General features: G+C 42.9%; 58 protein-coding genes, 1 tRNA gene and 1 pseudogene (2 of these 60 cut by a window edge). 39 read left to right on the top strand and 21 right to left on the bottom strand.

Features of this window, described 5'->3' with window-relative positions; all coding sequences use genetic code 11:
* Positions 1-75: the 3' portion of a GNAT family N-acetyltransferase gene (locus CRO04_RS08635; protein ID WP_097003845.1), read on the top strand. Its footprint begins 438 nt before the window's first position; 75 of the gene's 513 nt are visible here — the last part of the coding sequence; the start codon falls outside the window, past its left edge; it ends in the stop codon at positions 73-75.
* 156 nt (positions 76-231) lie between these two features.
* On the opposite strand, the gene CRO04_RS08640 is transcribed toward CRO04_RS08635, so the two are convergent.
* Positions 232-900 carry a superoxide dismutase gene (locus CRO04_RS08640; protein WP_097003846.1) on the bottom strand — a complete coding sequence of 223 codons (669 nt, stop codon included), beginning with the start codon at positions 898-900 and terminating at the stop codon, positions 232-234.
* A 55-nt stretch (positions 901-955) separates the two neighbouring features.
* Between CRO04_RS08640 and CRO04_RS08645 the strand changes: the two genes are divergently transcribed.
* From CRO04_RS08645 to CRO04_RS08680, 8 genes are all read left to right on the top strand, one after another.
* Complete coding sequence (locus tag CRO04_RS08645) at positions 956-1522, top strand: HIT family protein (protein WP_330400805.1); 567 nt, start codon at positions 956-958, stop codon at positions 1520-1522.
* 139 nt (positions 1523-1661) lie between these two features.
* Entirely contained in the window at positions 1662-2969 is a 1308-nt protein-coding gene (locus CRO04_RS08650; protein ID WP_097003847.1) for an O-acetylhomoserine aminocarboxypropyltransferase/cysteine synthase family protein, read from the top strand.
* 73 nt (positions 2970-3042) lie between these two features.
* Positions 3043-3951, top strand: coding sequence for a LysR family transcriptional regulator (locus CRO04_RS08655; protein WP_097003848.1), 909 nt, complete (start codon positions 3043-3045; stop codon positions 3949-3951).
* Positions 3952-4078: 127 nt separating this feature from the next.
* Positions 4079-5233, top strand: a complete 1155-nt coding sequence (locus CRO04_RS08660) for a trans-sulfuration enzyme family protein (RefSeq protein ID WP_097003849.1) — start codon at positions 4079-4081, stop codon at positions 5231-5233.
* Positions 5226-6410: a MalY/PatB family protein gene (locus CRO04_RS08665; RefSeq protein ID WP_097003850.1), complete on the top strand. Its 1185-nt coding sequence runs from the start codon at positions 5226-5228 to the stop codon at positions 6408-6410. The genes CRO04_RS08660 and CRO04_RS08665 overlap by 8 nt, the downstream gene beginning before the upstream one ends.
* Positions 6411-6521: 111 nt before the next feature.
* Entirely contained in the window at positions 6522-7454 is a 933-nt protein-coding gene (cysK, locus tag CRO04_RS08670; RefSeq protein WP_097003851.1) for a cysteine synthase A, read from the top strand.
* Positions 7455-7574: 120 nt separating this feature from the next.
* Entirely contained in the window at positions 7575-8714 is a 1140-nt protein-coding gene (locus CRO04_RS08675; protein WP_242974400.1) for a M20/M25/M40 family metallo-hydrolase, read from the top strand.
* Positions 8715-8751: 37 nt separating this feature from the next.
* Positions 8752-9588 carry a pyridoxamine kinase gene (locus tag CRO04_RS08680; protein WP_097003852.1) on the top strand — a complete coding sequence of 279 codons (837 nt, stop codon included), beginning with the start codon at positions 8752-8754 and terminating at the stop codon, positions 9586-9588.
* 2 nt (positions 9589-9590) lie between these two features.
* On the opposite strand, the gene CRO04_RS08685 is transcribed toward CRO04_RS08680, so the two are convergent.
* The 15 genes from CRO04_RS08685 to CRO04_RS08745 form a co-directional block, all read right to left on the bottom strand.
* On the bottom strand, positions 9591-10310 hold the full coding sequence (locus CRO04_RS08685; RefSeq protein WP_097003853.1) for an acylneuraminate cytidylyltransferase family protein: 720 nt from the start codon (positions 10308-10310) through the stop codon (positions 9591-9593).
* The gene (gene neuC / locus CRO04_RS08690; protein ID WP_097003854.1) at positions 10310-11473 is read right to left on the bottom strand and encodes a UDP-N-acetylglucosamine 2-epimerase; all 1164 of its coding nucleotides are present in this window, start codon (positions 11471-11473) and stop codon (positions 10310-10312) included. Before neuC ends, CRO04_RS08685 begins: the two co-directional genes overlap by 1 nt.
* Positions 11470-12465 (bottom strand): N-acetylneuraminate synthase, encoded by a 996-nt coding sequence (neuB, locus tag CRO04_RS08695; RefSeq protein ID WP_097003855.1) that lies wholly within the window; start codon positions 12463-12465, stop codon positions 11470-11472. Before neuB ends, neuC begins: the two co-directional genes overlap by 4 nt.
* The gene (locus CRO04_RS08700; protein WP_097003856.1) at positions 12458-13105 is read right to left on the bottom strand and encodes an acetyltransferase; all 648 of its coding nucleotides are present in this window, start codon (positions 13103-13105) and stop codon (positions 12458-12460) included. The genes neuB and CRO04_RS08700 overlap by 8 nt, the downstream gene beginning before the upstream one ends.
* Positions 13102-14148, bottom strand: coding sequence for a nucleotidyltransferase family protein (locus CRO04_RS08705; protein WP_097003857.1), 1047 nt, complete (start codon positions 14146-14148; stop codon positions 13102-13104). Before CRO04_RS08705 ends, CRO04_RS08700 begins: the two co-directional genes overlap by 4 nt.
* Positions 14149-14168: 20 nt before the next feature.
* Positions 14169-15317, bottom strand: coding sequence for a LegC family aminotransferase (locus CRO04_RS08710; protein ID WP_097003858.1), 1149 nt, complete (start codon positions 15315-15317; stop codon positions 14169-14171).
* A 22-nt stretch (positions 15318-15339) separates the two neighbouring features.
* Positions 15340-16320, bottom strand: coding sequence for an NAD-dependent 4,6-dehydratase LegB (locus tag CRO04_RS08715; RefSeq protein ID WP_097003859.1), 981 nt, complete (start codon positions 16318-16320; stop codon positions 15340-15342).
* Positions 16317-16565, bottom strand: a complete 249-nt coding sequence (locus CRO04_RS08720; RefSeq protein WP_097003860.1) for a hypothetical protein — start codon at positions 16563-16565, stop codon at positions 16317-16319. Before CRO04_RS08720 ends, CRO04_RS08715 begins: the two co-directional genes overlap by 4 nt.
* A 19-nt stretch (positions 16566-16584) precedes the next feature.
* Positions 16585-16881: a hypothetical protein gene (locus CRO04_RS08725; RefSeq protein WP_097003861.1), complete on the bottom strand. Its 297-nt coding sequence runs from the start codon at positions 16879-16881 to the stop codon at positions 16585-16587.
* A complete protein-coding gene (locus CRO04_RS08730) occupies positions 16878-17204 on the bottom strand; it encodes a carboxypeptidase regulatory-like domain-containing protein (protein WP_097003862.1) in 327 nt (108 codons plus the stop codon). Before CRO04_RS08730 ends, CRO04_RS08725 begins: the two co-directional genes overlap by 4 nt.
* Positions 17205-17231: 27 nt before the next feature.
* Entirely contained in the window at positions 17232-17396 is a 165-nt protein-coding gene (locus tag CRO04_RS26150) for a hypothetical protein (RefSeq protein WP_166432506.1), read from the bottom strand.
* A 44-nt stretch (positions 17397-17440) separates the two neighbouring features.
* On the bottom strand, positions 17441-19156 hold the full coding sequence (locus CRO04_RS08735) for a motility associated factor glycosyltransferase family protein (RefSeq protein ID WP_166432507.1): 1716 nt from the start codon (positions 19154-19156) through the stop codon (positions 17441-17443).
* Between the two features lie 13 nt (positions 19157-19169).
* Complete coding sequence (locus CRO04_RS25980; RefSeq protein WP_141400961.1) at positions 19170-19457, bottom strand: carboxypeptidase regulatory-like domain-containing protein; 288 nt, start codon at positions 19455-19457, stop codon at positions 19170-19172.
* Positions 19458-19510: 53 nt separating this feature from the next.
* Positions 19511-19795, bottom strand: coding sequence for a hypothetical protein (locus CRO04_RS08740; RefSeq protein ID WP_097003864.1), 285 nt, complete (start codon positions 19793-19795; stop codon positions 19511-19513).
* Between the two features lie 83 nt (positions 19796-19878).
* Entirely contained in the window at positions 19879-22179 is a 2301-nt protein-coding gene (locus CRO04_RS08745) for a helix-turn-helix domain-containing protein (protein ID WP_097003865.1), read from the bottom strand.
* A 115-nt stretch (positions 22180-22294) separates the two neighbouring features.
* Here CRO04_RS08745 and CRO04_RS08750 point away from each other — a divergent pair, with 115 nt between their 5' ends.
* From CRO04_RS08750 to CRO04_RS08795, 10 genes are all read left to right on the top strand, one after another.
* The gene (locus tag CRO04_RS08750) at positions 22295-23878 is read left to right on the top strand and encodes an ABC transporter substrate-binding protein (RefSeq protein ID WP_166432508.1); all 1584 of its coding nucleotides are present in this window, start codon (positions 22295-22297) and stop codon (positions 23876-23878) included.
* Positions 23879-23900: 22 nt separating this feature from the next.
* Positions 23901-24830 (top strand): ABC transporter permease, encoded by a 930-nt coding sequence (locus tag CRO04_RS08755; RefSeq protein WP_097003867.1) that lies wholly within the window; start codon positions 23901-23903, stop codon positions 24828-24830.
* A gap of 12 nt (positions 24831-24842) precedes the next feature.
* The gene (locus CRO04_RS08760; protein ID WP_097003868.1) at positions 24843-25697 is read left to right on the top strand and encodes an ABC transporter permease; all 855 of its coding nucleotides are present in this window, start codon (positions 24843-24845) and stop codon (positions 25695-25697) included.
* A gap of 16 nt (positions 25698-25713) precedes the next feature.
* A complete protein-coding gene (locus CRO04_RS08765; protein WP_097003869.1) occupies positions 25714-26682 on the top strand; it encodes an ABC transporter ATP-binding protein in 969 nt (322 codons plus the stop codon).
* Positions 26682-27701: an ABC transporter ATP-binding protein gene (locus tag CRO04_RS08770; protein WP_097003870.1), complete on the top strand. Its 1020-nt coding sequence runs from the start codon at positions 26682-26684 to the stop codon at positions 27699-27701. The genes CRO04_RS08765 and CRO04_RS08770 overlap by 1 nt, the downstream gene beginning before the upstream one ends.
* Positions 27682-28929, top strand: a complete 1248-nt coding sequence (locus CRO04_RS08775) for an enolase C-terminal domain-like protein (protein ID WP_097003871.1) — start codon at positions 27682-27684, stop codon at positions 28927-28929. The genes CRO04_RS08770 and CRO04_RS08775 overlap by 20 nt, the downstream gene beginning before the upstream one ends.
* A 32-nt stretch (positions 28930-28961) precedes the next feature.
* Complete coding sequence (locus CRO04_RS08780) at positions 28962-29984, top strand: alcohol dehydrogenase catalytic domain-containing protein (protein ID WP_330400806.1); 1023 nt, start codon at positions 28962-28964, stop codon at positions 29982-29984.
* A 15-nt stretch (positions 29985-29999) separates the two neighbouring features.
* Complete coding sequence (locus CRO04_RS08785) at positions 30000-30764, top strand: SDR family NAD(P)-dependent oxidoreductase (RefSeq protein WP_097003873.1); 765 nt, start codon at positions 30000-30002, stop codon at positions 30762-30764.
* Positions 30765-31268: 504 nt separating this feature from the next.
* Positions 31269-31823: a DUF3793 family protein gene (locus tag CRO04_RS08790; RefSeq protein WP_097003874.1), complete on the top strand. Its 555-nt coding sequence runs from the start codon at positions 31269-31271 to the stop codon at positions 31821-31823.
* Positions 31824-31855: 32 nt separating this feature from the next.
* Positions 31856-32278 carry a flavodoxin gene (locus CRO04_RS08795; RefSeq protein ID WP_097003875.1) on the top strand — a complete coding sequence of 141 codons (423 nt, stop codon included), beginning with the start codon at positions 31856-31858 and terminating at the stop codon, positions 32276-32278.
* 82 nt (positions 32279-32360) lie between these two features.
* On the opposite strand, the gene CRO04_RS08800 is transcribed toward CRO04_RS08795, so the two are convergent.
* A tRNA-Glu gene (locus CRO04_RS08800) sits at positions 32361-32432 on the bottom strand.
* Between the two features lie 148 nt (positions 32433-32580).
* Between CRO04_RS08800 and CRO04_RS08805 the strand changes: the two genes are divergently transcribed.
* Both CRO04_RS08805 and CRO04_RS08810 read left to right on the top strand, forming a co-directional pair.
* Positions 32581-33639: an acyltransferase gene (locus CRO04_RS08805; protein ID WP_097003876.1), complete on the top strand. Its 1059-nt coding sequence runs from the start codon at positions 32581-32583 to the stop codon at positions 33637-33639.
* A gap of 9 nt (positions 33640-33648) precedes the next feature.
* Positions 33649-33834, top strand: a complete 186-nt coding sequence (locus CRO04_RS08810; RefSeq protein ID WP_330400807.1) for a DUF6472 family protein — start codon at positions 33649-33651, stop codon at positions 33832-33834.
* A 195-nt stretch (positions 33835-34029) separates the two neighbouring features.
* Here the strand turns inward: CRO04_RS08810 and CRO04_RS08815 are convergent, their stop codons facing one another.
* The gene (locus CRO04_RS08815) at positions 34030-35493 is read right to left on the bottom strand and encodes a nicotinate phosphoribosyltransferase (RefSeq protein ID WP_097003878.1); all 1464 of its coding nucleotides are present in this window, start codon (positions 35491-35493) and stop codon (positions 34030-34032) included.
* Between the two features lie 763 nt (positions 35494-36256).
* On the opposite strand from CRO04_RS08815, the gene CRO04_RS08820 reads away from it, so the two are divergent.
* The 13 genes from CRO04_RS08820 to CRO04_RS08885 all read left to right on the top strand — a co-directional run bounded on the left by CRO04_RS08820 (position 36257) and on the right by CRO04_RS08885 (position 50997).
* Entirely contained in the window at positions 36257-37000 is a 744-nt protein-coding gene (locus CRO04_RS08820; RefSeq protein WP_097003879.1) for a LytR/AlgR family response regulator transcription factor, read from the top strand.
* Between the two features lie 8 nt (positions 37001-37008).
* Complete coding sequence (locus CRO04_RS08825; protein ID WP_097003880.1) at positions 37009-38316, top strand: ATP-binding protein; 1308 nt, start codon at positions 37009-37011, stop codon at positions 38314-38316.
* 186 nt (positions 38317-38502) lie between these two features.
* Complete coding sequence (locus CRO04_RS08830) at positions 38503-39687, top strand: acetyl-CoA C-acetyltransferase (RefSeq protein ID WP_097003881.1); 1185 nt, start codon at positions 38503-38505, stop codon at positions 39685-39687.
* Between the two features lie 30 nt (positions 39688-39717).
* On the top strand, positions 39718-40473 hold the full coding sequence (locus tag CRO04_RS08835) for an acetoacetate decarboxylase (RefSeq protein WP_097003882.1): 756 nt from the start codon (positions 39718-39720) through the stop codon (positions 40471-40473).
* Positions 40474-40476: 3 nt separating this feature from the next.
* Positions 40477-41136, top strand: coding sequence for a CoA transferase subunit A (locus CRO04_RS08840; RefSeq protein ID WP_097003883.1), 660 nt, complete (start codon positions 40477-40479; stop codon positions 41134-41136).
* Between the two features lie 2 nt (positions 41137-41138).
* Positions 41139-41795: a 3-oxoacid CoA-transferase subunit B gene (locus CRO04_RS08845; protein ID WP_097003884.1), complete on the top strand. Its 657-nt coding sequence runs from the start codon at positions 41139-41141 to the stop codon at positions 41793-41795.
* An 86-nt stretch (positions 41796-41881) separates the two neighbouring features.
* Positions 41882-42028 carry a cyclic lactone autoinducer peptide gene (locus tag CRO04_RS08850; RefSeq protein WP_097003885.1) on the top strand — a complete coding sequence of 49 codons (147 nt, stop codon included), beginning with the start codon at positions 41882-41884 and terminating at the stop codon, positions 42026-42028.
* A gap of 13 nt (positions 42029-42041) precedes the next feature.
* Positions 42042-42617 (top strand): accessory gene regulator B family protein, encoded by a 576-nt coding sequence (locus CRO04_RS08855; protein ID WP_097003886.1) that lies wholly within the window; start codon positions 42042-42044, stop codon positions 42615-42617.
* Between the two features lie 417 nt (positions 42618-43034).
* A complete protein-coding gene (gene ileS, locus CRO04_RS08865) occupies positions 43035-46148 on the top strand; it encodes an isoleucine--tRNA ligase (RefSeq protein WP_097003888.1) in 3114 nt (1037 codons plus the stop codon).
* Positions 46149-46169: 21 nt separating this feature from the next.
* Complete coding sequence (locus CRO04_RS08870; protein WP_097003889.1) at positions 46170-48623, top strand: glycogen/starch/alpha-glucan phosphorylase; 2454 nt, start codon at positions 46170-46172, stop codon at positions 48621-48623.
* Positions 48624-48722: 99 nt separating this feature from the next.
* Entirely contained in the window at positions 48723-49643 is a 921-nt protein-coding gene (locus tag CRO04_RS08875) for a SpoIID/LytB domain-containing protein (protein ID WP_097003890.1), read from the top strand.
* A gap of 40 nt (positions 49644-49683) precedes the next feature.
* Positions 49684-50439, top strand: coding sequence for a M23 family metallopeptidase (locus CRO04_RS08880; protein ID WP_097003891.1), 756 nt, complete (start codon positions 49684-49686; stop codon positions 50437-50439).
* Between the two features lie 108 nt (positions 50440-50547).
* Entirely contained in the window at positions 50548-50997 is a 450-nt protein-coding gene (locus tag CRO04_RS08885; protein ID WP_097003892.1) for a CBS domain-containing protein, read from the top strand.
* Between the two features lie 60 nt (positions 50998-51057).
* On the opposite strand, the gene CRO04_RS08890 is transcribed toward CRO04_RS08885, so the two are convergent.
* The gene (locus tag CRO04_RS08890) at positions 51058-52410 is read right to left on the bottom strand and encodes a bifunctional diguanylate cyclase/phosphodiesterase (RefSeq protein WP_097003893.1); all 1353 of its coding nucleotides are present in this window, start codon (positions 52408-52410) and stop codon (positions 51058-51060) included.
* 149 nt (positions 52411-52559) lie between these two features.
* On the opposite strand from CRO04_RS08890, the gene CRO04_RS08895 reads away from it, so the two are divergent.
* From CRO04_RS08895 to CRO04_RS27275, 4 genes and pseudogenes are all read left to right on the top strand, one after another.
* A complete protein-coding gene (locus CRO04_RS08895) occupies positions 52560-53894 on the top strand; it encodes an FAD-dependent oxidoreductase (protein WP_097003894.1) in 1335 nt (444 codons plus the stop codon).
* Between the two features lie 40 nt (positions 53895-53934).
* On the top strand, positions 53935-54891 hold the full coding sequence (locus CRO04_RS26785) for a spore coat associated protein CotJA (RefSeq protein WP_242974402.1): 957 nt from the start codon (positions 53935-53937) through the stop codon (positions 54889-54891).
* Complete coding sequence (locus tag CRO04_RS08905; protein WP_097003895.1) at positions 54891-55211, top strand: spore coat protein CotJB; 321 nt, start codon at positions 54891-54893, stop codon at positions 55209-55211. Before CRO04_RS26785 ends, CRO04_RS08905 begins: the two co-directional genes overlap by 1 nt.
* Positions 55211-55306 (top strand): annotated as a pseudogene (locus tag CRO04_RS27275) (manganese catalase family protein); the annotation flags it as partial. The gene CRO04_RS08905 and the pseudogene CRO04_RS27275, both read left to right, overlap by 1 nt.
* Here the strand turns inward: CRO04_RS27275 and CRO04_RS08915 are convergent.
* Positions 55306-56742, bottom strand: a complete 1437-nt coding sequence (locus CRO04_RS08915; RefSeq protein WP_242974403.1) for a recombinase family protein — start codon at positions 56740-56742, stop codon at positions 55306-55308. The pseudogene CRO04_RS27275 and the gene CRO04_RS08915 overlap by 1 nt on opposite strands.
* Positions 56743-56832: 90 nt before the next feature.
* Between CRO04_RS08915 and CRO04_RS26155 the strand changes: the two genes are divergently transcribed.
* The gene (locus CRO04_RS26155) at positions 56833-56997 is read left to right on the top strand and encodes a hypothetical protein (RefSeq protein WP_166432509.1); all 165 of its coding nucleotides are present in this window, start codon (positions 56833-56835) and stop codon (positions 56995-56997) included.
* A gap of 25 nt (positions 56998-57022) precedes the next feature.
* Here the strand turns inward: CRO04_RS26155 and CRO04_RS08920 are convergent, their stop codons facing one another.
* Positions 57023-57671, bottom strand: the 3' portion of a protein-coding gene (locus tag CRO04_RS08920; protein WP_097003896.1) for a DUF3298 and DUF4163 domain-containing protein. The gene runs 14 nt beyond the window's last position; 649 of the gene's 663 nt are visible here — the last part of the coding sequence; its start codon lies beyond the right edge, outside the window; its stop codon occupies positions 57023-57025.

The following is a 57671-nucleotide window of genomic DNA, read 5'->3' on the forward strand; positions in this document are numbered from 1 at the left end:
AATGGCGGTATCCTGGAAAATGAGATTTTAGTAGATGGCATAATGGAACAAAGATATTGGATTGAAATTCATTAGAGGAGGAGAGGAGCCGTTGCAGGATAAGTGATATTTCACATATTCTGCAACGGCTCCTGTATGAGAAAATTTTGTAAAAGAATAATATCTGTAACAAAGCTTAATATACCAGCTGATTGTGTAGAAAAGTTGTAGAAGCGCAGAAATTTATGCAAATCAGACAATTTGATATTCCTGTCCGGTTGTTTCTTCATCTTCAATCCCCATACACTGTTTATACCGCTCATCCGCCTCCTGCCAGTTAATGACATGAAACCAGTCTTCTATGTATGCTGCTCTGTCATTATAACGCTGCAGAAAATAAGCGTGCTCCCAGACATCCATGGCGGAGATCACACAAAATCCAAAGGATATAGGAGTGTTTTGATTGGGGGTGGTTACAATTGTTAATTTCCCGTTTGAATCAACAACCAGCCATGCATATCCGGAACCAAAAACAGAAAGCGCCTTTCTCTTATATTCATTGAAAAATTCCTCCAGCGAACCAAAATCTCTTAATATAATAGGATAGAGTGTCTCGGCCTGTGTACGTTCCTGAGAATTAATCATTCCGTTAAAGTAGATAATATGATTGTAAACGCCACCCCCGTAATTGATGATGGACTGGCGGATTTCTTCCGGAAGACTTTCAGTGTTAGTCAGCAGCTCTTCCAAGGACATATTCTGCAGCTCCGGATAATCCCGCAGGATCGTGTTGAGTTCCACCACATATCTTTGAAGCTGCCTGTCATGATGAATGTACATGGTCTGGGAATCGATATAAGGTTCAAGTGAGTCGTATGCATAGGGAAGCGGTGGATTCACAAATGGATAATGTTCGTTCATGGGCAGGTTTTTCCTTTTGCATTTTTGTATATATATATTCCAAAGCCGATGAGATATGATGGATAAGCAAGGAATCAAAAAAATAGTGTGCGAAAAGCAAAACTGTTGTATAATATCAAAAGATGTAATGTATGAAAAAGCGGATAACAGGAAAGGAGCGGCTATGTGCGGAGTGTGCGACCGGATTCAGCTTATTAAAGAAGGCAGAAACCCGTATTTTGTAAAGGAACTGGAGACAGGATATGTGGTGCTGGGGGATTATCAAAGATTTCATGGATATACTCTTTTTTTATGTAAGGAACATGCATCGGAACTGCATGATCTGGAAAAGGAATTCCGCAATCGGTTTCTGCAGGAGATGGCTTTAACTGCAGAGGCAGTTTACCATGCATTTAAGCCGGATAAACTTAATTACGAGCTTTTGGGAAGTGGTAATTTTACTCATATGCACTGGCACATCTTCCCCAGGACTTTGAGTGACACCCCAACTCCAGGTCCGGTCTGGAAACTTCCGATGGAAGAACTTTACAGTGATAAATACTTACCAGGGGAAGAGACGCTTATCCTTATGAAGGACAAGCTGAACGAGGAACTGGATAAACTTCTGTCTCAACAGATGTAAATGCAGAATGAAGAAAACGGGTTATAGGTTTTTTCTATAGCCAGATAATAATAATAAATATTAACACAGATCTGTAAAACCTTGTATAATAGCACTTAACAAGAGACGATAAAGTATATTACCTATAGGAGGACAGGATATGAGCAAGAAGACCAGAGCAGAGAGAGATCTTAAATTTGAGACATTACAGTTACACGTGGGCCAGGAAGAGGCAGATTCCGTGACAGATGCCAGGGCAGTACCCATTTACCAGAGTTCTTCCTATGTGTTCCATAACAGCGATCATGCCGCAGCAAGATTTAATCTGACTGATGCGGGCAATATTTATGGCAGACTGACCAATCCGACCCAGGATGTATTTGAACGGAGAATCGCAGCATTGGAGGGCGGTGTGGCAGCGCTTGCTACAGCTTCCGGAGCAGCTGCAGTTACTTATTCCATTGAGAACCTTGCAAAGAACGGAGATCATGTTGTAGCAGCCAAGAACATTTACGGCGGTACCTATAACCTGCTGGAGCATACACTTCCGGATTATGGCATTACCACCACCTTTGTGGACCCATTTAATTATAAAGAAGTGGAAGATGCCATTAAAGAGAATACAAAACTGATCTTTATCGAGACACTGGGAAATCCCAATTCTGATGTGGTGGACATTGAACAGTTTGCGAAAATTGCGCATGCACATAAAATCCCGCTGATTGTAGACAATACCTTTGCAACGCCATATCTGGTAAGACCGATCGAGTATGGCGCTGATATCGTGGTACACTCCGCAACGAAGTTTATCGGAGGTCATGGAACCAGCATCGGCGGTGTGATCATTGACAGCGGAAAATTTGACTGGGAGGCTTCCGGTAAATTCCCTTCACTGTCGGATCCAAATCCAAGCTACCATGGAGTCAGCTTTACAAAGGCAGCCGGCCCGGCAGCTTATGTGACAAAGATCCGTGCGATTTTGCTTCGGGATACAGGAGCCTGCTTATCCCCAATCCACGCATTTGTCTTTTTACAGGGGCTTGAGACCTTGTCTTTAAGAGTGGAACGACATGTAGAGAATGCGCTGAAGGTGGTACAGTATTTAAAGAATCATCCACAGGTGGAAAAGGTGCATCACCCATCAGTTTCGGAAGAGGAGAGCCAGAAAGAATTGTACGCTAAGTATTTTCCCAATGGAGGAGGATCTATTTTTACCTTTGAAATCAAGGGAGACGCAAGAAAAGCCAAAGACTTCATTGACCAGCTGGAATTATTCTCACTTTTAGCTAATGTTGCAGATGTGAAATCTTTAGTAATCCATCCAGCCTCTACCACTCACTCTCAGATGACAGAGGAAGAGCTGGAGAATTCCGGAATCAAACCAAACACCATCCGTCTTTCCATCGGAACAGAACATGCATCGGATATTATTGAAGATCTGGAAGAAGCGTTTCAGGCGGTAAAATAACTGAATCAGATCATATGCAGGCTGCCATAGATTCTATGGCAGCTTTTGCGCAGGCAGAAAAAAAGGAGGACTTATGACATTACAGCAGCTTCGTTATGCCATATGCATTGCAAACCAGAAATCCATGAATAAAGCGGCTGCGGAATTATTCATTACCCAGCCCAGCTTATCCAGTACCATTCGGGATCTGGAGGAAGAAATCGGACTTCAGCTGTTTTTACGGTCTAACAGGGGGATTGTGATTACTCCTGAGGGGGAAGAATTTCTGGGATATGCCAGACAGATGCTGGAGCAGTACCGCCAGATGGAAGAGCGGTTTGTGAAAAAAGAAAAATTCAAGAAAAAATTCAGCGTGTCCATGCAGCATTACACCTTTGCAGTACAGGCCTTTATTCATATGGCGAAAGAATTTGGCATGGATGATTATGAGTTCGCGGTTCATGAAACCAGAACCTACGATGTAATTGAGCATGTGAAAAATCAAAAAAGTGAACTGGGGATTCTCTATCTGAATGATTTTAATCAAAAGTCAATGGAAAAGCTGTTTCATAGCAGTGAATTAGAATTTGCAGAGCTGTTTCAATGCAGAATCTATGTATATCTCTGGAAAGGAAATCCTCTGGCAAAGAAAGAGCTGATTGAATTTGAAGATTTAAAACAGTATCCCTGCCTCTCTTTCGAGCAGGGAACTAATAATGCATTCTATCTTGCTGAAGAGGTATTCAGTACCTATGAATACAAACAGATCATTAAGGCAGATGACAGAGCGACCTTATTGAATCTGATGGTGGGATTAAATGGCTACACCCTTTGTTCCGGTATTATCTGCGAAGATTTAAATGGGGATGAATACCGTGCCATCCCTCTTCATACCAGTGACCGGATGCGGATTGGTTATATTAAAAAGAAAAAAATGCCTCTCAGCATTCTGGGAGAAAAGTATATAGCGGAGCTAAAGAAATTTGAAAAGCAGGTTTTATAAGAAATCGCTTCCGCTATAGAAATAATAAATAGCAGGCTATTGTTTTTCAATCATACCGCTTAATCATGCCATACTGGTATACTCTTATATATGAAACACAAGAATAGAATAGAAAGCGGTGAAAAACATGGATTATGGAATTTCAACAAAATGTTTATATGGTGACGGAGCAGAGAGTTTGGTGGATCAATCCGGAGCAATCAGTTTTCCCATTTATCAGACAGCCACCTTTGCTCATAAAGGAGTAGGAGAGGGAACCGGATACGATTACAGCCGTTTGCAAAACCCCACAAGGGAACATTTGGAGAAGATTGTGGCTTCTCTGGAATATGGTGTGGATGCTCTGGCTTTTTCCAGCGGAATGGCGGCCATTACTGCGCTTATGGAGCTTTTTGCACCGGGAGACCACATTATTACTGACTGTGATCTGTATGGAGGAAGTATCCGGCTGTTTGATAACATCAGCAGAAAAAACGGGATAATCATAGATTCCGTGGACTGTTCCAATTCCTCTTACCATAAAGTGGAAGAACTGATTGGTAAAAATACAAGGGCAGTTTTCATAGAAACACCTACCAACCCCATGATGAATGTAACTGACATTGAGGAGATTGCTAAAATTACCAGAAAGCATGGGATACTCCTGATTGTAGATAATACGTTTATGTCTCCTTATTTTCAGAACCCTTTAAAACTGGGAGCAGACCTGGTGGTTCACAGCGGTACCAAGTATCTGGGAGGACATAATGATACGATAGCAGGTTTTCTTGTGACTTCTTCTACTGATATAGCCGAAAGACTTCGTTTTATCATAAAAACAGTGGGCTCCGGACTGGCACCCTTTGACAGCTGGCTCATCCTGCGGGGAATCAAGACGCTGGCTGTCCGTATGAAGCAGGCGGAGAAAAATGCGGGAGATCTGGTGGAGTGGCTGAAAAATGAGAAAAAAGTGAAGAAGATTTATTATCCGGGTCTATCGGACCATCCGGGACATGAGATCTGTAAGAAGCAGGCGGGAGGCTTTGGGTGTATGGTGACCTTTGAAGTGGAGTCAAAGGAGCTTGCCCACTGGATATTAAAGAGTGTGCGTCTGATCCGGTTTGCAGAGAGTCTTGGAGGTGTGGAAACTCTGATCACCTATCCGATCACTCAGACTCATGCAGATGTACCGGCGGATGTTCTTGCTGCTAATGGGATCACAGAACGGATCTTAAGACTTTCCGTAGGAATTGAAGATGTACAGGACTTAATAAAGGAATTGGAGCGTGTATTTCATGAGTAAAGAACAAATTGATTTTGATGAACGGATAGACAGAACGAATACAGGCTGTATCAAATATGATTTTGCAGTTCAGAGAGGAAAACCGGAAGGAATCCTGCCGCTGTGGGTAGCAGATATGGATTTCAAAGCACCCCAGCCAGTGCTTGATGCTCTGAAAGCCCGCGTGGAGCATGGGATTTTCGGCTACAGCGAGGGAAAAGAAGGCTACTTTGAGGCAGTGAAGGACTGGATGATGCGACGCCATGGCTGGAGCGTTGAGAGAAACTGGCTGGTAAAAACACCGGGAGTGGTTTTCGCTCTTGCCATGGCTGTGAAAGCATACACAAACCCGGGAGACGGTATCATGATTCAGCAGCCGGTTTATTATCCTTTCAGTGAAGTGATCAAAGATAACGGCAGAAAGATTGTTGATAATACCTTATATCTGGGCGAAGATGGAATCTATCATATGGATCTGGATGATTTTGAAAAAAAGGCGGCAGAAAATCAGGTAAAGCTGTTTTTCCTGTGCAGTCCCCATAATCCGGTGGGAAGAGTATGGACCAGAGATGAACTGACCCGGCTTGGCGGGATTTGTGAGCGTCTTGATATAATCGTTGTCAGCGATGAGATTCATCAGGACTTTGTGTTTAAGGGAGAGCATCAGGTGTTCGCAGCAATCAGTGATAAGTTCAGGAACCGGACGATTACCTGTACCGCTCCAAGTAAAACTTTTAATGTTGCAGGACTTCAGATCTCTAATATATTTATTTCAAATCCGGATTTAAGGCGTAAATTTAAAAAAGAGATCGCTGCCGCCGGATACAGCCAGTTAAACGCTTTGGGCTTAACTGCCTGTGAAGCTGCATACCGGTATGGGGAGGGCTGGCATGATCAGCTGATGGAGTATCTAAAAGAGAATGTACGGTTTGTTTGCAATTACTTAAAAGAAAATTTGCCGGAAATCAAACTGATTGAACCAGATGGAACTTACCTCATATGGCTGGACTTCCGGGGATTAGGACTAAGTGAACAGGAACGGGAAGACCTGATTGTAAAAAAAGCAGGCCTGTGGCTGGACAGCGGTGCAATGTTCGGACCGGTAGGAGAAGGCTTTGAACGAATCAATATAGCCTGTCCCCGGTCTCTTATTGTGGAAGCTCTCAATAAATTAACAGCTGCAATTAAAAATTTATAAATCTTTGAAAAAGGTATTGACACATCTCTCATTGTGCTTTAATATAATTGTATCATATAAACATATTAAAACTGTAGGTATAAATGAATAACAAAAATGGAGGTTAAGGATATGGGATCAATTAAGGAAAGTGCAGTAGAACTCATTGGAGGTACACCAATACTGAAAATCAGCCGTTATAGTACAGCAGAAGGAGTGGAAGGGGTTACGCTACTGGCAAAGCTGGAATACTTAAATCCAGCCGGATCAGTAAAGGATCGGATTGCTTTAGCCATGATTGAAGATGCAGAGGAAAAAGGGATTTTAAAACCGGGAGCTACCATCATTGAACCAACCTCCGGTAATACAGGAATTGGTCTTGCTGCGGTAGCGGCAGCCAAAGGATATAAGACAATCCTGACACTTCCAGATACCATGAGTGTGGAAAGAAGAAATCTTTTAAAAGCCTATGGTGCAGAGCTGGTACTTACGGAAGGTGCCAGGGGTATGAAAGGTGCTATAGAAAAAGCAGATGAATTAAAGGCTTCCATTGAAGGCTCCGTAATATTAGGTCAGTTCGTAAACCCTGCTAATCCCAAAGTGCATAAAGAGACAACAGGACCGGAAATCTGGGAACAGACAGACGGAACCGTTGACATCTTTGTTGCAGGTGTAGGTACAGGCGGAACTGTTACCGGAGTCGGCGCTTATTTAAAGGAAAAGAACCCGAATGTAAAGGTCGTTGCAGTGGAACCGGCAAGCAGCCCTGTGCTTAGCGGAGGCAAACCAGGACCACATAAGATTCAGGGAATCGGAGCAGGATTTGTACCGGAGGTACTCAATACTGCAGTATACGATGAAGTAATTACCGTTGAAAATGAGGATGCATTTAAAGAAGGCAAGATATTTGCAGTCACAGAAGGAATTCTGGTGGGTATTTCTTCCGGAGCGGCATTAAAGGCTGCTAAACTGATAGCGGAAAGGCCTGAGAATCAGGGAAAGACCATTGTGGTATTACTTCCCGACTCCGGTGACCGGTATTTATCCACTCCTTTGTTTGGATAAAAGAATCAATAATATCTGCCTGAATAAAACGGCTGGCTATGAGATATTCTTATTGCCAGTTGTTTTTTATTGGCAATACCTATATAATAAATGCAGAAATAATTCCAGGCAGGTGAATAAATGATTAACAAAAACAGGCTGGTCAGCCAATTTAAGACAATGGTGGAATTTGATTCAGAAACGTATCATGAGAGAGAAATAGCAGATTATCTTACTCAGGAGCTGAAGAAACTGGGCTTTGAAGTATTAGAGGATAATGCGGGTGTTATTCTGAAAGAACAGACCGCAGAGTATGGAAGCCAGATCCCTGCAGGGAATCTATATGGTTTTTTAAAAGGGAATATGGAGGGGGAGCCGGTTCTTTTCTCCGCCCATATGGATACCGTCAGACCGGGAATCGCAAAGCGTGCAGTGGAAGGGAAAGACGGCGTAATTACTTCTGAGGGAGATACGGTGCTGGGAGCAGATGATCTTTCCGGCATTGCGGCAATACTGGAAGCGGTCCGTGCCATTAAGGAAATGGACATGCCTCATCCTGACATTGAGGTTTTATTTCCGGTTGCGGAAGAAAACTATGGAAAAGGCAGCCAGCTGGCAGATTATTCACGCATTCAGGCCAGACAGGCTTATGTGTTTGATTTAAGCGGTGAGATCGGAAATGCAGCGCTTGCAGCCCCCACTCTTTTATCATTTCAGATCAATGTCATAGGGAAGAAATCCCATGCCGGTTTCTGTCCCCAGCTGGGGGTGAATGCCATAGAGATTGCGGCTGCAGCTATCTCCAGCATAAAACAGGGCTGGACAGATGAAGAGACAACGGTAAACATCGGAAAGATAAGCGGAGGAGTCCAGGGGAATATCGTATCTGATGAGTGTACGTTGATTGGTGAAATCCGAAGCTTAAGAGACAGCCGTGCCATGGAAGAATGGGATAAGATAAAAATGGTCTTTGAAGAAGCCGCTGTCTGCCGCGGAGGAAGCGTTGAACTTTTGTATGAAAAGCAGATCGAAGCGTATGAAATCAAGGAAGAGGAAGAAGTGGTGAGGCGTTTTAAGAAAGTCTGCGATGCCATGGGAATAAAAGCGGTCACCCATAAGACATTAGGTGGGAGTGATAACAACCATTTTGTACACAATGGGATCAGGGGCATTGTGGTCGCCTGTGGTATGAATGAGGTACATACCACAAGTGAATATACCACAACCGACCAGCTGGAAAAGAGTGCTCTTCTGGCCCTGGGACTTATGACAGACCAGTAATAAATCAGTTGAATTCAGAAAACAGGAGGAAAGAAATATGAAGCGTGTTGTAACAATTCAGGATATTTCGTGTTTGGGAAAATGTTCTTTGACAGTGGCTTTGCCCATTATATCAGCCACAGGAGTTGAGACAGCCATTATACCGACTGCTGTTCTTTCCACCCATACCATGTTTCAAAACTTTACCTTCCGGGATTTGACGGACGAGATTGTTCCTATATCCAATCACTGGAAGCAGGAAAAGTTCAGGTTTGATGCCATTTATACCGGATATTTAGGTTCTATGGAGCAAATTGGTATTATAAAAGATTTTTTAAAAGATTATAAGACCGAAGAAAATGTGATTTTTATAGATCCGGTTATGGCGGATAACGGAAAGCTTTATCCAGCGTTCGATCTTGCATTTGCGAAAGAGATGGCAGGACTTTGCGGATATGCAGATATCATTGTCCCGAATATCACGGAAGCCTGTCTGATGACAGGTACCCAATACAAGACGGAGTATGATGAAAAGTATATCAGGAATCTTCTTCAGAAATTAAAAGCCCTGGGCACCAAAAAAGCGGTAGTCTTAACCGGAGTCAGTCTGAAAAAAGGCAGAACAGGAATAGCCGGGCTGTATGTGGAAAGCGGAGAATATTTTAATTACGATCACGTAAAGATTGATACCAGTTACCACGGAACAGGTGATATCTTTGCAAGCGCTTCAGTGGGTGCTTTGATGAACGGAAAAAGCCTGCCAGATTCCTTAAAGATTGCTGCAGACTATACACTGGAATGTATCCGCGAAACCTTAAATGATGGAAAAGAAACCTGGTACGGTGTAAATTTTGAAACAGTCATTCCCCGTCTCATCGAAGCTTTAAAAGGATAGTATCAGCCAAAAGATTCCATTGGTTTTACTCCATCACGCAGAAGAAGTTCTGCCAGATAGAACTGATAGTTATCATCAATATCGATAGAATGGAGGGGATCCATAAAATAGGGGTAAGTTTTTCCGCTGTAAAAATTACCGTATTTCAAATAACAGGGGACAGATGTGAGATAGATGGCGCCGTTAATCCGGCAGCCAGATCCCATATCCTGTCTCCTTATTTGTTTTTTTAAGGAGTCCGGCACTTGCATTTCACCAGTTTCAGTAATCGCAACAGCCAGATAGCACATACAGTTATAAGAACAGACACTGATTACAGAATCTGCCTGCTTTTCAAACAGGAGCATCACACTTTCCAGTATATGTTCCTCGTCTCTGAGAGGAGATGTGGGCTGGAGCAGCATAAAATAATCATATTCATTCCCCTGCTTTTTCATTTCAGTGAGTACGTGAATAATCACATCACCAGAGGCTGCATCATCACCGGACAGGTGGGGCGGTCTTAGAAATGGAACCGCGGCTCCAAGTTCCACAGCCATCTGCTGATATAGCTTTGAATCAGTAGACACTAGGATATCATCGAAAAATCCTGCTTTTTTGCAGGCATCAATGGTATATCCCATTAACGGTTTTCCATTCAGTTCTTTTATATTTTTATCCCTGATTCCTTTTGATCCGCTTCTGGCCGGAATCACTGCGAGAAATCTTTTATTCTGATACATTACAGTCTCCAGTTCATATCATAGAATTCTTTCTCCAAATGAATACCCGATTTAAAGGCTTTTTTAATACGAGTGAGGATTTTTTTGCTGGTATTGGGGCAATCATAAGGGTTTTTCGTTGCAGGGTGTTCCAGGTTAAGGTTCATTGCCTGGGAAATTGCAGCACGTATGCTGTCGGTTTTTGTGTCACAGCTGATGACAGAGCCGGGCTTTACTCTGCCCTTTTGCCGGAGACCGATATCGACGGACGGCACATGGAGAGCAGGGGCTTCCAGGATTCCGCTGGAAGAGTTTCCGATTACAAGCTGGCTTATGCTCATCATGCTTAAATAGCGAAGAGAGCCCAGAGAAGCGACATAGACTGCCTGCTCCGGATGCTGTCTGGAATAGGAGACCGCCATTTCGTTGATCTGATTCCCCCCTGTATCGGAGTTGCTTCCGGTAAATACCGTAAATAGCCCTGGAAATGAATCCAGAGCATCTAACAGAGGCTGAAACTGCTTTGTAATACAAAGAGAATCCAGTGTGGCCGGATGGTATGTGACTAGGGAAAGTGGGGCAGGCAGAGGGGTATTAAGAGATTGTTCCAGTTGTTCTTTTGACAGAAGGGTAAGCCCCTTAAGCCGTTCAATGCCAAGTGCGCCCACATAAAATACCCTGTCAGGTGATTCTCCCAGCTGTATGACCCGTTTTCGGTATTCTAAAGTACTGGTAAAATGCAGATAGCTCATCTTTGTAATGCAGTGGCGCATACAATCATCGTAAGCGCCCTGAGTCAGTTCCCCCCCGTGGATATGGGCAATTGGAATCTTACATAGAACCGCAGCGCCTGCTGCTGCAAAGATCTCATAACGGTCCCCAAGAAGTATCACCATATCTGGTTTTAACCGCTCATAGGCTCCGGAGAGACCAATCAGCTCCAGACCCATGGATTTACAGATTCCAAAGGAAGTATCACTGGCCAGATTCATTTCCACAGTTTCATCAATTTCAAATCCATCCTGTTTAATATCCCGATAATCCAGTCCGTACCTGGTATCCAGATGGGTTCCGGTAACCAGAAGCTGAAGTTTCAAATCCCGGTCTTCCTTAATTCTGCGGATTAATGGAACCAGCAGTCCGTACTCGGCACGGCTTCCTGTTACCACACATAATCTGATCATTCCCCGATTTTGTCATCCTTTCTATAATCTCTGTCTGCGGGAGTACCCAGTATCCGGGGGAGTGCCATGGGAGAAATTCCGGGAGAACAGCGTCTGGCACAGAGATTTTCCATGGTAAATGGCTCGCCCATTTTAATATCCTTTGCAGCAACAAGAAATTTTCTCACGTGATCACGGTTTTTAAGCTCTTCCTCTGCAGGGGCTTTTATCCCGCTTCCCATGGCTTTTTCGATGTTTCTTACACTATCTGTCATATGCTTGAATTCATCCGGCTCCAGGCTTGCCCGGTGATCTGGTCCAGGCATGGTCTTATCAAGGGTCATATGTTTCTCAATGACGCAGGCACCCAGAGCAGCAGCAGCAACAGCCACCTCAATTCCGGCAGTGTGGTCAGAGTAACCGGTTTTTCTGTGAAACGTCTCTCTCAGAGTGATCATGGCATTTAAATTTACGTCCTCCATAGAAGTGGGATAGATGCTGGAACAGTGCAAAAGGGTAATATCCTGCCCCCCTTCATCAAGAAGATCCAGCGCCTGCCGGATCTCTTTTGGAGAGGACATTCCCGTGGAGAGGATCACCGGTTTTTTTAATTCCGCCGCTTTTTTCAGGTAACGGTAGTCCGTAATCTCACCGGATGGTATTTTAATAATCTCCATGCCCAGGCGGTCTAAATACTCCATGCTCTCTTCGTCAAACGGGGAAGAGAGAAATTGAATTCCCCGGTAAGCGCAGTACTGACAGAGAAACTTAAAATCCGTCTGTGACAATTCCAGATCCTTTAACATTTCGTACTGGGAGCTGTTTTTTCCTGTGTTGTGAGACTGATAATCTGCTTTTCTGGCACTGGGGAGAGCAAGCAGCTCTGCGCGGTAGGTCTGAAATTTGACTGCATCTGCGCCAGCAGCCCATGCGGCATCGACCAGCTGTCTGGCGATGTCCAGACTGCCGTTATGATTTACCCCGGCTTCCGCTATTATCATAATCTTATTCATAACGACCAACCTCCCTTACCGGACTGCCGTAAGCCAGCCTGTTGGAAGAAACATCAGACAGAACCAGGCTCCCTGCGCCAATCATGGAATTACTCCCTATGGTAATATTCTGGATTACCGTACTTCCGGCACCAATATGGGTCTGACTTCCGACTGTTGTATTTCCGCAGAGAATGCAGCCAGGTGCTGCGTGGGAGAAACTGCCAAACTTACAGCCGTGCTCCAGAATTGCTCCGCTGTTAATAATGCAGCCGTCTCCCAGTATGGCTCCGGAGCCAATGACAGCTCCTTTTCCAATAAAAACTCCCTCTCCCATTTTCAAATCAGTGGATAATACGGCGCTTTTATCGATTATGCACGGCAGATGAAAGCCAATGGCTTTACATTCTTCATAAAGCCGGATTCTTATCTGAGGGTTTCCAATGCTTCCGATTGCAATAACGGCACTCCGGATGCCCCTGCGGTAAATGTCCGGAAGCAGTTCATCGGTTCCCAGTACCATGATGCCGGAGACAGTCATACCCCGGCTCTTATCGCTGTCAAGGATTCCCTCGATATCATATTCCCCTTTGGAACGAATGGTATCAATTAGACTTTCTGCATGGCCGCCGCCGCCCAGCAGAATCAGTTTCTTTTTCATAATTTCATTTTCTCTGTCATTTTTTTCATTTCACTAAATTCTCCCATATCAAGCCATGTGCTGTCCATAACCGGGTAGGCCCCTACCTTTTCTTCATTTTTCATGCACTGGCGGATCAGGTCCGGCATGTCAAATGGTGAATCATCAGGGATATATTTTAAAATATTTTTCTCCAAAACATAGAAACCTGTACTGACCAGAAATTCATAATTAGGTTTTTCATTTAATGACTGTATACAGCCGTTTTCATCTAAGGAGATCACCCCGTAAGGAATTTCGTAATTTTTCATGGCGGTTACAACCGTAATCTGATTTTTATTTTTTTTATGGTATTGAAGAAGCTTTGCATAATCCATATCAACCAGGATATCGCAGTTGCTTACAAAAAAGCTTCCTGCTATCTGGTCCTTTACAAGAGTTAAGGCGCCTGCAGTACCAAGAGGTCTTGTTTCCTCTACAAAGTGAAGATGATAGCGATGGTCACCATTAAAATATGCCCTGATCAATTCTTTCCTGTAATTAACTGTGATATAAAACTCTGTAAATCCATAGGAGATCATCTGATTCATAATCCGTTCCACGATTGGTGTATCTCCGATGGGAATTAAGGGCTTTGGAATGATTTTTGTATAAGGGTAGAGTCTGGAGCCCTTTCCCCCAGCCATGATAACAACTGGAGTTCTCTTTTTTCTTAAAGTCATTTTCTTATCCGGCTGAAGTTCATTCCAAAAGAGCAGATCAATGACCTGACCACTGTCATTGATCAGGGGAAGCCCTTCAATCTGCTTTTCTTTCATTATTTTCAGAGCATCAGAGTATTGGCTTTTTTTAATAGTAATGGGAGAGGTGTTCATAATATGGCGGACCGGCATGGATAAATCCTTATTTTTTAAGATCCACCTCCGGATATCTCCATCTGTGATCACACCTTCCAGCTTATTGTCGTGAACAACCAGCAAAATTTTTTTTGCCGTTTCATTAAGCTTCCGGATCGCATCTCTGATTGGAAGGTCCGGCGCAACAAAGAATTTTTCCACGTTCATGCCATCCCTCCTTCCGGTTGTCAGCTTCTTTTTATAGCTTCTATAACAAAGTCCATATCATCCTCTGTTAAGTTAACGCTGCAGGGCAGATTTAGAATGCGTCTTTGATAGAACGGTGCTTTCGCTATATAATAGCTCTGGCAGCTCTGATATATGGTCTGGGTGTGGTTCAGTTTCCAGACAGGTCTGGTCTCAATTCCCGCTTCTTTTAGTTGTTTCATAAGAGTATCTTTTTTCGTTTTTTTGTTCGTCAGCAGAAGAGAGTAGAACCAGTGGTTATTCCGGGCTCTTTCATTAAATGGAATCAGTGCGGCGTCAGGAAAAGCCTGCAGTGCCTCTGTGTAATAATCGTAATTCTTTATTTTGATTGTTATATAATCTTCCAGACATTCTAACTGTCCTACCCCCAGAGCAGCCTGCAGATTGGTCATCCGGTAATTGTAACCAATGTGATTGTGGGTATAGCGAAGGGGGTCATCCTTTGCCTGGGCTGCCAGATAGGCGCATTTTTTCACATCTGCAGCTCTTTTTGCTGTTACCATACCACCTCCGCCGGTTGTAATGATCTTATTACCGTTAAAAGAATAGGCTCCGAAATCGCCTATGGTGCCTGCAAATCTCCCATGAAATCTCCCTTTTGTATATTTGGTGCCCAGTGCTTCTGTGGCATCCTCGATCAGCTTTAAACCGTATTCATCAGCCAGCCCCGCAAGAGTCTCCATATCTGCCATATTTCCAAAGATATGAACAGCTATAATTGCTGTGATCAGACGTTTAGACTGGTTATTTCGAAGTCCGAGAGTAGTTTTTGTACATTCCTTTTTTAAGAAACTCTCCAATTTTTCACAATCAATATTCAAAGAATCGTCACAATCCATGAAAACAGGTTCTGCACCCACGTATTTCACCGGATTAACCGCTGCGATAAACGTCAGGGTGGGAACGATCACTTCCTGGCCCGGTTTTACACCGGAAAGCAGTAAAGACAGATGGAGAGCAGCCGTGCCGCTTTGCACCGCAGCTGTTTTATCCACCTTTAAATAATCAGCCATTTCCTGTTCAAATCTGGTTACATAACTTCCGGATGCAGAGACCCAGCCGTCTGAAATTGCCTCATCCATATATTTTTTTTCATTGCCTTTTATAACAGGCACAGATAGGGGAATCATATGGAGCCTCCTGCCGTTTTCATTAAATATTGTATCGGTCTGTCCGGTACCGCTTTAAATTATTTTTCATCCAGTGTATGGTTTCTTCAAGACCCTGGGATAAGGTGTATTGCTGTTTCCAGGAAGTCAGGGCTTTCAGCTTTTCATTCGACCCCAGAAGTCTGGTCACTTCGCTTTTATCCGGGCGCAGCCGTTCACTTTCACAAAGGATTCCAGCTTTTGGATTAATCTGGCGTATCAGCTCTAAAGCGAGATCTCCGATTGAGATTTCCGTTCCGCTTGCAATGTTGATTTCTTCGCCTATGGTATGTTTTGAAGCTTCAATTTCAATAAAACCATTGACTGTATCTTTAACATAGTTAAAATCTCTGGTAGGGGAAAGGCTTCCAAGATGAATTTCTTCCATACCCGCTAAAAGCTGGCTGATGATTGTGGGAATGACAGCTCTTGCTGACTGCCTCGGACCGTAGGTATTAAATGGACGGACAATGGTAACCGGAAGAGAAAAGCTCCGGTAGAATGCTTCCCCCAGACGGTCTGCGCCTATTTTCGTAGCGGAGTAAGGTGACTGGGCTTTAAACGGATGGGATTCATCTATGGGAACGTAGTCTGCGCTGCCATAGACTTCAGAGGTGGAGGTGATTAAGACTCTGCCGGTATTACCATCTCTTGCAGCCTGCAGAACATTTAAAGTTCCCTTCACATTGGTATCCACATAGGAATCAGGGGATACGTAGCTGTATGGGATGGCAATCAGTGCAGCTAAGTGAAACACGCAGTCCGCCCCGGAGACGGCGGTCCTTACCCCGTTGGGATCCCTGATGTCTCCGCTTTGTATTTCAATCTCTTCCTTTATATGCTCCGGAAGAGTATCCAGCCAGCCGTAGGTACCAAAGGAATTATAATAGGCAAAGGCCTTTACCTGATATCCACGGGTAACCAGCTCCTGGGTCAGATGGCTTCCAATAAAACCGTCAGCTCCGGTAACCAGTGCCTTTTTCATGAAATCCCTCCCTCGTGATGATTGTCAAAAACCTTGATCCGATAGGTCAGAGTACTGTCAGAGACGGGAAAGTAGAATTCTCCATACCTGTTTGTCTGGGTGAAATTCAAATAAACCCCTTCCCAGTCTTCCTCCATCTGTTCTTCATTAAATACCTGTACCATTCGTTCCAGAATGATGATGGCTCCCCTGGCAGGTGTACGGTTCCTGTAGCGGACCACCCCTTTTATAATTGCATGTGTCATGATTTTTCTTTCCCCTTACCTAACTGGTGAGAACCGGTTCGTAGATATCGAACCGGTAAGTAGTCTCATGATTTTTTTCTGCTACAATGGCAAATTCTCCAAACTGATTGGTTATGACATAACCCAGGTCTTTTTCTCCCCAGGGAGCAATTGCTATAATCCGGACGACGGCACCTTCCACTGCAGCGCGGCGGGAATTAAACACAGTGCCGGTCAGCAGCACTTCACAAAAAGAATCCAGGGTGATGACAGCATGGGCGATATTCTGGTTGTTAAAATTTTTGGGTGAAAGAATCAGTTCCGTGTAACTGCTCATGTTAAATCCCCCCTGCTGTCAGTAATTAACGGGGTAAAGACCGTAAGTTCATATCTCTTATCTGGATGTGCCTCAAGGGATAAAACGTAGTGCCCTGATTCATCTGTAATGGTATAGCCAAGCAGGGAGGTGGAGTGATTTACCATGTCGACCTGTGTGACCTGTATGGCAGCTCCGGCACAGGGAGTCTGATTGAGGCAGTAGACGGTTCCCTGAATGATCTGGAAATGTACCTGATTCAGATGAAAATTAAAATGATTTTCTCTGCAGGGCAGAAGCCTGGAACCTTTTATCGTAAAAGAAGCTTTTTTTTGACAGTTCATGGTTCTGCTTTGCCCCCTTTCTTTTTATCAATCGTTTTGGGTATAAACCGTTACATTTAACTGCTGACTATCTCTGGTATCCTCCGGATGAATTACATTACCTTCCCGCTCTTTTCCATTTACAACCATTTTGGATACTTTCATTTCTTTGTAATTGCTTTTCATTGCTTCAAAATCATCTTTATCAACCATATTCATTACCTCTGATTCCATTGGATTTAATAAACTATATGCGATTAGTAGAATTCTGATACCGTTGAGACAATGGTATCCCTTACCTCTGCCAGTATTTTATTCAGCTGTTCAAAATACTCCCTGAAAAATGCAGCCTGGTATTGAAGATTGGATGTCAGTTTGTCATAATCGAGTGCTTGCATGGATTCCTTTCTTTCTTTGATATCATAAAGAAATTCAGTTACATATCCATTCAGATACCGGCTGCAGATGTGATTCTCGAACTGATTTACAATTTGTAACATATACAGAATCCTCTGAAGGTCGATATCATCCTCATCAATATCCACTAGAGACTTAATATGATTTTCTGAAATAATAATCTGACATAATTCCAGCCCCTCTCTGGTTCTTGTCAGGTATTCATCTACAAATGCCATAATAGTATCAATGGTTTCCTCTGCATTTAAGTTCAGCTCGTGGTCAGGCAGACAGGCTTTCTTTTTGCCTGCAAAGGAGCTTTTTTCCAGTATTTCTCCCAGTTCCCTGTGAGGCGCGCCTTTAATTGCTGCACCATAGGAACAGTTGATAAAATGAACACGGGGCTGATTTTTGTAACAGTCGATATAATATTCCAGATTCCGCCGGAAGGAATCCAAAGTTATGGTAGATCCCGTTGGATTGCCATGGATATCTTTTATAAAAATCTGGGTATCATAACGGTTTTTGCTGTCAAAAGGAAACACTGCGCTGTTTGAGTGATGCTTTTGATTCGTGTGTGCAAAATCCTGCCCTGCCAGTAAAATAGGAGAGCAGCCAAGCATATTAGCAATGTCAATGCACGCATGGGAGACGGACCCTCCGCAGTAGACTGCTTTTAAATGCTCCATACCCAAAATGGTATGGGATAAAACCAGGGAGATCAGTATCTTCTCTCCTTTATAATCACTTAGAAGATACCGGTTGCTGTATTCATAAAAAGCCAGTGGTACGTCTAGATCCAAATGCTCTTTCATCATTTCATAATTGGCATCTACCGGATCAACAGATACAATCATATCAGGCATGATTCCGTTTTTAACCAGTGCCTGCAGCGTTCTGCTTCCGGTAATAATAAAGTAATTCTTCAGTTTATCTTTGTATTTCACCATATCCACAATATTTTGATCCAGCGATGGTCCGCCGGATACGACAATGGCAGGAACATCCTTATTGGTTAATAAATAACGGTGAATGGGAGTGGCCTGATTGATGATTTTCATGTTAGCAATCATATTCTGAATAAAAACAGTTTTAAACCGTTTTGCCAGATAGACTAAAGATGCAGCATTCATTATGGTCCAGTCCAGATGCCTGATCAGGCGGTCATATTCTTTTTTATATATTCGCTCATAATTGCCAAATGCGTGAAAATAAATGTTGTTGATATTCTTATAGGATATGGTTTCATCAAATATTTGTTTAACCAGCTGTTCCTGGTAAAGAACCAGGTGGATATTGTTACTTAAATGAACCGGAAACTGATTAAAAACCGACCGGTTAGGTTCAAAAATAACGACCAAGTTTCTGGTGCAGATGCACTTTTTTAACTGGTCTAGATAAGCTCCTGAATCGATTCCGAACAGAAATATCACAGAATCAAATTTTAAACCGTCCAGTGTATCCAATAGTTTGTGGATTTCATTCTCATAATGGTCCCGGTCTGCAAGATATTCATATATCCCCTCTTTTTTAATACGGCAGACTTGATATCCGTCAGAAGTTTTAAATTTTTTCATAGATTCCTCTTTTTTATAAATGTGAATATGCCAGGAGTTCATACTGCCTGCCAGGGATCTTAGGAAGAGTAACTCCATAAGTCCCATCCGAAAGAGAGAAGGTCACTCCAACCCGAATCACCCGAGATGGGTCAGATGCGTCAAGAATGCGTATCTCTATGGCAGCATTAGGCATGGGGGATCCCTGAGGGGTGTATACCGTTCCTGTAATGAACAGGAAGTTACAGGATAAATTAACATTTGCATTTACGATTCCGGAGCAGATCAGCTGACAGCCTGTAAAGCATAATTTCGATTGCATTTGATAGCCTCCTTAACAGGAGGTGCCCAAAAAAATGAACACCCCCGGAGTGTTTACTGAGCGTAAAATTTAAATCTCAGCTGTACGCCAGCTCTTGTAGTTATACCATAAATTGCATTTGCATCCGTAAAGGTCATTCCGTCGGGTTCAGCAGTTGTTGGGTTTGTACTCTCCCAAACAGCAACAGCACCACTTCGTAAGATGGTATTACTGAATACAGCAGTACCTCTGGTTAATAAAAGCCCCCAACTGGTAGTTGATATCGTAGCAGGAAGAATAACTCCTGAAGTTGCAGATGCCTGTGCGATTGTAGTGACGAGTGGTCTATAATTCGCCATGATAACGCCCCCCTCTTTGTATGATTAGAAATACGTATTTCTGTTATATAGTATGTACAAAGCGTTAAAATGTGAAAATTGGATTATTTTGAGGTGTCCTTTTCTGACTTAAACTGGCCAGGTGTTATTCCTGCATATTTTTTAAACACCCTTATGAAATTCTGTTGGGAATTAAAGCCAGTCGTGGAGGCAATCTCTTTTACCGGTTTACCGGTAGTTAAAAGCAGTTCCTTGGCCTGTTCTATCCGGTACTGGTTTAAATAATCAACAAAATTAATGCCAAAACTCTCTTTAAACAGCCTGCTTAAATAGCTGGTGGTAGTGTTGCACTGATCTGCCAACAGATTTAAAGAAAGATTTGGGTCTGCATAATTTTCCTCTATGCAGTGTTTTGCCCGTATTAAATACTTATGCTGCTGCTTTAAATATTTCACAGACAGCAGATTGACAGCAGCTGTACAAAACGGGACCATATACTCTTGCATACAGGAGGGATTTGCAGCGCATTTGGCTGTATAGGGTTCCGGGTTAAATACGAATGCATATTCCTTTTCCTCAGAATTTGTAATTCGGTAGGAGGCAAGTGTGCTTAAAAAAGCAAGGCGGTAATATTCATACGCTCTGCAGATCTCTTCAGGACTCCCGTCATGAGGCAGGGTATGGCAGATATGAATCGCCTTTTTTAAAGCGGAGTCAGTATCCCCTTTCATAATCAGCCCGGAGATGGACTTCAATTGCAGCTGGAAGAAATGATAGTTGTACTTTACGGAATCCTCTTCTTTATCAACAAGTTTCCCCTCTGCTTCTTGGGAGGGGTATTTCTGGCTGGCCAGTCGTTCTAAGCTTTCCTGATAGGAAAAGGATACATTTTGAATGGAACTGCATTTTGGTCCAATTTCCAGCAATACACTGCTTCTTCGGTCACCGGAGTAAAAGAAGGCTTCTTCCAGCCTGATTTCAAATTCTGTTATTCTGTTATATCCAAGTTCTGCATCAAACTGGATAATTACAGCATAAAGAGAGTCGTCAATCTGCTGCATTACATATCTGCAGATCCCTTCAGAGTCCCGCTCAAGGAACTGCCTCAGACTGTCAGTTAGCTGATGTCTTATCATGGGCTCAACAAAATCCTGGAATGTTACTGTGATTACTTTGCATGGATCTTTGCTGTTTAAGGGGCTTCCCGTATTTGTAAGTATGCTTTGAATATAAGGAAGGTCCATAGGCTTTCCAGTCAGCAGGTCAAAATAAAATTCCTTTGATATTTTTGGAATCATATTGCTTAAAATATAATCCAGTTGATATTTATTGTTGGAAATCTTTAAAAAACTTTCCGTTAAATAGTCCCATTCATTTTTACTGTCAGTATTACACCATTCACTTTCTTTTGCAGAAATCATTTTCTTTAATTTCTGAACAGGCATGTAGCTTAGATAGAGGACACAGATTGACAAAAGTGAACTTAAAATTATAATCAGTGCAAAATAAGGAAGAGAATTCATCAGCACCATTCGGGAGGAAGGCATAAAAGCTGTGTCATCTACCAGCAAAATCAGATAAATTCCAGTCTGATCAGACTTACAGAAATAATAATGCTGATTATCTGAATATACGGTATTCTTACCCTCTTTTATGTAGTCTGGTATCAGACTAATAAAGCCTTTTGGCACCCCGTTATAATCCAGCATGCCGGGAAAGAGCGGATTAAAATCATTGTCATAGGCCAGGAGATGGCTGTAAGATGTCTGGGCTGCTTCCAATGCATCATAAAGGACGGAAGATTTCATCTTCATAAACAGCGTTCCCAGTCCCTTTTTTCCATTCAGGGGAAAGTCCCTGACCATATAGACTCTGCCCTTATAAATCTCAATAGAGGTGGTGCGCCCGCTTTTAAGCAGAGCCGTAGAAGGGGGAGAGGCAAAGTGCCTGTTCACCAGATCCTTTTCCCGGAAAAAGTCCAGAGAACATTTTTCATAGGTAGAAGTCAGAATTTGATTGGTTTTTCTTATGTAGAGATAAATTTCTTCCATCCCTTCGGTTTCCTGGCAGTAACCATTTAATACAGACCATACCTGGTAATTGGCCACAGAGTCTAAAGGTTTAGGGGTTACTACAGAATCTACAATGTCTGCATCGTAGGTAATATGAGTCAGCGAATTGTGGAATCCGGAAAACAGCGTGTCCATTGTTTTTATGGAAACTTCCAGAGTGTTGGTGTAAATCAGGTTATTATTTTTAAGAAATGTGGTAGTGGTCTGGTGGTTGACTACCATGGATACCACTGTCATCAGGATACCGCTGAAAACAACCATTACAGTAAAAAGCTGTGTCAAAAGTTTTTTGTTTCGGAATTTCCGTAAAATATCTTTTAGATTATGATTCATGAATGACGACCCCTCCCAGATGAAAAAAATTAGCCTTCATACATGTAAGCTATACTCACGATACAGCAACGAGCTCGGTTGGTGTGAAATTGTATGGAGAAAGGGAACGAACATTATGAGAAAAAGAATTATTTGTTGTCTCCTGGCGGCTGTCTTAGGGGCCGGCACGCTGTCAGGCTGCGGGGGAGGAACAAAAAGCAGTACTCCGGGAATGAACGCAGCAGGCAGTACAGAAACCTCCAATGGCAAAAAAGCAGGCGGAGAAAATGTTGTAACGTATTCCATGTCTGAGGATGTTTACACATGGGATCCCATGGGACAGCCTGTTGTTCCGTTTTACAGCATTCAGCTTCTGATTTACGATATGCTGGTGCGTACGGACCACGCGGGTAATTATGAACCAGGTCTTGCTACAGAATGGAGCGTATCCGATGACGGTCTGGACTGGACTTTCAAATTAAGGCAGGGAGTCAAATTCCATAACGGAGAAGATTTTAATGCGGATTGTGTAAAGGCAACTCTGGAACGAGGTGCGCTTAACAATACCTTGAATATGAACTTCCTCTGGTCTGATATTGAATCAGTGGAAGCCGCAGACGAATATACGGCTGTTGTACACTGTAAGAAGCCAATTGGCGATATGCTCAACCAGCTTACCTATATGCCTATGCTTCCGGCAAAGGCTCTGGCAGAGCAGGGAGAGGATCTGTTTAAGACAAGCCCTGGTACAGGTCCATGGAAATTTGTCAGCTGGGATCCGGGCAATGAAGCCGTATTCGTAAGAAACGATGATTACTGGGATTGGGGCGATCAAAAATCCAATGTGGATAAGATCATTTATAAGCCGATATCGGAAGATACCACCCGTGTATCCAGTATGAGAACCGGTGAATTCGATTTGATCTCCAACATACCCCCGGATCAGGTGGATGTCCTTTCCGGAACAGATGGCGTCACAGTGGATTCCAAGCCAGGCACTACCATCAGCTGGATGGCGCTTCAGTGCGGGCAGGGGAAACCGTTTGCAGATAAAAATGTGCGCCTTGCCCTGACTCATGCCATTGACAGAAAGCTGATTGTGGAGAGCATTCTTGGTTCCGGTTCTCCCGCTTACTGGCCTGTAATGGAAGGCGTTACGGGATATGATAAGGATCTGGAAAGTAAGTACAACCAGTATGATCCGGAGCTTGCAAAGAAACTTTTAAAAGACAGCAGCTACAAGGGAGAGGAAATCTACTTCATGGCTATCGATGGAAAAGTACCACGTACAAAAGAGGTGCTTCAGGCGGTAATGTCCATGATGACAGAAGCAGGATTTAATGTAAAACTGGAGATCATGGAAGGCGCAACGTTTGTAACCAAGCGTTCTGCCGGAGATTACGATATTGCATTCTCCAATGTATTTTACAACAACGGATCTCCATGGAGGCATATGATTACACACTGGCTGTCCGATTCCTGCAATACCCAGCTTGAAAATCCTGAGATCACCTCTCTGTTAACAGAGGCCAGACAGACCATTGATACAAACAAGCAGGATGAACTGTTAAAGCAGGCGTTTTCACTGATGATGGAAGACGGAGGCCGTATGTGCTACTTCATTAATCTGGATACCATCAATGCTTATTCCAATAAGCTGAGCGGAGTCAAACTTTACAACGACACCATTATCGATCTTTCGAGAGTTATGAAAAACTAATCTATAACCAGGGGGTAATGAAATGCAGAATTTCATGCAGTTTATGGTAAAAAGACTGCTGTCAGCGGTTATCGTGCTTTTTGGCGTATCCATTGTAGCCTTTGGCCTTATGCGTCTCGCCCCGGGCAATCCGGCAGCTCTCATGCTGCCGGATAATGCCACAGCGGAGCAGATTGCAGCCGTAGAAGCCAAAATGGGACTGAATAAACCGCTTATTCAGCAATACATCATCTATATAGGAGATGTTCTCCACGGAAATCTGGGTACATCTATTTTTTTTAACCGTTCTTGCGGGGAATTGATATTCGGACGTCTTCCGGCAACAGGGTTACTGACCTTTGCTGCAGTGGTTGTGTCCATCTTAGTCAGCTTTCCCATGGGAATCATATCGGGAATTAAGAAGGGGTCAGCAGTTGATTTTTTATCCATGGTATTCGCACTTTTGGGAATGTCCATGTCTCAGGTATGGCTGGGATTGCTTTTCATCCTGTTTTTCGGTGTATTTATGGGATTGCTTCCCACACAGGGGTACGGTTCCTTCCAAAATCTCATACTTCCAGCACTCACCCTTGGGCTGCCCCTTGCTGCTTTAGTCACAAGAATGCTTCGCTCCGGAATGTATGAGGTTTTGGAAGAGGATTACATCACAGCGACGAAGGCAAGAGGAATCGGTAATTTTAAGATATATACAAGATATGCCTTAAAAAATGCTCTGCTACCCACCATTACCATCATCGGAATGCAGATCGGACAGCTTCTTGCCGGAGCGATAATTGTGGAACAGGTATTTGGCTGGCCCGGACTTGGAAGTCTGACTGTAAAAGCCATTAACATGAGGGATTTTCCCCTGATTCAGTCAATTCTGCTTGTGACGGCTTCCCTGTTCGTAATCATTAATATTCTGGTGGATATTATTTATGTGGCGGTTGATCCGCGCATGAGCCTGAATTAGGGAGGAGACAACATGAAAAAAAGTGAATTGCTTCGCAGAATGAAAAAGTCGAAGTTCTTTGTCATCGGGCTGATTATAGCAGTTTTTGTAGCTCTTGCTGCTTTTTCTTCTCCACTGTTTGTGGTTCATGATCCCATTCAGTCGGATTTACACAAGCGTCTGATCTCCCCGGAATTCCTTGCAAATGGAATTAACGGATACATACTGGGTACAGACGCCCTTGGTCAGGATATTTTTACGAGGCTGGTTACCGGCTGCCGTATCTCTTTATTAATTGCAGCAGCAGGAGTGCTGATTCCTGCGTTAATCGGAACTGCCCTGGGAGCAATAGCCGGATATTTCGGAGGCACCATTGATAACGTTATCATGCGTATCTGTGATATACAGCTATCCATACCCACTATGGTTCTGGCAATTACCGTAATGGCAATTTTCGGCAACAGCGTACCGAATCTATTACTGGTACTTGCCATTGTGGGCTGGACTTCTTATACCAGGGTGGTGCGGGGAAGCGTAATGGGAATCCGCAACAGCGAATTTATCCATGCATCAAGAGTGCTTGGTGCTTCCAATGCAAGGATACTTTTAACCCAGATTCTACCCTGTGTACTGACTCCGCTCATTATCTTAATGAGCCAGCAGATCGGATTTGTCATTCTGACAGAGGCGAATTTAAGCTTTCTGGGTATGGGAGTTCCCCTTCCTAATCCGTCTCTTGGCTCCATGATTGCAGATGGCAGAGAATATATCGCCACTGCCCCCTGGACGGTAGTGGTTCCAGGAGTGACGTTAATGATCATTGTACTGGCATTTAACTTCCTTGGTGACGGAGTACGTGACATTCTGGATCCCAAAAACAAAGATTAAGGCTGGAGGCGACAACATGGCACCATTGTTGGAAATAAAAGATTTGCATGTAGAATATAAAACCGGGCGGGCGACCGCAAAGGCGCTTAACGGGATTAATTTAACCATTGAGCGTGGAGAAGCACTGGGACTTGTAGGAGAGACAGGTGCTGGTAAAACAACCATTGCCTTATCCGCCTTAAAGCTTCTTCCAAAAGAAGTGGGCAATATAACCGGAGGTTCCATACTTTATGATGGAAAATCGATTCTGGAAATGAATAACAAAAGCTTAGAGGAGATGAGGGGAAATAAAATATCCATGATATTCCAAAACCCCTTAAGCTCATTAAACCCTTTATTTACCGTTGGAGAACAGATCTCCATGGTAATCAGAAAACATGAAAAACTAAGTAAAAGGGACGCTGCAAAAAGAGCACAGGAACTTTTAGAACTGGTGGGCATTGCAAAATACCGCTTAGAGGATTTCCCCCATCAATTTTCCGGAGGTATGAGGCAGAGAGTGGGAATTGCAGCAGCTCTTGCCTGCAATCCAGAACTTTTAATTGCCGATGAACCTACCACAGCTCTTGATGTGACCATTCAGGCACAGATTTTAGAACTGATGAAAGAGCTTCAGAGGAAGCGCTCCAGCTCCCTGTTAATGATCACCCACAATTTGGGAATTATCGCGGAGCTCTGCCAGAAGGTTGCGGTCATTTATGCGGGAACCATCATCGAATACGGTACGGTGGAGGAAGTCTTCACCAATCCAAAGCACTGGTATACAAAAGGACTTTTAGGCGCGATTCCAAACCTGAACGGCCCAAGAAACCGTCTGGCTTTTATTCCTGGAAATGTAGCCAATGCCTGCTCATTGCCTTCAGGCTGTAAATTCCATCCACGCTGTACCTCCTGTGCAGACCGCTGCAGGAAGGAAGTTCCGCCGCTGCAGGAATATGGAACGGATCATCTGGTGGCCTGCTTTATAAGGGAGGAAGCAAACTAATGGAGAAGCAGAATCTTCCGGTCATAGAAGTCCGGAATTTAAAGAAACATTTTAAAGTAAAAAACAAAGGAATCCTTCATGCGGTTGACGGTGTCAGTTTTTCTGTTATGCCCGGAGAAACTCTGGGTCTGGTGGGGGAATCCGGCTGCGGAAAATCCACAGTAGGAAATGTAATTATGAGGCTTCATAAAGCAACAGATGGAGAGGTTCTTTATAAGGGCAGCAGTGTACTTGATTCTAAGGGAAATGAAAGCATGGATTATAGAAAGAAAATCCAGATTATTTTTCAGGATCCTTATTCATCATTAAATCCCAAAAAAACAATTCAAAGTATTATGGAGGAGTCCTACCGGATCCATAATCTCTGTTCAGGAAATGAACGGCGGGAACGGATTAAAGAGATCATTGAGCTATGCGGACTGGAAAAATACGTACTGGATAAATATCCCCATGAGCTGGATGGAGGAAAGCGGCAGCTGGTTGGGATTGCCAGAGCATTATCCTTAGGACCGGAATTTATCGTTTGTGATGAACCGGTTTCCTCCCTGGATGTGTCAATTCAGGCGACAATCATTAATCTTCTTATTGATCTGCAGAAAAAGATGAATTTATCCTTCCTGTTTATTTCTCATGATTTAAGCGTGGTAAGGCATATCTCACAGAAAGTGGCAGTGATGTATTTAGGACAGATCATAGAGATGGCACAGACAGATGAGATTTTTTCCAATGCGCTTCACCCCTATACCATTGCTTTGCTGTCAGCAGTTCCTAAAATTAATTTTAAAGAAAGAACAAACAGGATTGTACTGACCGGCGATGTGCCAAGTCCCATTAATCCGGGAGAAGGCTGCAGATTCGCACCCAGGTGCTTTTTATGCAGAGATATCTGTAAAACCCAGAAACCGGATTTAAAAGAAGTGGAACCAGGGCACTTTGCAGCCTGTCATTTCTACGAAGAATCAAGAGAAAAGGCCCGAGAGCTGGAAACTGGAGGACAAGATGGATACAAAAATCAGTGATATTCAGGTAATACTAACGGCACCGGAAGGAATTAATCTGGTGGTTGTAAAGGTGATAACCAACCAGCCGGGACTGTACGGGCTTGGCTGTGCGACATTTGCCTACCGCCATCTGGCTGTAAAGACGGTAGTGGAGGAATATTTAAAGCCCCTTCTCACAGGCAGAGAGGTGGACCGGATCGAAGATATCTGGCAGCTCATGCACCAGAACGGATATTGGAGAAACGGACCAATTGAAAATAATGCAATTTCAGGGGTGGATATGGCATTATGGGATATTAAAGGCAAAATGGCAGGAATGCCGGTGTACCAGCTGTTTGGCGGAAAATGCAGGGAGGGAATACCTGTTTACCGCCATGCAGACGGAAAAGATGCAGAGGAAGTTTGTGAAAATATTCTGCGTTATAAGGAAATGGGTATTACCAATATCCGGTGCCAGTGCGGAGGTTATGGCGGAGAAAGCTATGGAACCGTTCCGGCTACAGCTCCAAAAGGCGCATTGAGCGGTGTGTATCTCGATTCCAGGGAATATATCCAGAATACGGTCAAACTTTTTGAGGACATCAGAAACCGGATCGGATATGACATGAATCTTGTTCACGATGTACATGAACGGATTGCTCCGGTAGATTCCATTAAGCTGGCAAAAGCACTGGAACCTTATGACTTATTTTTCCTTGAGGATCCGGTTCCCATTGAACAGCTTCCCTGGCTTAGAAATTTGCGGGAGCAGACAAGTATCCCCATTGCAGAGGGAGAACTGTTTAATAATGCTGTGGAATGGAAGCAGATCATTGCGGAACACCTGATTGACTTTATCCGGGTTCATTTAAGTCAGATCGGGGGCATCACTCCGGCCAGAAAGCTTCAGATTTTTGCAGAGCAGTATGGTGTAAGAACGGCATGGCACGGACCTGGAGACATGTCGCCCATTGCCCATGCAGCCAATATACATTTAGATCTTTCCGCACCGAATTTCGGGGTACAGGAGTGGTCGGGAATCGAACCGCCTAATTTTGTTATTCAGGATTTAAAAGGTCCGAGAGGAGCGCTTTTAGAGGTATTTCCCGGACTTCCGGAATTTAGTAACGGTTATGTGTATGCCAATGACAGGCCAGGTCTTGGAGTTGATATCAATGAAAAAGAAGCCGCAAAATATCCATGCGAAAGTACCGTTGTCACCTGGACTCAGACCAGGCGCAGGGATGGCGCACTTCAGACCCCTTAATTAATAAAAGAAGAAACATGGAGGAAACAACAATGAAGTCTTGTGTAATTACCAGTCCGTTTCACTATGAGATACGTGAAATTCCCATACCGGAACCGGGAGACAATGAAGTATTAATCCAGATGAAATCAGCCGGTGTATGTGGGAGCGATTTACATATCTACAGAGGAGAGAATCCCTGCTCCACGTATCCTCTGGTACCTGGTCATGAAAATGCCGGAATTGTGGCAAAAACAGGGAAAAATGTTACAAATGTCAAAGTGGGTGACCACGTAGTAGTAGACTTAATCATCACTTGCGGCCAATGCTTTCAGTGCACCCATGGAAGAGAAGAGGTGTGCGAGCATGTGCTGGTGAGAGGAAGCGGTACTGACGGAGGATGGAGAGAGTATTTTACAGCACCTGAAGATGATGTATATAAAATTGAAGATTCCATTCCGTGGAAAGACGCTGCCTTAATTGAGCCAATTGCTATTGGTGCCCACTGCACCAAACGGGGCAGAATTCAGCCTGATGATACGGTATTTATCCTTGGAACCGGAACCATTGGAACGATTATTCTTCAGGCATGTAAGGTGATCGGTGCAAAGGTGATCTGCTGTGATATTGACGACGAGTCTTTAAAACGGGCAAAAACCTTTGGAGCAGATGAGACCATTAACAGCAAAACAGAAAACATTGCCGATAGAATATCTCAGATTACCTGCGGACACGGTTGTACAGCTGCATTTGATTCCGCCTGTTTCCCGGGAAGTCTCACGCTCCTTTTAGAGCCTGGAATTGTATGCAACGCAGGCAGAGTGATTCCCATGGGATTTTCAGATAAACCGGAAAGTTTCAGTCAGGCGGATATTAACAAGCGGGAACTTGATATTATAGGAAGCAGAATGAGTGCCTATCAGTTTCAGCCTGTAGCAAAGAATATGGCAGAGGGGAAATACCAGTTAGAAGGCCTTGCCACGACCTTTGTAAAATTCAGTGAAATAGAAAAGGTATTTAAGAATATGGAAAATCCGGATCCGGCAGTAAAAAAGACCGTAATATTATTTGATTAGCAGGGAGGAACAGATATGATATCCAGCAAATTTGATGTAACAGGAAAGCATTGTATTGTAACAGGAGGTGCTCAGGGGTTATCCAGAGGCATGGCAGAAGGTCTTTTGGAAGCGGGCTGTAAAGTAGTGCTGATTGATGTACAGGAAGAAAAACTGAATCAGGTGGTAAAGGATTATCAGGATAAAGGCTATGAAGCCTACGGTGTAACGGGGAATCTGGCTGACCGCGAGGATATAAGCCGGATCTTTGATGAGTCCATGGATCTTTTAGAAGGAAAGCTTGATGTGCTGATTCCGGCAGCCGGAATTCAAAGAAGACATCTGCCTGAGGAATTCCCCATGGAAGAGTGGGATCTGGTAGTGGATATTAATTTAAACCACGTATTTATCATGATTCAGAAAGCGTTAAAGGTTATGCTTACCCAGTCAACAGGAGGCAAGATCATCACCATCGGTTCCATGGTTACATGGTTTGGAGGCACGACCGTTCCTGCTTATACTGCGACAAAAGGCGCTGTTTCCCAGCTGACCAAGAGTCTTGCAGTAGACTGTGCAGGAAGGGGAATCAACATAAACTGTATCTGTCCCGGATATATGGATACTGAGATGTGTGCCAATATGACTCAGTCCAGAAAAGATGAATGCACCGTAAGAATACCTGCCGGCAGATGGGGAACTCCCGAGGATTTAAAGGGACCGGTACTCTTTCTTGCATCTTCCGCTTCCAATTATTTAAACGGAACTACAATTCCGGTAGATGGCGGGTATCTTGTAAAATAGAATATTTATAGCAAAGAGGAAGCTGCAGACGTTAATGGCTGCAGCTTCCTCTTTAAAATATATATGAAATCCCTGGATTCAGGAATGCAATATTGACAAATTTTTATTCGTATTTTTAGGTTGAGCCGGCAAAGAAGCCTTTCAGAGCAACTCTGCCGACTTAGAAAAACATATGTATGAAGCGCTCTGACCACTCTGTGGGATCTTTCATGTTTATGATATTATCTTACATGGTAAATGTGAAGGAAATTTGACCAGGATCTAAAAAGAATATGAAATCAATGAAGAAATTATGACAGAAATTGGTACACTAACATGATCCTCTCTGCAAATACTATCATATAGTAGAAAAATTCCCATTAAGTAAAAATGGTATTGCGTGGCAGCGGAAATTATGGTATTTATATAGATGTTAGTTAAAACTAACTAATTTTTCCAAACAAAACAGGCTGATACAGTTTTTAATGATAAGTGGGAAACAAATTTCAAGATGGAGGTATGGATATGTTACTGGAAAGGCATTTAATTGATTATTGTTCCCCAACCCTGGCTTCACTCAAAACCGCAAATCTGTTTAATCATTCTTTTACATCGGAAGATGAACTAAACCGCCAGCTGGAGTATTTAAACCTGCAGCTGGGAGAGAAGGGAATCTCACTGATTGAATTATACAGACGCGGAAATAAGGCACTCATTTATGTATATCGGAATTCTCATTTAATGAAGGATTTAAACCGGCCGGGAGTAAGCAGATTTTTAAAAAAATATGGGTATAAAACAATGGATGTGGATCTTGCACTGGCCAGGCTGAAAAGCCGTCTGGAAGAGGAAGAGGGCTTTCCTCATGAGATCGGATTGTTTTTGGGATATCCACTTGGTGATGTCATTGGTTTCATCAGGAATTCAGGAAAAAACTGTAAGTGCCTAGGTTGTTGGAAAGTTTATTGCAATGAATGTGAAGCGGTGAAAACCTTTGCCAGATATCAAAAATGCAGAGCCATATATTCGCGTCTCTGGAGAAATGGGAAATCTGTCTGGCAGCTTACAGTAGCCGCTTAAGCAAATAAAAAGGAAGAAAGAGGCAGGATAAGATGAGTAAGGTTGCAGTTGTATATTGGAGCGGAACAGGTAATACAGAAGCGATGGCAAATAAGGTACTGGAAGGAGCAAAATCTGCCGGTGCAGATGCTGTTTTATTTACGGCTTCCGAATTTGGAGCAGATCATATGGATGAATATGATGCTGTTTCCTTTGGCTGTCCTTCCATGGGAAGTGAAGAACTGGAGGATGGGGAATTTGAACCGATGTTTAAGAGCTGCGAATCGAAACTGAATGGAAAGAAGATCGCTTTATTCGGCTCTTATGGCTGGGGTGATGGTGAGTGGATGCGAAATTGGGAAGATTCAGTAAAATCTCTTGGAGCAGTATTCGTTCATGACAGCGTGATCTGCAACAACGAGCCCGACGAGGAAGGTTCGGCTCAGTGTATTGAGCTTGGAAAGGCACTTGCATAAATTAAGAAATATGGGATATGAAATAAAGACGCGGTACAGACTTTCTTTCTTAAAGAAGTCTGTACCGCGTCTTTATGCTATATGACCTATCCGGGAATCGAACCCGGGTTTCCGCCGTGAGAGGGCGGCGTCTTGACCGCTTGACCAATAGGCCGTTTGCCTGTCATCTCTGACAGCTCCATTATAATATCATAGGTATTCCTGTTTGTCTACACTTTTTTTGAAAAAATAAAAAAATTGTCAAAATGAGATTTTCTATGTTATACTTTGCAATAGAAAAAAACGGAGGTTTAAGGTGAGGTATGGAACGAAAGAGTCGTAAAATACAGTATGATTATCTGCGGGTAATTGCGGTGATCGCAATTATTATGGTACACTCTATACCTGCTGATACAGTTAATAACAGGCAGTGGCTCTTTTCGGCAGCGGTCCTGCCTGTGCTTTTGTCATTTGTAGGGATTTATTTTATGCTTAGCGGTTTGTTTTTGCTGGATCATGGAACAGAGAACATTCTGGCTTTTTATAAAAACCGGTTTTGTACGATAGTAATCCCTTTTGGATTCTATACGGGGGTCTATTACTTTTATTATAAGGTATATCTTGGACAGGATAAACTCTCAGTCCTTGCGCACGTAAGAGCCTGGTTTTTAGGCTGGCTGAAGGGATCCACGCCTATGGCTCCCCATTTGTGGTTTATGTATGTAATTCTCGCTTTTTATTTGTGCGCCCCTTTTTTAGCCCGGATGCTCAGGGCCATGAATGACCATGAGTTAAAGATTTTTCTGGTTATGGTGCTTGTGGTACAGAGCATTCTTGTCTATCTGCCGCCTCTTGGCCTTTTAGCGGAAGGAGCGTTTCAGTATATGATATTTAAAGGCTGGCTGATTTACTTTGTGCTGGGCTATAGCTTAAAACGCTTATTTCATAACAGCCGGTATCTGCTGTTTGCTGCAGCGGGCCTTGCCGGGTTTGCCCTGACGATGTTTCAAAAGTGTTTTACTCCTTCGTTTACACCGGGAATTCATGATATGGCCCCTGCGATGATTGCGATGGCGGCTTGTATTTTTATGTTTTTTGAGCAATACGCAGATGTTTCATTTCCCGGAATAACAAACGCTTTTTCACTTGTCAGCAGACACAGTTATTCTTTATATCTCATTCATTATCTGGTATTAGGGCAGTTATCCACTGCGGTCGTGGAAAGAACGTGGATCAGAAATTATTATATTCCCAAAATTCTCTGTCTCACAGCACTGACATTTTTTATTTCTCTGGCTGTGTCCTGGCTGTTTGATGAAACGATACTGAAACTGTTAAAGAGAATACCGGATTTCATATGGAAACGGGGAAAAGGAAGATAACGGAGGTTTATGATGGCGAAGAAAAGCAGCTGTGAATATTGTATGTATTATCAATTCAATGAAGAGTATGAATGTTATGAATGTGAGATAAATTTAGACGAGGATGAGATGATGCGTTTCTTAAGTGATACACATCAAAGCTGCCCTCACTTTAAATATGGTGACGAATACTCAGTCGTGAAGAAGCAGATGTAAAAATCCCTGTAAAAAGGGAGGAGCCGGTATCCCTTACGAGGAATACCGGCAATTATGAAAAAAATTCTTATCTCAAAGTATGTTGGCAACATCTTTTTCTGATGATTTCAGTATATCGGCAAAATATGAAGAGAGTTTGTCCGGCATGTAACAATATTGTGACCAGAATGTGAACAATATCAGGAAAACGGCAATCTAAGATTCCTGAAAATGGTAATTATCCAGAAGCTGGTTTTTCATGTTCCAAAGAGGTCTGGATAAGTCAACGTGAACCTCATGTGGATTGACCAGGCGTCTTGATTCATCCCAGAGGGTATCCAGTTCTTTTTTACAGTATGCCTGAATCTCCATTACAGTCGGAGACTCATAAACGCAGGTTCCGCTTTTAAATACCGGAACCATTAAATCTCTCATGGTATAAGTGTTAGGAGCAAGATGGGTTTTCTTCCAGGTCTCAATGGGATCAAACAGAAGTAGAGACCGGTTTTCCTCATATACTTCACCCTCCAGACATATCAGATCAGCAATAATCTTGCCGGTTTCCCTGCTGTAAATCCGTTTAATCGCTTTATTGCCGGGATTGGTGATCTTTTCTGCATTTTCTGAAAGCTTGATCTTAGGATTGAATTCCCCTGTCTTTCGATCCAGTACAGCCGCCAGTTTGTATACTCCTCCGAAGGAAGGACAATCCTTGGACGTTATTAAATTTGTTCCAACTCCCCAGGAGTTGATGGCAGCGCCCTGGATTTTTAAGCTGTTAATCAGCGTTTCGTCCAGGTCATTGGAGGCAGAAATAATGGCATCCGGAAAGCCTGCTTCCGTAAGCATTTTTCTTGCTTTTTTTGAAAGATAGGCAAGATCCCCGCTGTCTAAGCGGATTCCATAGCTGGTAAGAGGAATATTTGCTTCTTTCATCTCCTGAAATACTTTAATGGCATTGGGAACACCGGATTTTAAGGTATCATACGTATCCACAAGAAGAATACAAGCTTTTGGATAAAGTTTGGCATAGCTGCGGAACGCCGTCAGCTCATCAGGAAAGCTCATGATCCAGCTGTGGGCATGTGTACCCTTAACAGGAACATCAAACATCTTTCCTGCGAGGACATTGGAGGTTCCCACACAGCCTCCGATCATGGCAGCACGGGCACCGTAGATTCCTGCATCGGGACCCTGGGCACGGCGCAGACCGAATTCCATGACACCGTCTCCCTCAGCGGCATATACTACGCGGGCAGTCTTTGTGGCAATTAAGCTCTGATGGTTAATGATGGTGAGAAGAGCAGTTTCTACCAGCTGTGCTTCCATGATGGGAGCGATGACTTTTACCAGTGGCTCTCGGGGAAATATGACGGTTCCTTCCGGTATGGCATAAATATCTCCTGAAAAACGGAAGTGAAGCAGGTATTCCAGAAAATCTTCTTCAAACAGCCCTGTACATCTTAAGTAGTCCACATCCTCACGGTTGAACTCAAGCTCTTTTATATAATCAATTACCTGTTCCAGTCCAGCGCAGATCGCATACCCGTTTCCGCCAGGATTGCTGCGGTAAAAGGCATCGAAGATTACGGTCTCGTTGGCATCTTTCTCTTTGAAGTAACCCTGCATCATGGTTAATTCATAGAGATCTGTTAATAAAGTTAAATTGCGCTGGCTCATAGTTTATCTCCTTTATACAAATCCTTTTCGCACATTATACCATAAGTTTACAAAAAAACAATTGCATTGACAAAAAAATAACAATGTCGACAAAAATGGAATAAACAAATAAAGTGTATTAATTGAATTGATTGTCAGAATTATTTAAAACAAATACACAATTGAAAAATAAAAATTAAAATAATTATAAAAAATCTTGCAAAACAAGGAGCGATGTTTTATAATAATATCATCTTCAAAAGATAAACACTTACACCCGAATTTTAAAATTATTTTAAGACAGAGCAAAAGGAGGTCGATTCCAACAAAAACAGCTGTATTGCCTGTTGGCTGACAAGTGCTCAGGCAAAAGATAAGACGTTTCCCAGTACAGATGGATTCGGCAATCAATTGATATGCCTATGGTTGGTTCGAACTAGTGGAACAAATTCCTATAGTTTGTGGCAAGATAGATGAATGAAAAAATGCAGAATAATTGTTATTGCAATAAGGATCAGGCAGGGAAGCGGACACAAATTCATATAGAACAGCATCCAGAGAAGTAATAGGAAAAACCGAAAGAGAGGTATGAATTAACCTGTGGATGAAAACGTATAGAGCGGGTATCGAATTAAGGAAAGAATTCGGTGCCCGCTCTGTTTCTTTGTTTTATTATAAGGTACAATGCAAATATTAGTACTCAACATGTATAATTTTGGCAGTTGGGTTGAAATGGAATGAAAATGAATATAGAATGTAATCATTTCAGGAAAGGAGGAGAGCCATGTTTTTAATTGCTATTTGCGATGACAGCAGAAAAGATTCAGTCAGAATTGCAAAATTTGTAAAAAATTATATGAAATCCGTATCAATCCCATTTCAACTAATCATTTTTAAATCTGGAGAAGAGCTCCTTAATTTTAACGGGAAATTTGATTTGATATTTCTCGATATTGCATTGACAGGAATTAATGGAATACAGGTAGGTAAAACATTATGGGAGAGGAACAGAGATGTTAAAGTTATCTATACCACAAGTTATAAGCAATTTTGCAGACAGGCAGTTAATTATGTACATGCATTTGCTTTTCTTGAAAAACCCGTTACAAAGGTAACTGTGGAACGGCAGCTTTGCGAAATCATACAATACATTCAGGAAGAGCATGGAAGAATTGAAGTTGTTAATTTTGAAGTTTTAGAAGTGACAGAGGCGGGAGAGTTAGAAAGCCGGATAAAGAGTTTTGAAGTAAACGACATTTATTACTTTGAATATATCAATCGTAAAATAAAAATAAAACTTGAAAATGAACAATATTTTTTTATTGAAAAAATGAAAAATTTAACAGAAAAGATGCAAAAATATGATTTTGCATCCTGTCATCAAAGCATACTGGTAAATTTAAGACATATTAAAAATATCAAAGGATATGAAATTTTACTTAATAATGAGGATAAGCTTCCTGCATCTCAGAAAAAGTCAGCTGATTTTAGGAAAAAACTGAATCAGTTCATACAAAATAATGTATAGGTGAGCAGATGGAAAATTATATAATACTTGCATTTGGAACCTTCGTTTCCTGTATGATTAACTCAATTATACTGTTTCAGTTTATAGAAGAAAGAAATGAAAGGCTTCTTGATAACCGCTGTCTTTACCGAATTGTAAAGACAGGAGTATTTGTCATACTTGTCGTGATTAACGGATTGGAGCTGCCTGTGGTCAATCTGTTAAGCTGGATTATACTGTTAAGTGTGATAAATCATACGTTGTATCATAATAGCAATAGAAAATTAATATACCGGCTCTTAGAAATACCGGTTCTTATATTGATATTATCTTTCTGTGAGGCCATTGGTGTAGAAATACTGGAATATGTACTTCTTAAATTTCAGATTCATGGGATTGCCCCGATTATGATAAAAAGTATGGAGATCACATTTTCCAAACTGGTTGTCCTGATCTTTTATTATCTGGTGATCACGAAGCTCTGGCGTGAGGATATTTCAGTAAAGTATACAAGAACCCAATGTTTAATCCAGATAATAATTATATTGTTCAGCATGGCAAACCTTGCTGTAATCATAGTGGTTATTTCCAAAGTAACCAGTAAAACCGGACATGTTCTGATCCTCATTAATATCGGCTGCATCCTGTTTGCAGATCTGTATTTTTTATATCTGGCAAGATTTGTAGAGGAGAACAACCAGCTTAAAGTTAAATTAAAGCTGTTAGAACAGCAGTCATTGCTGCAGTTTGAATTTTATGAAGAACAGAAAGAGAAATATAATGAATCTATAAAAATACTCCATGATGTAAACAAGCATCTTAATATGGTTGAGGTTATGTATCGGGCAAGAGAACATCAGACAGCATTTAATTATGCGCAGGAAATAAGCAAAATGCTGATTCCATTATCATTGGAGGACTATACCAATAATCCTATTTTAAATGTAATATTAAATGATAAGAAAAAGATTGCCAACTATCATAAAATTGAATTTAATCTGGTGATAGGAATTGTTGATCTTGCTTTTATGGAGCCAATTGAAGTGACAACAATATTCGGGAATCTTTTAGATAATGCAATCGAAGCATGTGATGAAGTTCCAGAAGACAGATTTATTAAAATGAGGCTTGATAAATATAATGGTTTCACAGTGATTAATATTGCTAACAGTACCCTGCCTGTTGAAAAGTGGCATCATGGTAAACCAGTTTCAAAGAAAGGGAAAAATCATGGAATCGGTCTGTTAAATGTAGAACAGGTAATTAAGAAATACAATGGCTGTATGGTACTGGAGGAAAAATACAATATTTTCACCTGCAAAATCATCTTTAATTAAAACGCAACCTGACTGATTAAAAACCAGTTCAGGATGCATTTTTTTATTTGTTTCATGTTTGAAACATATTATAACTTGTAGATTATACATAAAAACTGTAATTTGTGCGACTTTTGTTGAAAAACAAGACAAGAAGTAGGAAAATGTGGCTGTAAAAAGATAAGGAACAGAAAGGAGTAAAAAATTATGAAAAAAGTAGCTTTGGTAAGCCCTGTAAGAACTGCTGTTGGTTCCTTTAACGGTACACTTTCTTCCTTAAGCGCTCCGGAACTGGGAACTGCTGTTATACGGTCTTGTCTTGACCAGAGTAAACTGGAGGGATCTCTTCTTGATGCCGTATATCTGGGTAATGTACTTCAGGCGGGTTCCGGACAAAATCCTGCCAGACAGGCAGCAATCCATGCGGGAATACCGGTGGAAGTCCCTGCATCTACTGTGAACACTGTCTGTGGCTCCGGATTACATACCGTCGCGCTGGCCTGCGATTCGATATTGGCAGAGCAGAACAGACTTATATTAGCCGGAGGTATGGAGAGCATGACAAATGCACCTTTTTTGCTGCGGAATGCAAGAAACGGCTACCGGCTTGGAAACGGAGAACTGGTGGACAGTCTGGTTACGGATGCACTTACCTGCACCATAAATAATTACCATATGGGAATCACGGCGGAAAATGTGGCAAAAAAATATAACGTATCCAGACTTGAGCAGGATGAGTTTTCCTATAACAGCCACAGAAAGGCAGCAGAGGCTGGAAAGGCGAAGCTTTTTGATCAGCAGATTGTACCCATTACAGTCAAAAAGAAAAAGGAAGAAATCTGTTTCTCTGCGGATGAACATGTCAGGCTGGATACTACAAAGGAAAAGCTTTCACAATTAAGGACTGTATTTCAATCAGATGGAACCGTTACGGCCGGAAATGCTTCCCCCATCAGTGACGGTGCAGCTGCCATGCTCGTCGCATCTGAGGAGGCATGCAGAGAGTATAACCTAAAGCCAATGGCTTATATCAAAGGCTATTCACTGGTAGGAGTTGATCCTGCGTATATGGGAATTGGCCCGGCAAAGGCAGTTTCCACACTTTTGAAGAAACAGGGATTATCCATGCATGATATTGATCTGCTGGAGTTAAATGAAGCATTTGCAGCACAATCAGTAGCAGTAACAAGAGAGCTTGGTGTTGATATGGAAAAGGTGAATGTGAATGGCGGGGCAATAGCCATCGGTCATCCACTTGGAGCCAGCGGCGCACGGATACTCGTTACTCTGGTTCATGAGATGGTGCGAAGATCCTCCCACTTTGGTATTGCAGCGCTGTGTATCGGCGGAGGTATGGGAATTGCCATGCTGGTTGAAAATGCCTGTAATTAAATTATTTTTCATAAAGAAAGGAAGATGCTTATGAAGAAAGAAGAGATTCTTTTACTGCAATCCATGCCCGCCGCAAGTGCCAGCTATGGACGTCCCCCATGCCGATTTATAAACCGGGAATACTTCACCGTCAGTTATGAATCAGACCCCGGGCTGATCCGTAAGGCTGTACCGGAACCGCTTGAGCCAGATGGAAGTAATCGTGTGCTGTATGAATGGATCCGTATGCCGGATTCATCCGGGCTTGGGGTTTATGAAGAAAGCGGAATTGTCATTCCCTGTACATTCCGGGGGGAAGCCTGTAACTTTACCGCACAGATGTATTTAAATAACGGTCCTGCCATACTTGCCGGGCGTGAGATATGGGGATTTCCAAAGAAGTGGGGTCAGCCCCGCCTCAGGGTGGAAGATACTGAGACATTAACCGGGACCTTAACATACAACAACATTCTTGTAGCAATGGGAACCATGCCGTTTAAATACCATCCCCTTGATAAAATAGAAGTAGCACAGAATCTTGGGAAAACACAGGTCAATTTAAAACTGATTCCGGATGCGGATGGCAGCCCGAAGATTGCCCAGCTTGTGGCGTATCATCTGGAAGATATCCTTTTAAAGGAAGCCTGGTCAGGGCCTGCAAGACTACATTTAATCCCCCATGTCAATGCTCCGGTAGCAGATCTGCCGGTCAGAGCCTGCCAGGGCGGAACCCATATTGTAGCAGATCTCACCTTACCCTATGGAAGCGTGATCTACGATTACCTGAATGAAGAAAGGAGGAAGTAAGATATGAAAAGCAAGCTGCTATCAGCTGAAGAGGCGGTAAAAATAGTCAAGTCCGGAGACTCAATAATGGTCGGTGGATTTCTCGCAGGCGGTCATCCGGAAAAACTGGTAAATGCACTTTTAAACACCAGCACTGCCCGTGACCTTACCATTATTTCCAATGACACAGGTACAAAGGAATTATCCATCTACCAGCTGGTAAAAAGTGGGCGTGTAAATCGGATTTTTGCCTCTTACATCGGTTCCAATCCGGAAACAGGAAGACTCATGATGACTGGCGAAGCCAGGGTACAGCTATTTCCACAGGGTACCCTTGCTGAAAAAATACGGGCGGGCGGTGCTGGTCTTGGCGGTGTCTTAACACCGGTCGGTTTAGGCACAGTGGTAGAAGAAGGTAAGAGGAAGATAGAGATTGGTGAGAAGAACTATCTGCTTGAAATGCCCCTCAAGGCAAATGTTGCATTTATTAAGGCACAAAAAGCTGATGAGGCCGGAAATCTCATAATTAACGGTTCTTCCCGCAACTTTAATGTTGTGATGGCCACAGCCGCAGACCATGTGATTGCTGAAGTGGATGAATACGTGAAAGCGGGAGAAATTGATCCGAATTTCGTGACGGTTCCCGGAATTTTTATCAATAGCATAGTAAAGGTGGGCCGGTGAAAATGAATAAAAGAGAATTGATTGTAAAGAGAATTGCAAAGGAACTAAAAGACGGAGATGTAGTAAATCTTGGAGTCGGGATGCCGACTATGGTTGCAAACTACATTCCGGATGATATACATATTATGCTTCAGGCTGAAAACGGTATCCTGGGCGTAGGTCCCAATGCCGGTCAGGAGGCGGAAAATCTGGACTGCATTGATGCAGGAGGAAATTATGTAACAACCGTAAAAGGCGCCAGCTTTTTTGACAGTTCATTTTCATTTTGCATCATACGGGGAGGACACGTAGATGTCACTGTTCTGGGGGCACTGGAGGTAGATGAGAAAGGCGATGTGGCAAACTGGATGATTCCTGGGAAAAAAGTGCCTGGGATGGGAGGTGCCATGGACCTGGTGGTCGGGGCGAAAAAGGTGATTTTAGCCATGGAGCATGTAAACAAAGACGGAGCTCCCAAAATCCTGAAGAAATGCAGACTTCCTTTAACTGCCGTTCATGTGGTAAAGACCATTGTCACGGATATGGCTGTCATGGATGTTGTCCCGGATAAAGGACTAGTGTTAAAGGAAATCGCTCCTGGCCTCACGGTAGAAGATGTCCAGAATGCAACAGAGGCCCGTCTTAGCGTATCACCGGACTTAAAGGTGATTCATGTATAAAATTAAGTACCTGTTCCCATGACTGTATAATCCGTAAACATCAGTCATATAGTGATAAAAATAATAAGAAGAAAGAAGGCAATACTATGAAACAAGAATTAAAAAAATTAACTTATAAAATCGCATCAGGTGTTATATTAAACTCCGCAAAAAAAGAAGTTAACAGCTCCTGCTTTTTTATCGGCTATCAGCCTGAAGTACCGGATGCAGCTAAGAAATTAAGAAAATTCTAAGGCGAAAATTGAGATGATAAGAGTGGAAGAAGCGTTTGTAAGAAAACTGGTATCCAATGAAATCATCTCCTTAAATGAGGCAGATATCTATAAATTTGGGCTGGAGTGTTTCTTATTAAAAATAATCCATTGCATTTCATATTTCATCATTGCTGTCTGTTTTCAGATGGTGCCAGAATTAATCGTCATAGGCAGTATCCTGATCCCGTTAAGAAGAAGTGCGGGCGGGTATCATGCAAGGAGTAAATCTGGGTGTTATCTGTTTTCCTGCTGTTACATAGCTATACTGCTTTTCCTGTCTGAAGCTGCAATCCAACCGCTGTTCTGGTGGGGGGCGCTTATCATAGCAGATGCAGTTCTCTATTTTAAGAGTCCTGCAGATAATGAAAATAAAAGACTGGACAAGGCAGAGGTGGAATACTTCCGAAAAAAAACCAGGTATCTGCTGTTAGGGGTAAATGCAGCGTGTGTGGCATTGACTGCACTTGGCTTCTGTTACATAGGAACTCTTTTTCAATGCGCAATCTGCGCGGCGGCATTCCTGCTGGTGCTCCATGATCTGCAGGAGGCAGCAGACCGGTTTTTATAAAAACTGTGCAAAAAGGAGGGGACGCCCTCCTTTTGCACAGTTTGTTCAATCGCCAGCCATGACAGGAGAAAACAAAAATAACCTTGACATTTCTTTTTCTGATCCCTATAATTAGTAAACATATAAGGTGTTAACCTCCTTATAATAAGAAGAAAGACTTTGATGGAGACAGTAGGACCGTACGAAATTGACAGAGAGCCGGGGAGGGTGGAAACCTGGTGAGAGTATGATGGATCCGAACATCACTCCGGAGTTTCCGGCTGAATACATTTTAGTAGGTCAGGACGTAGTTTCTGCGTTAAAGAAAAGCATATGTATGTATGTGGTATTAGGTGGTATAACGAAGAATGAGAGCAGCCTTCGTCCTGATTACAGGATGGAGGTTTTTTTGATTAAAATCAAATGGAGGTCAGGAAGATGTACAAAAAAGTCCCTACAGATTTAAATTTTGTGGAGAGAGAAAAGGAAATTGAAAAATTTTGGGAAGAGAATGATGTATTCCGGAAGAGCATGGATAACCGAAAGGAAGCACAGACCTATACCTTCTATGACGGACCGCCCACGGCTAATGGAAAGCCCCATATCGGTCATGTGTTAACCCGTGTTATTAAGGATATGATTCCCAGATACCGTACCATGAAAGGATATGATGTTCCCCGTAAAGCAGGCTGGGATACTCATGGTCTTCCGGTAGAGCTTGAGGTTGAAAAGAAGCTGGGTCTTGACGGCAAAGAGCAGATTGAAGAATATGGTCTGGAGCCATTTATCAAATACTGCAAGGAAAGTGTGTGGCAGTACAAGGGCATGTGGGAAGATTTTTCAAAGACAGTCGGCTTCTGGGCAGACATGGATGATCCCTATGTTACCTATGATAACAATTTTATTGAATCCGAATGGTGGGCATTAAAACAGATCTGGGAAAAAGGGCTTTTATACAAAGGCTTTAAGATCGTTCCCTATTGTCCCCGCTGCGGAACTCCTTTATCCAGCCATGAGGTTGCCCAGGGGTATAAAGATGTAAAAGAGCGCTCTGCGATTGTAAGATTTAAGGTGAAAAACGAGGATGCATTTATTCTTGCATGGACGACAACACCATGGACACTTCCTTCTAACGTGGGACTCTGCGTCAATCCATCCGAGACCTATGTTAAGGTACAAAGTGGTGATTATACCTATTATATGGCAGAAGCTCTCTGCGAGAAAGTGCTGGGAGAAGAATATAAGGTTTTAGAGAAATTTACTGGTAAAGATCTTGAATTTAAAGAATATGAGCCGCTCTTTGATTTTGTAAAACCGAATAAAAAGGCGTTCTATGTTACCTGTGACAATTACGTTACCTTAACAGACGGTACCGGTGTGGTTCATATTGCTCCTGCCTTTGGTGAAGATGACTCCAAGGTTGGAAGAAATTACGATCTTCCTTTTGTGCAGCTGGTTAATGGCGCAGGAGAAATGACAGAAGAAACCAAATGGGCAGGTACATTCTGCAAGAAAGCAGATCCGCTGATTTTAAAAGACTTAGAAGAGAGAGGCCTTTTGTTTGCTGCTCCGGTATTTGAGCACAGCTACCCCCACTGCTGGAGATGTGATACTCCGCTTATCTACTACGCAAGAGAATCCTGGTTTATTAAGATGACGGCTGTAAAAGACGATTTGATCCGCAACAATAACACCATTAACTGGATCCCTGAGAGCATTGGAAAAGGCCGTTTCGGCGACTGGCTGGAGAATGTTCAGGACTGGGGTATCAGCAGAAACCGTTATTGGGGAACTCCTTTAAATGTGTGGGAATGCGAATGCGGTCATCAGCATTCCATCGGCAGTATCGAAGAATTAAAGAGTATGTCTGACAACTGCCCGGATGACATTGAGCTTCACCGGCCTTATATCGATGCAGTTACCATTACCTGTCCGGAGTGCGGCAAACAGATGAAGCGTGTACCGGAAGTAATTGACTGCTGGTTCGATTCCGGTTCCATGCCTTTTGCACAGCATCACTACCCATTTGAAAACAAGGATTTATTTGAGAAGCAGTTTCCGGCTGATTTTATCTCAGAAGCCGTAGATCAGACAAGAGGCTGGTTTTACTCCCTTCTTGCCATCTCAACCCTGATTTTCAATCAGGCACCTTATAAGAATGTAATCGTACTGGGTCATGTGCAGGATGAGAACGGACAGAAGATGAGTAAATCCAAAGGCAATGCCGTGGATCCGTTTGAAGCACTGGAAACCTACGGAGCTGATGCCATCCGCTGGTATTTCTACGTAAACAGCGCACCATGGCTTCCTAACCGTTTCCACGGGAAGGCAGTTATGGAAGGACAGCGTAAATTTATGGGAACGCTGTGGAACACATATGCATTTTTCGTGCTCTACGGGAATATTGATGAATTCGACCCGACAAAATACGAACTGGATTATGAAAAGCTGCCGGTTATGGATAAATGGCTGTTATCCAAATTAAACAGCCTGATAAAACAGGTGGATTCTTACCTCGGCAATTATCAGATTCCGGAATCTGCAAGAGCGCTCCAGGAATTTGTGGATGACATGAGCAACTGGTATGTGCGCAGAAGCAGAGAGCGTTTCTGGGCAAAAGGTATGGAGCAGGATAAGATCAATGCCTATATGACTCTCTATACCGCACTTGTTAATGTATGCAAGATTGCCGCTCCTCTCATTCCGTTTATGACGGAGGAGATTTACCAGAATCTTGTCTGCAGCGTGGACTCCTCCGCCCCGGAAAGCATTCATCTGTGTGATTATCCGGTGGCAGAAGAGGCATTCATTGACAAACAGCTGGAAGTAGATATGGATGAAGTTTTAAAAATTGTAGTTATGGGCCGTGCAGCCAGAAATACTGCAAATATCAAGAACCGTCAGCCAATTGGTCAGATGTTTGTAAAGGCTCCCCATGTACTTCCTGAATTTTATCAGAAGATCATAGAGGAAGAGCTGAATGTAAAAGCAGTTGTATTTAAAGATGATGTGAGAGATTTCACATCTTACAGCTTTAAACCGCAGTTAAAGACAGTTGGACCGAAATACGGAAAACAGCTGGGAAGCATTAAGAAAGCTCTGGCAGAGATCAATGGTAATGAGGCAATGGACACACTGAACGAAAAAGGAGCTCTTACCTTTGCGTTTGACGGAACTGATGTGGTGCTTACGAAAGAAGATCTGCTCATTGACACAGCGCAGATGGAAGGCTATGTATCAGAGGGAGACAACAGCATCACGGTTGTTCTGGATACCAATTTAACACCGGAGCTTTTAGCAGAAGGATTTGTGCGGGAGCTGATCAGCAAGATACAGACGATGCGTAAGGAAGCCGGTTTCGAGGTCACTGACCATATTACGGTTTTCAGCAAAGACAATGATAAAATCGAGAGTATTTTAAAGGCTCATGAAAAAGACGTTAAGAACGAGGTGCTTGCAGACGATATCATATTAAACAAAGCTGCAGGCTATGTGAAAGAATGGAGTATTAACGGCGAGAATGTAACCTTAGGCGTGGAGAAGATCCAGTAAACAGTCAGGAGGTCTTGTGGAATGAGCATGGGATTTGATAAGGAAACCTTTAAAAAGAGCGTCCTGTTTAATATGAAGAACGTATTTCGTAAAACAGTAGATGAGGCAACGAAAGAGCAGATGTACCAGGCAGTCGCCTATGCAGTAAAAGATGTGATCATAGATGAATGGATCGCAACTCACAAAGAGTACGAAAAACAGGATGTAAAAACTCTGTATTACTTATCCATGGAGTTTTTAATGGGCCGTGCTCTTGGCAACAGCATCATAAGTTTCATGGCACAGCCGGATGTGAAGGAAGTGTTAGAGGAACTTGGGTTTGACTTGAATGCAATTGAAGACCAGGAGCCGGATCCGGCTCTTGGTAACGGAGGGCTTGGCCGCCTTGCGGCGTGCTTTCTTGATTCACTGGCAACATTGGGATATCCGGCTTATGGATGCGGAATCCGCTATCGTTATGGCATGTTTAAACAGAAGATCGAAAACGGTTACCAGGTAGAGATCCCCGATGACTGGCTGAAAAACGGATATCCCTTTGAGATCCGGAGGACAGAATATGCCACAGAGGTCAAATTTGGCGGATATGTGAAGGTGGTCTGGGAGAATGGAAAGGAACGTTTTGTGCAGGAGGGCTTTCAGTCTGTCCTTGCAGTTCCTTACGATATACCCATTATCGGATATGGCAATAATGTGGTAAATACCCTGCGCATCTGGGATGCCCAGGCCATTAATACCTTCAGTCTGGATTCCTTTGACAAAGGGGACTACCAAAAGGCAGTGGAACAGGAGAACCTGGCAAAAACCATTGTTGAAGTCCTCTATCCCAACGACAATCATTACGCAGGCAAAGAGCTGCGATTAAAACAGCAGTATTTCTTTATCTCTGCCAGTGTGCAGAGAGCAGTTTTAAAATACATGGAAAACCACGATGATATTCATAAATTCTACGAGAAGAACGTTTTTCAGTTAAATGACACCCATCCGACGGTAGCAGTACCGGAGCTGATGCGGATTCTCCTTGACGATTATGGACTGAGCTGGGATGAGGCATGGGAGATCACCACAAGGACCTGTGCCTATACCAACCACACCATTATGTCAGAGGCTCTGGAAAAATGGCCCATCGAGCTGTTTTCCAGACTTCTTCCAAGGATTTATCAGATTGTGGAAGAGATTAACCGGCGCTTTCAGCTAAAGATCGGCGAAATGTATCCGGGTAACCAGGATAAGGTCCGAAAAATGGCCATTGTTTATGACGGTCAGGTACGGATGGCCAATCTTGCCATTGTGGGAGGCTTTTCTGTCAACGGAGTAGCCAGACTTCATACGGAGATTTTAAAGAATCAGGAGCTGAAGGATTTCTATGAGATGATGCCGGAGAAGTTTAATAATAAGACCAATGGAATTACCCAGAGACGTTTTCTTCTCCATGGAAACCCGCTTTTATCCCAGTGGGTGACGAAGAAAATCGGTAATGAATGGATCACCAGTCTGCCTCATATACATCGGCTGGCTGTCTATGCAGAGGATCCCAGATGCCAACAGGAGTTTATGGACATTAAATACCAGAACAAGGTCCGGCTGGCCGGCTATATTAAGGAACATAACGGCATAGAAGTAGATCCCAGATCCATATTTGATGTGCAGGTGAAGCGTCTTCATGAGTACAAACGCCAGCTGATGAATATACTCCATGTGATGTATTTATACAATCAGCTGAAGGATAATCCCAATTTAGACATGATTCCACGGACATTTATCTTTGGAGCCAAGGCTGCTGCCGGATACCGCAGGGCAAAGCTGACCATCAAGCTGATCAATTCCGTGGCAGAAGTGATTAATAACGACAGGAGTATCGGCGGAAAAATTAAGGTGGTTTTTATTGAAGACTATAAGGTGTCCAATGCAGAAATCATTTTTGCTGCCGCTGATGTCAGCGAGCAGATATCTACAGCCAGCAAAGAGGCGTCTGGTACCGGCAATATGAAATTTATGTTAAACGGTGCTTTGACTCTGGGAACCATGGATGGCGCCAACGTGGAGATTGTAGAGGAAGTGGGAGCAGAGAATGCATTTATTTTCGGCATGTCTTCCGATGAAGTGATCCGTTATGAGCGGGAAGGCGGATACGATCCCATGGAGATTTTTAACAATAATTATGAGATCCGCAGAGTTTTGATGCAGTTAATAAACGGCTATTATTCGCCCCGGGATCCGGAGCTGTTCCGTGATATCTATAATTCCCTGCTTAACACCATAAGCAGTGACAGGGCAGATACGTACTTTATCTTAAAGGATCTTCCCTCTTATGGGGAAGCCCAGAAACGGATTGACCAGGCATACAGGGATGAATCATGGTGGGCCAAAGCAGCTATTTTAAATGTAGCAAACAGCGGCAAATTTACCTCAGACCGTACGATTCTTGAGTATGTGAGAGATATCTGGCATTTGGAAAAAGTGAATGTAGAACTGTAGAATATATGAACGTGACAGGAAAAGCGTTCCGGAAGTGATTCCGGAGCGCTTTTTCGCATATATTGAACAAGGATTCAGACGAGAGAAAGGCGGCAGATCATGGGAAAAAAGATTTTAATGGCATGTATACTGGCATTTTTGTTTCCATATATTATTACGCTGGCATGGACAGGGAAAATTGAGGAGAAGAAAGGCATTCCCATTACACCCAGTGGTAAGCGTGTGATTCTGGACAGAAAAGGAGGGGAAAGTGCCATGGACGCAGAGGAGTATCTGACAGGAGTGGTGGCAAAGCAGATACCCGCTGATTACGGGAAGGAAGCACTTCGGGCACAGGCAATTATAGCAAGGACTTATATATATGGAAAAATGAATGGTCAGAAGGAAGTGAAGGAATCTGATCTACATATGGAGTATCTGGAGCAGAAACAGATGGAGAAGATGTGGGGAAGTGAGGCATTTGTCACCAGCTATCAGGCAATTGAGGAAGCGGTGCGGTCTACCGCAGGTATGGTTATCACCTGCAACGGAAATTTGATTGATCCGCTGTTTCACCGTGCCAGCAATGGAAGAACAAGGGCAGGAGATGAAAATCACCCCTACTTGCAGCCGGTAGAATGCAGTAAGGATGTGGAGGCAGAGGGTTTTTTAACGATTATACCATTTAGCAAAGAGGATTTTGCACAAAAGATTAATCAGATATCCGGTGATGTCTGCGTAAAAGCAGATCAGATTCCACAGAGTATCCAGATCGTTCAAAGAGACGACTTCGGATATGTGGTACAGATCCAGATCGGCACCCGTACCTTTACGGGAGACCAGGTACAGTATGCGCTTTCCCTTCCGTCACCTTCCTATGAGTTTGAAGATTACGAAGGCGGAGTGAGGGCTGTCTGCAGAGGAATCGGACATGGTTATGGTCTCAGCCAGTACGGGGCTAAATGCAAAAGTGAGGAAGGTTGGACAGCAGAAAAAATTCTTGCTTATTTTTATAAAAATATTGTTTTGAAATCTGAATAACTCTTTCACTCTTGGTAAGAATATTATCGAGGTGATAAACGTGAAGGAGAAAATTAGTCAATTGTTCAAGGATAAAGTATTCCTTGTCCTGTTGGTTTTAGGCCTGCTGACTATAGTAGCTGCAGCAGGAGTCATTACCGTTCAAAGAGGAAATGGTGGAGGAGAAAGCCCTTATCTGAAAGTTCCGGATCAGAGCGATATGATTGTAAAAGAATCAGTCCCCCAGGATTCACAGGTAGCTGTTGCAGGAGACTCCAATGCAACCAAAAATGAAGAAGATGAAATGCAGGCTGTTGATTCAGCAAAAGCCACTGCAGAAAAAGAAACACAGGCTGCCAAAGCTGCAGCAGACAAAAATGCCACTAAGTCACTGGCCCTTAATTTTAATGACTCCACCAGAATGACCTGGCCGATTCGGGGAAATGTTATTTTGGACTACAGTATGGATACTACCATCTACTTCCCGACCCTGGATCAGTATAAATGCAATCCAGGTCTGGTAATTCAGGGTGATGTAAGCACTCCGGTAGTCGCACCTGCTAATGCAAAAGTGCAGGAAATCGGTTCCAATGAAGAAATTGGTAACTATGTTGTTTTAAATATGGGCAACAAGTACACGGCTGTCTGCGGTCAGTTAAAAGAACTGAAGGTAACTGCCAATGAATATGTGAAAGAAGGTCAGGTACTGGGTTATGTTGCAGAGCCCACCAAGTATTATTCCGTAGAGGGAGCCAACATATTCTTTGAATTGACCCATGATGACAAAGCCATTGATCCTCTTGACTATATGCAGTGATCACTCAGGAAATATTAGGAAAAAGTTATAAAAAAATAATAATTTGTTCATACGTGATTAAGAGTCATCTGCTATACTAAGTCCGTACATCAAACGGGGAGTGTGGCTATGAATATATTGTTTTTTTTAACACCTAAGAATGAAGTGGCTTATATTTACGAAGATGATTCTCTGCGTCAGGCACTGGAGAAGATGGAGTATCACAAATACTCCGCCATACCTGTCATCAACAGGAATGGCAAATATGTAGGAACGATAACCGAAGGGGACATGCTCTGGGGAATAAAGAATAAATTCAATTTAAGTCTGAAGGAAGCGGAGAGTGTTACTGTAGCCGCAATTGACAGAAGATCGGATAACCGGCCTGTTTATGCGGACTCCACGATGGAAGACCTGGTTGATATGGCTTTGAACCAGAATTTTGTACCGGTGGTGGATGATCAGAAGAATTTTATCGGATTAATAACCCGTAAGGATATCATACATTACTTTTACAAAAAGTCCCAGGAAGTGAAAAAATCCGACAAGATCAAGATCAGGACAGTGGTAAGTAATTAAGCAAAAATAAAAGCGTTTTTGGTTTCATAACCGAAAACGCTTTTTTCATCCGGAAGGAATCTATTCCTCAAAAAGATATGGCGCGGATTCTTCTCTGTTTTTTCCTAATATTTTGATTAAATTCTCCTGCTTTAAAGGGGGGGAATAATAAAAGCCCTGCTGGAAGCTGCATCCGGCGTTTGTTAATACAGAAACCTGATTCTCTGTTTCCACTCCTTCTGCAATCATGGTTAAATCAAGATCTCCTGCCATACGGATCAGTCCTTCTATTATATATCTGGATTTCTCATTTGTCTCAAGCTGCCAGACAAAGAGGCGTTCCAGCTTCAGTGTCTGAACGGGAAGATCCAGAATGGCAGAAATACTGGAACAACCGGAGCCAAATTCGTTGAGAATCAGTTCCACGCCCATATCTGCCAGCTTCTGAAGCATGATGCCAAGGTTTAGATATCCCATTGTCAGGGAACTTTCCTTCAGCTCCAGGGCCAGTTTCCCCTTTGGAACATGGTATGTATCCATAACTTTTGAAACCTCAGCTATAAAGTCCTCCTGCAAAAAAAGAACCGGGGATACAGGAAGGGTGATGGATTCAAATTCACAGCCTGCGTCTACCGCCTGCCTTATGCACTGACATACCTTATCCAAAGCGTAATAAAGCAAAGCACGGATCTGTCCGGAATCCTCAGCTACTGGCATAAATTCACCGGATCCAATTAATCCCAGTCCCTTTATAAAAATACGCATGGAAAGTTCTGCTCTGGTAAAGTTTTTTGTATCTGTGGAGTATATAGGGCGGTAAAGGATCTCTGCTTCTTCTTTTTCCAAAGCTGTCTTTATATACAGGGCAATAGCCTGTCGCCTAAGTAACTGGTTCTGCAGCGTGCTGTCAAAGATGACTGCCTGATTGGGTCCTGCTTCACCGGCTCTGGTTACTGCAAGATCCAGGCACTTTAACATCTGTTCAGAAGTAGCTGCATGACCGGGGTAAGCACACAATCCCATCTCCACCGAGCATAAGCAGTCTGTACCGTCAATCTTCCAGGCATGATCGAATCTTGCGCCTATTTCTTCTGCCAGATTCATAGCCTGTCCCTGCGTGAGATTGTCTAAGATAATTACATATTCCACACCTATGTAGTGATAGACATTGTTTGTGCATGTCTCTTTTAAATAGGTAAGAATCTGATTCAGCAGATTTTCGCAGTATTCATAGCCCAATAATTGGTTGAGCTGTTTAAAATTCTCTATATAAAGCTTTAAAACAACACCCCGTTCATTTGAACTGAGTGCCTGACCAAGATGCTTCAGGCAGGCCTCCCGCTCTAATTTAACCGAACTGTCCTTAGTCTGTTCGGTCGGGACTGTTTGTTTGTCATCCGGCTGTTTATTCTCTTTGTTCTGAAACCAGTGCATTTGGGTTGCCTCCTGTCCATGACTGTCTGGTATTATTTTATTATATATAGGAAAGGAAAGCAAGAAATAATTGGAAACAGAAAAATAAGCATTACTTCTGACAAATGTGAGAATAATAGGAAATATACGATTAGCAGAGGTGAAAAGCAATGAATTCATTATGGACAGAAACTGCCCCCATACCGGGTAGAAATCCGCTGCCCGGTAACAGGCGGACAGAGGTGGTGGTAATTGGAGCAGGAATGGCAGGGATTTTAACTGCCTTTTATTTACTGCGGCATCATGTTCATGTGGTGGTATTGGAGGCAGACAGGATTGGAAGCGGTCAGACCGGATATACCAGCGCAAAGATAACGTCCCAGCATAATTTGATTTACGGGAAACTGGTAAAGACAGTAGGAGAAGAGACTGCAAGGCTTTATGGAAAGGCAAACCAGCTGGCAGTGGAGGAATATGGGAAGCTGATCAGACGATATGGCATCCAGTGTCATTATGAAGAGACGGATGCATATCTTTATTCTGTGCAGGAATCAGAAAAGCTTTTAAAAGAGGCAGAATGTGCCAGACGGCTTGGTCTTCCGGCAACCTTTGAGCGGGAAACGAAACTTCCTTTTCCTGTTTTTGGTGCAGTCCGTTTTTCAGGTCAGGCCCAGTTTCATCCTCTGGAGTTTTTAAGAGACATTTCTTCCGGGCTAACGGTTTATGAACGTACCAGAGTGCTGAAAGTGCAGGGACATGAGGTTGTGACAAACCGGGGAGTGGTTAAGGCAGATAAAGTGGTATTTGCAACTCATTATCCATTTATCAATGTTCCCGGATTTTATTTCACAAAAATGTATCAGGAAAAAAGTTATATAATGGAAATTGGTCCGGTTCCATCCATTCATGGTATGTATCTGGGAGTTGATTCCAAATCCTATTCCTTCCGAAATGCACAAGACAAGCTGCTTTTGGGATATGGCAGCCACAGAACGGGAAGCATTCCCAAAGAAAATCCGTATATTGCCATGGAACAGACGGCTAAGCATCTGTTTCCAGAAGCAGTGGGACTTAGAAAATGGTCGGCTCAGGACTGTATGACGCTTGATGGAATTCCATATATCGGCACTTACTCTGCCCTGAAACCTGACTGGTATGTAGCTACCGGATTCGGTAAATGGGGTATGAGTACTTCCATGGCTGCAGCAAAAATACTCAGCATGCAGATTTTGGGAAAGAGAACTCCTTACGATGAAGTCTTTACTCCAAGAAGGCATCATATCAGGGCCAGTGCCAAAACTTTAGTTTCTCACAGCCTGAAATCAGTAAAAGGACTATCCGGCGGAGTATTGAAAGGTGCCGTCAATTGCCCCCATCTGGGCTGCCGTTTGGTATGGAACCGTTATGATAAACGATGGGAATGTCCATGTCATGGATCTTCTTTTGAAATAAACGGAAAAATATCTTCTAATCCTGCACAACAGAGTATTCCATTCATAGATTGATATTAGAAACTTTTCAAGTATGAAAGGAGTCAAACATCCTATGGATGGTTATACGAAACAACAGAGTTCCGCCTGGTCTTCCCCTGTGGAACTTGATATGTCCGCATGTCCGGGGACAGTGATTCGTCCAGATATGCCTTTGGGGTCCGGACCTGCCAGAAAATTACACAATACGTCAACGCCGGACCCAATGAGACAGCAGGATTTATACAGATGTCCCACTTATTGCGGACCCAGGAAATGTCCTGAGAGAGAGGCTGCAACGTCGCCTATGAAATGTCCGGAAAAACCGGTATGCCAGATGCCAGTGAAATGTCCGGAGCAGGGCGTATCCCCGGCGACGATGATGAAATGTCCGCCAATGCCTCCTAAACCAATGAAATGTCCGCCAATGCCCCCTAAACCAATGAAATGTCCGGAGCAGGGTGTATCCCCGGCAACGATGAAATGTCCGGAAATGCCTCCCTGCCGCATGAAATGTCCGGAGCAGGGTGTATCCCCGGCAAAGATGATGAAATGTCCGCCAATGCCCCCTAAACCAATGAAATGTCCGGAACAGGGTGTATCCCCGGCAACGATGAAATGTCCGGAAATGCCTCCCTGCCGCATGAAATGTCCGGAGCAGGGTGTATCCCCGGCAAAGATGATGAAATGTCCGCCAATGCCCCCCAAGCCAATGAAATGTCCGGAGCAGGGTGTATCTCCGGCAAAAATGAAGTGCCCGCCGATGCCTGTCTGCCCCATGAAGTATCCTGATATGCCTCCATGTCATATGAGACCGGAAATGCCTATGGGAATGGCACCAGGAATGACCGGCGGCTGTAGGCCTGCACCTGCTGAATGTAAAGGTGTTGAGAGCATTGACCGGTATCCTGTTGCTATGGCATACGTTCCATGGCAGAGATGGCAGGAATTGTATTCCGTCGATACAGCGATTGAGATGGGTACCATTTTCCCGGATTTATTTAAACCATTTTTGATGGGAGGGTGCAAGTGATGACAGATTGTAATTGTAATTGTGAGTGTAATTGTGAGTGTAATTGTAATGGATATAGCAATAGTATTGCTAACTGCAATATGTTATTAATGCAGATTTATCAATCATGTTTTGCAATGGACGATGTAATTCTGTATCTTGATACCCATCCCTGTGATCAGGATGCATTAAATTATTATCATTATGTAGCGAATATGCGTGAACAGGCTGTGAATGCCTACGAAGAGTATTGTGGACCGTTAATGTCGAACCATGTTATGGACGAAAACTACTGGACCTGGGTAAATGATCCATGGCCATGGGAAGGAGTGTGCGGCTAATGTGGAGATATGAAAAAAGGTTACAATATCCTGTAAATATTACAACACCAAATCCTAAAATCGCAACTTTTATTATGAGTCAGTATGGCGGACCTTAAGGCAATTGGATATAATAAATAAAATTCATTTTTCCGGATTTTTTATCATAAACAATCTTTTTGACTACACTTCGTAATGCCCTTCCTTTTACTTCATTGCTTATTGTTTCGTCTGTTAAAATGTCGCAGACGCTGCGGATTGTGCGGGGAGATGTCTCATTTTCTGTTTCAATGGAGTTTAATCTGTTTTTTAAATCTGTTTCTAATTTCAATAAACGTTCTTTGCCGGCACGGTACTCGTCTAAATCATCAATTCCATTTTCATAGGCTGTTTTTATTTTTTGTTTTTTTGTACGGAGTTTTTCCAATGCGGATTCCAGCTGTTGTTTCTCCCGGTAGGGTGGAGATAAAGGTATTTGGGTGTATTCAACGTTTTTTGCCGGATTAGCAGCAACCTGCTGTAAGGATTCGATGATGAGGGATTCAGCCTTTTTATCAGAAATGGAGCAGGACTCCTTATGAAGTCCTTTGGTATAGCGCCAGCATTGAAAATAACCGGATTGATGACCTGTTTTACTGCCGGCATTATAGCTTAACCCGGCTCCGCAATAGCCACAGACTAAAAGTCCGGATGCCCAATGCCTGCATGCAGAGACTTCCCGTCTGTTTCTTGGCCGGTACTCCTGTTTCAAACGCAGTTGGTTTGCCTGAAAAACCGAAGTGACTTCTTTCCTGATTTCGTGGGTACCCTGAAACGAAATATTATTCCAGGTCACCGTTCCTTCATAAAATCTGTTTTTTAAGATTCGCTCTACCGCCCTTCTGTCAAACGGATTGCCCCGTTTGGTACAATATCCCTGATTGTTTGCCTCTTTTGCAATGGAAGTAAGATCCATACCGTTATAAAAGGATTGATGGATTAATATCACAGCTTCATATTCCTTTTCTTCTATTATAAAAGGTTTTCCTTCTCCCACAGCCCGGTAGCCAAGGCAGGGAGCTGCCTGATAGCCGTTTCTCAAAGCTTTTTCCGTCATTCCCCGTGTGACTTCCCCGGATAAGTTTATAGAATAATATTCATCAAACCATTCTATGATACTTTCAATCAGCCGACCGAACATCCCCTCCATGACAGGCTCAGAGACACTTTTTATAGCAATACCGCATTTTTTTCGAAGTATACTTTTGTAAAACACGCTTTCTTCCTGATTACGAGCAAAGCGTGAAAATTTCCATAGATACAGGTATTGGAAAGGAGAGGGGTGTGACTTGGCTATGGAGATCATCCTCTGAAATTCTTTCCGGTTATCAGCCCGGCGTCCGCTGATTCCTTTTTCTTCTATAAATATATATTCATCAGGAATCCGCACTCCATCCGCATTTGCCGCATTTTTAATTTCCCTGAGCTGGGCGGCTGGAGACAGCTCTGTCTGATCGTTTGTGCTTACCCGGACATAAGCGGCGCCAATGGGTTTTTGATTATTTTTAATCAATTGATTTCCTTCTTTCCGATAATCAGAAAAGATACCTGGAAACAGGTACAATCCGTGTCACATACATTTTACATGAGAGGGGATGGATTTATGAATAGAAAAATCATAATTGAGAATTACATAGATTTAAACGATGATATCGTACTGCTAGACCTCCTTCCGGAGGAAAAGAAAAAAAGAGCGGGAGAACTGATCCGTGATCAGATGATGAAACATGCAGGTTTTACCAGCAGAGAGGAAAAACCGGTCATCTGAAGCATTGATGACCGGCGGTATGTGTCTATGGAGTCTCTTTTTTGCAATTTTCAAAAGGAAAGAAGAATTCCGGAATTCCGGATGCATACGGAGCGATATCGTACTGCTGATAATAGATAACGATCCCGCAGGGCTTTAAGTAAAATGCATTCATATTAAAATTACCACGGATCAGTTCGGGATAGTCTTCAAAGTAGGAAGTCGGGGTTTCCTTCAAACGGTTTAAGATATCATATTGAATAACGTTAAATATAGAATCATTAAGTTTATTGACATCAGTGAAAAAATCGGTCAGTTGCAGCTGACTGCCTGTCTGAAAATCCCATGTCTGAGACTGTCGCAGGGTATTACCGTGAGCCCCGCCCAGATATGTATATTGGTCGTTATAGAGGCTTGTAATACAGTTTTCATTATATGTGACCACATAATCCGAATAAAATTCATAGCTTTGGAAAGGAAATTCGTTGTTTTTTGCATACATGGCATCTTCCACAGCCTGGGCATATAAGACTTCACGGCAATATTTTTCTGCCTGACGGGACTGAATCTCATAAAACTGATTGATGGCCAGGGTGGTATCGGTTCCGCAGGTTGATGTGAAATAAGGGTAATGAATAGTATAGGTAAGTACGGGAACGTCGTTATGGAGGAGGACATCTGATATTGTTTTCTTA

This window comes from Lacrimispora amygdalina, assembly GCF_900205965.1.
GTDB lineage: Bacteria > Bacillota > Clostridia > Lachnospirales > Lachnospiraceae > Lacrimispora > Lacrimispora amygdalina_A.

What these genes read in the sequence shown, in the direction of transcription:
- CRO04_RS08640 (WP_097003846.1), bottom strand. Translation starts at nt 900, where the DNA reads ATGAACGAACATTATCCATTTGTGAATCCACCGCTTCCCTATGCATAC.
- CRO04_RS08645 (WP_330400805.1), top strand. Translation starts at nt 956, where the DNA reads ATGATGGATAAGCAAGGAATCAAAAAAATAGTGTGCGAAAAGCAAAAC.
- CRO04_RS08650 (WP_097003847.1), top strand. Translation starts at nt 1,662, where the DNA reads ATGAGCAAGAAGACCAGAGCAGAGAGAGATCTTAAATTTGAGACATTA.
- CRO04_RS08655 (WP_097003848.1), top strand. Translation starts at nt 3,043, where the DNA reads ATGACATTACAGCAGCTTCGTTATGCCATATGCATTGCAAACCAGAAA.
- CRO04_RS08660 (WP_097003849.1), top strand. Translation starts at nt 4,079, where the DNA reads ATGGATTATGGAATTTCAACAAAATGTTTATATGGTGACGGAGCAGAG.
- CRO04_RS08665 (WP_097003850.1), top strand. Translation starts at nt 5,226, where the DNA reads ATGAGTAAAGAACAAATTGATTTTGATGAACGGATAGACAGAACGAAT.
- cysK (WP_097003851.1), top strand. Translation starts at nt 6,522, where the DNA reads ATGGGATCAATTAAGGAAAGTGCAGTAGAACTCATTGGAGGTACACCA.
- CRO04_RS08675 (WP_242974400.1), top strand. Translation starts at nt 7,575, where the DNA reads ATGATTAACAAAAACAGGCTGGTCAGCCAATTTAAGACAATGGTGGAA.
- CRO04_RS08680 (WP_097003852.1), top strand. Translation starts at nt 8,752, where the DNA reads ATGAAGCGTGTTGTAACAATTCAGGATATTTCGTGTTTGGGAAAATGT.
- CRO04_RS08685 (WP_097003853.1), bottom strand. Translation starts at nt 10,310, where the DNA reads ATGTATCAGAATAAAAGATTTCTCGCAGTGATTCCGGCCAGAAGCGGA.
- neuC (WP_097003854.1), bottom strand. Translation starts at nt 11,473, where the DNA reads ATGATCAGATTATGTGTGGTAACAGGAAGCCGTGCCGAGTACGGACTG.
- neuB (WP_097003855.1), bottom strand. Translation starts at nt 12,465, where the DNA reads ATGAATAAGATTATGATAATAGCGGAAGCCGGGGTAAATCATAACGGC.
- CRO04_RS08700 (WP_097003856.1), bottom strand. Translation starts at nt 13,105, where the DNA reads ATGAAAAAGAAACTGATTCTGCTGGGCGGCGGCGGCCATGCAGAAAGT.
- CRO04_RS08705 (WP_097003857.1), bottom strand. Translation starts at nt 14,148, where the DNA reads ATGAACGTGGAAAAATTCTTTGTTGCGCCGGACCTTCCAATCAGAGAT.
- CRO04_RS08710 (WP_097003858.1), bottom strand. Translation starts at nt 15,317, where the DNA reads ATGATTCCCCTATCTGTGCCTGTTATAAAAGGCAATGAAAAAAAATAT.
- CRO04_RS08715 (WP_097003859.1), bottom strand. Translation starts at nt 16,320, where the DNA reads ATGAAAAAGGCACTGGTTACCGGAGCTGACGGTTTTATTGGAAGCCAT.
- CRO04_RS08720 (WP_097003860.1), bottom strand. Translation starts at nt 16,565, where the DNA reads ATGACACATGCAATTATAAAAGGGGTGGTCCGCTACAGGAACCGTACA.
- CRO04_RS08725 (WP_097003861.1), bottom strand. Translation starts at nt 16,881, where the DNA reads ATGAGCAGTTACACGGAACTGATTCTTTCACCCAAAAATTTTAACAAC.
- CRO04_RS08730 (WP_097003862.1), bottom strand. Translation starts at nt 17,204, where the DNA reads ATGAACTGTCAAAAAAAAGCTTCTTTTACGATAAAAGGTTCCAGGCTT.
- CRO04_RS26150 (WP_166432506.1), bottom strand. Translation starts at nt 17,396, where the DNA reads ATGGTTGATAAAGATGATTTTGAAGCAATGAAAAGCAATTACAAAGAA.
- CRO04_RS08735 (WP_166432507.1), bottom strand. Translation starts at nt 19,156, where the DNA reads ATGAAAAAATTTAAAACTTCTGACGGATATCAAGTCTGCCGTATTAAA.
- CRO04_RS25980 (WP_141400961.1), bottom strand. Translation starts at nt 19,457, where the DNA reads ATGCAATCGAAATTATGCTTTACAGGCTGTCAGCTGATCTGCTCCGGA.
- CRO04_RS08740 (WP_097003864.1), bottom strand. Translation starts at nt 19,795, where the DNA reads ATGGCGAATTATAGACCACTCGTCACTACAATCGCACAGGCATCTGCA.
- CRO04_RS08745 (WP_097003865.1), bottom strand. Translation starts at nt 22,179, where the DNA reads ATGAATCATAATCTAAAAGATATTTTACGGAAATTCCGAAACAAAAAA.
- CRO04_RS08750 (WP_166432508.1), top strand. Translation starts at nt 22,295, where the DNA reads ATGAGAAAAAGAATTATTTGTTGTCTCCTGGCGGCTGTCTTAGGGGCC.
- CRO04_RS08755 (WP_097003867.1), top strand. Translation starts at nt 23,901, where the DNA reads ATGCAGAATTTCATGCAGTTTATGGTAAAAAGACTGCTGTCAGCGGTT.
- CRO04_RS08760 (WP_097003868.1), top strand. Translation starts at nt 24,843, where the DNA reads ATGAAAAAAAGTGAATTGCTTCGCAGAATGAAAAAGTCGAAGTTCTTT.
- CRO04_RS08765 (WP_097003869.1), top strand. Translation starts at nt 25,714, where the DNA reads ATGGCACCATTGTTGGAAATAAAAGATTTGCATGTAGAATATAAAACC.
- CRO04_RS08770 (WP_097003870.1), top strand. Translation starts at nt 26,682, where the DNA reads ATGGAGAAGCAGAATCTTCCGGTCATAGAAGTCCGGAATTTAAAGAAA.
- CRO04_RS08775 (WP_097003871.1), top strand. Translation starts at nt 27,682, where the DNA reads ATGGATACAAAAATCAGTGATATTCAGGTAATACTAACGGCACCGGAA.
- CRO04_RS08780 (WP_330400806.1), top strand. Translation starts at nt 28,962, where the DNA reads ATGAAGTCTTGTGTAATTACCAGTCCGTTTCACTATGAGATACGTGAA.
- CRO04_RS08785 (WP_097003873.1), top strand. Translation starts at nt 30,000, where the DNA reads ATGATATCCAGCAAATTTGATGTAACAGGAAAGCATTGTATTGTAACA.
- CRO04_RS08790 (WP_097003874.1), top strand. Translation starts at nt 31,269, where the DNA reads ATGTTACTGGAAAGGCATTTAATTGATTATTGTTCCCCAACCCTGGCT.
- CRO04_RS08795 (WP_097003875.1), top strand. Translation starts at nt 31,856, where the DNA reads ATGAGTAAGGTTGCAGTTGTATATTGGAGCGGAACAGGTAATACAGAA.
- CRO04_RS08805 (WP_097003876.1), top strand. Translation starts at nt 32,581, where the DNA reads ATGGAACGAAAGAGTCGTAAAATACAGTATGATTATCTGCGGGTAATT.
- CRO04_RS08810 (WP_330400807.1), top strand. Translation starts at nt 33,649, where the DNA reads ATGATGGCGAAGAAAAGCAGCTGTGAATATTGTATGTATTATCAATTC.
- CRO04_RS08815 (WP_097003878.1), bottom strand. Translation starts at nt 35,493, where the DNA reads ATGAGCCAGCGCAATTTAACTTTATTAACAGATCTCTATGAATTAACC.
- CRO04_RS08820 (WP_097003879.1), top strand. Translation starts at nt 36,257, where the DNA reads ATGTTTTTAATTGCTATTTGCGATGACAGCAGAAAAGATTCAGTCAGA.
- CRO04_RS08825 (WP_097003880.1), top strand. Translation starts at nt 37,009, where the DNA reads ATGGAAAATTATATAATACTTGCATTTGGAACCTTCGTTTCCTGTATG.
- CRO04_RS08830 (WP_097003881.1), top strand. Translation starts at nt 38,503, where the DNA reads ATGAAAAAAGTAGCTTTGGTAAGCCCTGTAAGAACTGCTGTTGGTTCC.
- CRO04_RS08835 (WP_097003882.1), top strand. Translation starts at nt 39,718, where the DNA reads ATGAAGAAAGAAGAGATTCTTTTACTGCAATCCATGCCCGCCGCAAGT.
- CRO04_RS08840 (WP_097003883.1), top strand. Translation starts at nt 40,477, where the DNA reads ATGAAAAGCAAGCTGCTATCAGCTGAAGAGGCGGTAAAAATAGTCAAG.
- CRO04_RS08845 (WP_097003884.1), top strand. Translation starts at nt 41,139, where the DNA reads ATGAATAAAAGAGAATTGATTGTAAAGAGAATTGCAAAGGAACTAAAA.
- CRO04_RS08850 (WP_097003885.1), top strand. Translation starts at nt 41,882, where the DNA reads ATGAAACAAGAATTAAAAAAATTAACTTATAAAATCGCATCAGGTGTT.
- CRO04_RS08855 (WP_097003886.1), top strand. Translation starts at nt 42,042, where the DNA reads ATGATAAGAGTGGAAGAAGCGTTTGTAAGAAAACTGGTATCCAATGAA.
- ileS (WP_097003888.1), top strand. Translation starts at nt 43,035, where the DNA reads ATGTACAAAAAAGTCCCTACAGATTTAAATTTTGTGGAGAGAGAAAAG.
- CRO04_RS08870 (WP_097003889.1), top strand. Translation starts at nt 46,170, where the DNA reads ATGAGCATGGGATTTGATAAGGAAACCTTTAAAAAGAGCGTCCTGTTT.
- CRO04_RS08875 (WP_097003890.1), top strand. Translation starts at nt 48,723, where the DNA reads ATGGGAAAAAAGATTTTAATGGCATGTATACTGGCATTTTTGTTTCCA.
- CRO04_RS08885 (WP_097003892.1), top strand. Translation starts at nt 50,548, where the DNA reads ATGAATATATTGTTTTTTTTAACACCTAAGAATGAAGTGGCTTATATT.
- CRO04_RS08890 (WP_097003893.1), bottom strand. Translation starts at nt 52,410, where the DNA reads ATGCACTGGTTTCAGAACAAAGAGAATAAACAGCCGGATGACAAACAA.
- CRO04_RS08895 (WP_097003894.1), top strand. Translation starts at nt 52,560, where the DNA reads ATGAATTCATTATGGACAGAAACTGCCCCCATACCGGGTAGAAATCCG.
- CRO04_RS26785 (WP_242974402.1), top strand. Translation starts at nt 53,935, where the DNA reads ATGGATGGTTATACGAAACAACAGAGTTCCGCCTGGTCTTCCCCTGTG.
- CRO04_RS08905 (WP_097003895.1), top strand. Translation starts at nt 54,891, where the DNA reads ATGACAGATTGTAATTGTAATTGTGAGTGTAATTGTGAGTGTAATTGT.
- CRO04_RS26155 (WP_166432509.1), top strand. Translation starts at nt 56,833, where the DNA reads ATGAATAGAAAAATCATAATTGAGAATTACATAGATTTAAACGATGAT.